The sequence below is a fragment of the Leptospira ainazelensis genome, from assembly GCF_016918785.1.
GTDB lineage: Bacteria > Spirochaetota > Leptospiria > Leptospirales > Leptospiraceae > Leptospira > Leptospira ainazelensis.
Window position 1 is genome coordinate 1 of the sequence record NZ_JAFFPT010000038.1, and the last position, 57,671, is coordinate 57,671.

Below are 57,671 nucleotides of genomic sequence, written 5' to 3' on the forward strand. Positions count from 1 at the left end.
CTACGGATCGCGTCAACTCAATGCGCCGCTCTCTACGGATCGCGTCAACTCAATGCGCCGCTCTCTACGGATCGCGTCAACTCAATGCGCCGCTCTCTACGGATCGCGTCGCAGGGATTTCGTTTTACGGAAGATTGTCGTAGGTACGTTTGAAAGTTTCAAACAACTTTTTGGGAACAGGATGCTCTTTTTTAAGGGAAAGTTCTTAATTTTTTAAGAATTCGAAATCGTTCCAAAAGACGAGCCCTTCGAAATCCGATTGAGAAAGAATCCGATCCAATTCACCTAATAAAAGTTTATCGAATTCTTTTTTCTTTTGAGAATCGAAAATTTATCATAAAGCCTTTGTGAAACCAAATCCCGAACTTTATCGAAAGACATGAATAAAGATTCGAAACCATAAACTTGATAAATCAGTTGATCACGGAGACTAAATTCTGTAAATAGGTATTGCCCGAATATTGAGTCATAGAACAGCCCGTTCGATTCAAAAGAATGAAAACGACATAGCTTCTCGGTTTTTTGATCTGCGGAGAAAAATAATATTTCAGTGAATTTAAAATGAAACAAACAAATCCAAAAGTGGATTTTTATTTTAACAAAGCCGAGAAGTGGCAAAAAGAATTGGAGAAGTTAAGAGCGATCGTTCTTGATTCTAAACTAACTGAAGAACTAAAATGGGGGACCCCTTGTTATATATTGGAAAAAAATAATATAGTTCTAATACACACGTTTAAAGAATATTGTGCGCTTTTGTTTTTCAAAGGCGCATTGTTAAAAGATAAGGAAGGGATTCTTATCCAACAAACAAAGAATACGCAAGCCGCGCGTCAGATTCGGTTTACCGATGTCCGGGAAATCGTGAAAATGAAATCGATTTTAAAAGCTTATATTCGGGAAGCGATTGAAATAGAAAAGGCCGGATTGAAAGTAAAATTTAAGAAAACCGCCGAATTCGACGCGCCGGAAGAGTGGATAAATAAATTGGAGGAAGTCCCTCGTCTAAAGACCGCATTTGACGCATTGACTCCGGGACGTCAAAGGGCCTATCTTCTTCATTTTTCCGCGCCGAAACAATCCAAAACTCGCGAGTCAAGGGTGGAAAAATGTATTCCGAAAATCCTGGCTGGAAAAGGATTGGATGACATTCGAAGTCGATAAAAAAATCAATTTTTACGGATGAGAAACGGCTGAAAGATGGTAAGGAGTTCGGGAAATGCAGTTTCGCATAACGTTCGAACTGACCTTTCCTCCGTTTTCTTTCCAGTCTGATCCATATCTAAAAAACGGCCGAGTCGATTCAAAAGTATGCACTCACATCTTACGGTAATCATTCCCAATTATACAAAAGACATTTACGCAGAGCTAAAAAAGATTATCGAGCCGCATCGCCGCGACGAGGACGATATCAAGTCTATCCGTTCTCACCATTTTGATTATTGGTATTTCCCCTCGGATCTTCTAATCGACGAAGAACTTAAAGCGAACTATCCGGAAGATCACGAGGAAGTTCTAAACCATTCTTCTTACGCCAAAAACTTACCGGAAATTTATTATACTTCCGGAGTGATTTTTCCGGATGGTTCCTGGATCGATCTTCAGGACTTCGGGTGGCGTTTGCTCAACGAGCCTTCACTGAAAAACGAATATGCCTGGAGAAACTGGTTAAAAAGATTTCAACAGCTGATTGCCGCTCATAAAGAACAGATCTGCACACAAATAATCGTTCACTGTTGAAATTGAGTCTGGAAAAATTGCGGGTTCTCTCGGTTAACTCCATTTCCGTTAAATATCGGTTTAGAAAATCCTAAAACAACCAATGATAACTATGGATCAGTTATAGTAATTGTTTCATAAATCGAAAACCTTTAGTTCCGTTTTGCGAGTAACGAAAGGTGAGGATACTAAAATTGTGTATCGGCGCATCTGAGTTTTCCATCGATGCGCCTTTCCAATCCATTCAGTTCATATCGTCGATTTTCAAATCGTCCGGCGCTGGGTGACCGTGACCGACTTCCACTAGGTTTTTTAGGCTGAGAAGGAAGGTCGCCCATTTCATACTACAGTGTGCGGTGAATTCGCTTTCATTCTTCCAGTCCTGATGGCGAAAGTGAATGATCGTCATTCCTTCTCCGTCCGGAGCCTTGCTCGCGTTTAGTTTAAAATCGATATGGGAGCCGATCCAGTCTTCGGGTCCGGAAGTACACTCCCAGAGAACACGTTGTGGAGCGAGCTCTTTCACTTTCATTTCCATATTCGCTTTGTGTCCAAAGCCGAAATGAATCGATTCTCCAAGGCCGGACATCCCGCCTGAAAACGGTCCGGTCACTTCCCGAGTCCACCATCCTGCAAGACCCGCTTGTGTAGTCAGCGCTTCGATCACCTTTTCAGCGCCGGAACGTATTCCAATTTTGTGATATATTCCGTTCATTTTTTATCCTTCCTCATTCCTTTTATTTTTCTTTCCGGCGTTGCCGATAAAGACGTCGTTTTAAACTTTCTCGTCATACCATTCCGCATAAGCGTCAAGAATATGGGTCCAGCCGTAAGTATGGGATTTGATTTCAGCGTCGTTTGTGAGACGTTCGTGAATCAAAGTTACGAGTGTCTGTGGTTTTGAAACCGCTCCGCTCGGACCTTCGACGATCGTCGCCGGCAAAGCGGTAAAAGTTACTGTTACGAGAGTATCACGTCCTCCTGTGGCGTGTGAACGCCACGTAAAGACCAACTTGGTAGGTTCATCGATGATTTTGTATTCTCCTTCGTGCGGAAGATTTTTTCCGCCGAGGCTCATATCGATCCGAAATTTTCCTCCGGGGCGAGGGTCGATGGAAACGGATTCTACAATCGGATCTCCGGATAAAAACCAGCGGGAAAAATTTTCGGTGTCCAACCACGCGCGGAATAATCTGGTCGGATCTGAGTTAATTTTTTTTTCTATTTTTAGGACGGGTCCGTTCATTCTTCTTTTTATCCTCTTCTTCTATAAATGTTTCGAGTCTATCCAGTTTATCGGTCCAAAATTCTTGATGATAGGTGAGCCAGGCAAAAGCTTCCGAGATCGTTTTGCTCTGTAGCTCAAGTTTAAAACTTCTTCCGTCTTCGGGGGCTTTTACTTTGCGAACAAGTCCTGCCGCATTCAAAACGTCGATATGTTTGGCGACTCCGGCAAACGACATGGAAAACGGTTCCGCCAATTCTGAAATCGTAAGCGAGCCTTCCCGTAAACGTTCCAACATTTGTCGTCTCGAATGATCCGCAAGTGCGGAGAATACTCGGTCGAGCTTTTGTTCGCTTTCGATTAATTCAACCATTTAGTTGAGTAAACAAGCTTATCAAAAATTGTCAAATATTAAACCGTTTTGTTGAATAGTTTTCGGGTCTTTTTTGTTTCGGATCTTCGAATTCTACGGTTGGATGAATCGGCGGTCGGATTCTAATGTTTCCCTAAAATCTAAAAAAAGTAGGAGCTTCTACAACAGATTCAAAATTTCTAAAGTGTCTCCGTACAAATTTTTAGGACTTTCGGGACAAGCTCAAAATTCTAATCTCGGATGAGATTTGGAAGAATCGGAAAAGTAAACTCTAACGAAACAAAGGATGTTCGACAAATCGCCGAATTTTTTTCGGGCGAGTTTTGATCCTTACGATTTTAATCTTAAAATCATAGAAAAAAATTCTTTCACTGAATTTTTTATCAAAACGAAGTCCAATTTTCGAAATCTCATTGGATACAACATTACAATCCCGTTCCATTAGGAGTATTGAAATGAGCGAATTTACACCGTTGTTCCGCTTCGATTTTATGAAGAAAAAGTGGATAAGAATTACGATCGGATTTTATTCCGACTTGGTTTATTCATTTGCTGATCCGTTTTACGATGTTTCGAGGAGAATTCGACGGTCTCTTGAGTCCTTTTTATTCTCTGCCTCTTGTAAAAACGATTCCTATTTTTCTTATTCATAGCAGGGAAGACGGCGTGGTTCCTTATTTACATACGAAAGAATTGACGGAAGTTTACAAAGGGCCCAAAATTTTCCGACTTTCCGATAAGGGCAATCACGGAACCATCCGAGACGCGGATCCTATCGAATACGAAAGAAGACTCCGCAATTTTCTAAATCAAAAGTTTCTCTCAAAGGAGGTTTTTTAAAATGAATGAATTTCTAATCTTGATGCGTTTGGACTTGATCACAAAAGAGGCACAACCTTCTCCGCAACAACTTGAAATTTATATGAAACAATATCACGAATGGGTGAAAGGAATCGCGGCGCGGAAAAAATTTCTCGGCGGCAAAGGACTTTCTACGGAAGGGAAGGTGATCAAACCGGACCAAGTGATCACGGATGGACCCTTTGTTGAAATCAAAGAATCACTTGCAGGTTTTATCATGATCTCTGCCAAAAACTTTGAAGAAGCGGTCGAGATCGCTAAAGAATGTCCCATCTTAGGCGGAGCGGGAAATAGCGTGGAAGTAAGACAAGTGGTTTCAGTTCACGGGAAAGAATAAAAAACGAGCGCCTCCGAGAAAAATCAGAAGAGGCATTTTTATCCATGGAAAATGAAAAACTGATTCCCAATCTATTCCGGACCGAATACAGAAAAATAATTTCAGCATTGTGCAAACGTTTCGGGTTTGATCAGATCGAAATCGCGGAAGATATCGTTAGTGAAACGTTTCTTACGGCCGCGCAGGCCTGGGGTATAAACGGTCCTCCCGAAAATCCTAGGGCCTGGCTTTACAGCGTCGCTAAAAACAAGGCAAAAAATTATTTACAACGCGATTCGACTCTTCGGAACAAAATACTCCCGGAAATAAAAAAAGATTCCGTAGAATTTTTTGAAAAGGAAATCGATCTTTCCGAACAAAACGTCGAAGACAGCCAACTTCAGATGATGTTCGCCGTTTGTCATCCATCCATCTCGAAGGAAGCTCAAATCGGACTTTCTCTTAGGATCCTTTGCGGATTCGGTATTGAAGAGATCGCGGATGCTTTTCTCACAAACAAGGGAACTATCAACAAATGTTTGTTTCGGGCAAAGGAAAAACTTAGAAACGAAAACGTCAAAATAGCATTCCCGGATCCGACGGAAATAGAAGAACGCCTCACATCCGTCTTGAGGACCATCTACTTGTTGTTTAACGAAGGATTTTATTCTACAAGCCGGAACAAAACGTTTCGAAAGGATCTTTCTCTGGAAGCGATTCAATTGTGTAGTCTTCTCATTGAAAATAAAAATACCGACAAACCTCAGGTAAACGCCCTCCTTTCTCTGATGTGTTTCCACACGTCTCGATTTGACGCAAAACAAAACGGGGAAGGGGAGCCGATCTTATACGAAGAACAGAATAACGACCTCTGGAATTCGGAATGGATTGAAAAAGGAGAATATTTTCTTCACCGCGCTACCGACGGAGACACGATTTCTAAATACCATCTTGAGGCCGGAATCGCCTATTGGCATACGCGGAAGGAAAACACGAATGAAAAATGGAAACGGATTCTTCGACTCTACGATCATCTTCTTGAGATCGAAAGTTCGAGGGTAATTCTTCTCAATCGAATCTTCGCCCTTTCTAAAGTAAACGGAAAAGAAGAAGCGATCCAAGAAGCCGAAAAATTAAAACTCGAAGACGATCGTTATTACTTTCTGCTTCTCGGCGATCTTTATACAAACGTAGACAACAAACAGGCAAAGTTCCATTTTAAAAAAGCTTTGTCTCTCTCCAAGAAACGAAATGAAAAAAACTCGATTCTGAAAAAAATCGACCTCCTTCAAAACATTTCAGCTCATTTTTGAATGAGAGTTGTATCTCTTCACGATCTCGGAATACGAAATCGTTGTTTTATAATTGTGTAGATTTTTGATCGGCGTTCTTAAATGAATTGGTTGCATTCGTAGAAACGTTTCCATTTTTGGAAACCAAATCCTTGGATCCGTCTAAGGAACGTTTATTAAATGTTCAAAGATCAAAAACATCCTCTTTTTATCTGTATTCTTTTGGGTTGTGGTACCGTCATCGGTCTTTCCGGGATCGACTTGGTACTTCCGAGTATTCCGAAACTTCCCGAAATTTTGGGAGGGGATCAGACTCTTTCTCAGTTTGTCATTGCGTCCTTTGTCGCAGGAACCGCCTTCGGAATGATTTTTTTCGGAAACGTTTCTTCTCGTGCAAGCGCTTCTTCCGTACTTTTTCTTTCACTCGCCGCCTATTCGATCACTTCTTTTCTTTGTTCTTTTTCGCCTAACATGAATACGCTGATTGTCCTTCGATTTTTCCAAGGACTTTCCTCCTCGGCGGCGGCAGTCCTTGCCCCGGGGATCATCAAAAGCCTTTTTGATGAAAGAGGAGCTGCAAAAGCGTTAGGAATTTTAGGAAGTGTAGAATCATTGGTTCCGGCCCTGGCCCCCATTTTAGGAGTTTGGTTTTTGAGTATCGGCAGTTGGAAATATTCATTTTTTGTAACATCCTTTTTTGCCTTTGTACTCGCGATCGTATTCTTAACGATTCGGCTGAACGGCTCAGCGCGGACTTCCTTCGTTGGATCGTATAAAAAACTTCTTCTTTCTCCGGTTTTTCAAAGATATTCCCTCAGCCAAGCTCTCAATCTCGGCGGTCTTCTCGTTTTTGTTTTCGGAGCGCCGGTCGTCATCGTCAAGACGATGAATTCCGATATTCATAAGTTTGCTCAGATGCAAACGATAGGCGTTTTCTTTTTTATCATAGGCGCGGTTCTTTCTTCTTCTTATCTCAATCGTAAAATGAACCCGGAACTTCTTGTTTCGATCGGAACGGGACTTTGTCTTTTATCGGCAATCTTATTGGTCTTTGTTTCGATCCTTGGAGAGAATCATCCAACCTCGATTCTTCTTATTTTTCCCGTCATGAATTTTGGATTGGGACTTAGAGGCCCGAACGGTTTTTTAAAAGGAATCATCGCGGCTAACGGAGACGACAACCGCGCTTCGTCTTTGATTCTTCTTTCCATCATCTCGGTTTCGGCGGGAGGAACGGCGTTTATCGCTCCCTTTTTGAAACACGGTCTTTTAGCATTGAGTTTGTTTGTTGCAATTCTTCACTCGATCGCCTGTTTGCTTCTTATCTTTCTTCCTCCGTTGCCTTCCGATTCGAATTGAAGACGCTCTTGGGCGTTGAAGTGGAAAAGGATTGACGCGGCCGAGTCGGAATCAAACTCTTTGAAAGAGAAGTTTGATTCCGAATATGATACAAGAACTGCAACTTCGTGTCGCTCCTTCCGTTGCGGGGCAAGAAGAAGAACTTCGAGCCTTTGTTTCTAAAACTCTCAAAATCGATTCTCAAGAAATCCGTCATATAGAAATCGTAAATCGTTCGATCGACGCGAGACAAAAAACGATCTACTTCAATCTCAAAGTTTTGGTTTTCATTCACGAGAACTTTATGGAAAAGCCGATTCTTCTTCCGGATTATCCGAACGTCGCAAACGCTGAGGAAGTGATCGTCATCGGAGCCGGTCCGGCCGGGCTTTTTGCTTCTCTTCAATTGATCCTCTCCGGAAAAAAACCGATCCTTCTGGAAAGGGGAAAGGACGTAAAAAGTCGTCCGCTTGATCTCAAAGAAATCAACATTCATCACAACGTAAACGAGGATTCCAATTATTGTTTTGGCGAAGGCGGAGCGGGAACGTATTCGGACGGAAAACTCTATACTAGATCCAAAAAAAGGGGAAACGTTCGGGAGATTTTAGAACTCCTTGTCGGTTTTGGCGCGAGTAGAGATATTCTGATCGAAGCGCATCCGCATATAGGCACCAACAAACTTCCGAAGATCGTCCGCAACATTCGGGAAAAAATCATTGAAAGAGGCGGGGAAGTTCATTTCAACCAAAGAGTTACCGACTTTTTATTAAACGGAAATCAAATCGTCGGAGTGGAAACCAAAAACGGGGATAAGGTATATGCAAAAAAGGTAATTCTTGCGACCGGCCATTCCGCAAGAGATATCTTCGAGTTGTTAAACCGAAAACAAATCGAAATCGAGCTCAAACTTCTCGCGATCGGAGTCAGGGTGGAACACAAACAATCCCTGATCGATTCGATTCAATACGGATGTGAAACACGCGGCCTTTTTCTTCCACCTTCTCCTTACAGCATCGTAAAACAGATCGAAGGAAGAGGGGTTTATTCCTTTTGTATGTGTCCCGGAGGAGTTGTCGCGGCGTGTGCGACCAAACCGGAAGAGATCGTGACGAACGGATGGTCTTCTTCCAAAAGAGCGAGGCCTTCCGCAAATTCGGGGATCGTAGTCGAGCTGAAACCAGAAGACTTTAAACCTTTCGCCAAATACGGCGCGTTAGCCGCAATGGAATTTCAAAAAACTATCGAACACAACGCTTGGATCGCGGGTGGAAAAAAACAAACCGCACCCGCACAAAGGCTCGTCGACTTTGTAGAGGACAAACTTTCAACGGATCTCCCGAAAACTTCCTATACACCCGGAATTACTTCCGTGGAATTAAAAAACGTTCTTCCCGATTTTATCTTTCGATCCTTACGACTCGCCTTCAAAGAATTTGATAGATCCATGCGCGGGTATCTTACAAACGAAGCCGTAGTACACGCTCCTGAAACCCGCACTTCATCACCCGTAAGTATTCCGAGAGATCCGCAGACTTTACAACACGTTAGGATACAGGGTTTGTATCCTTGCGGAGAAGGAGCGGGTTACGCGGGAGGAATCGTTTCCGCAGCGATGGATGGAATTCGTTGCGCCCTCGCTTGCGCCTAACCCGCGTTAACAAAAAACTTACAGCGCGTCCCAAAACTCAAGTTTACTTTATCGGAAAGATCAAGTTGCAAGATTTTGTCCCAGTCTTGAGACAGAATCTTATAGATTTTTAAGAATCCGATCCGCCTTACATTCTTTCATTTGTCTTAGTCGACACAAGACCGATAAAAGGACCAAAACAAAAATTAGAATTTTGTTTCATCCGGCGATCTAAGATAAATTTATGGAGAATCAGTCTTTTTGGAGATTCCATAGAATGAAATTGAATGCCGCGCTTTATCCGTTTTTATTCGCTTCGATCGCCGCCATCGGAAACGCATTTTTTGCTTATGGTCAAAAAAAATCCACGGCGATATCCGCACCGTTTCTTTTTCTCGTTCCGACACTTTTGATTTGTATTTTCCTTTTGATTTTTTCGCTTTTCTTTTACAAACCGGAAACTCTCAAAGAGTATCTTTCAGAAAACTGGACATACTTTTTAATCAGCGGAGTGGGATTGTATTTTACGTTTTTAGGATTTTATCTTCTCTACAGCCGTTTTGGGGCTTCGTATTATATTTTGTACGCGGTGTTGTCGATTCTTACCACATCCATCTTTGTGGGGGTTATCGTATTTTCCGAAAAGATCAATCTTTTTCATTATCTATCGATTCTTTCCGCGTTAGCTTCCATTCTCTTTTTTAACTTCGGCCAGAATTCCTCGAAATGATTTCGAGAGTTTTGTTTAAATCGAGAATTCGATGATTCACCCCGACGAAATCCTTTTGGAGCGACTCCGCGGACTCAACGCGGAGAAGTTCGAACATATACACGGGGATTTACTCGCTCACTTGATCGGTACGTTTCGAATTTTAGCGGATTGGGATTCCTCGCCGGTTTTAAACAACGCCGGTCTTTATCACGCGGTTTACGGAACCTTTGCGTATCAAAATCCTCTGATCGGAACGGAAGCAAGAAAGGAGATCGCGGAAATTATAGGGGAAGAATCGGAAACGTTAGTCTTTCTTTACGGCTCCAGCGACAGGGATTTTTTCTATTCCCAATTCGGAAAAAAGAACCCGATCGAATATAAGAATTGGATGACAAAAGAGACTCGTATCCTGACTCGAAAAGAAACCGAAAACCTCTGCGAATTGACCGCAGCCAACGAATTGGAGCTCGCTTTGGCGGACGGTTCCTTCTTAAAAAAATATGGCGCCGAACTAAAAGATTTGTTTGAAAGAATGAGCCCTTATCTTTCGGACAAGGCGATTTCCGAATGTAAAAAGGTATTTCGGTCTTAATAAGTTCTGAAATCCGGATTTATTATAAATTCATAAACTGTTTGTTGAGAGTTTCCAAATCACGGATCAGATCCGCCGGTTTTGGTTGAATCGTTTTCGCCAGTTTCATCCCGTCGTCGATCAAATCCAGGATCAGCTTCTTCTCCGCGATCGCACGGGCGTTCGGCATGGACTTTCTTTCGTTTTTGTAGATAGAAGCCTTTTCATCTATGATGGAAACGATCTTGTTCAACGCGTGAATCTTTGCTTGTTCTTCCCCCATGAAAATTCCTCCTCTTTTTGGAGAGAAGTTAGAGAAGGGGAAAGAATAGGAAAGCTTATTTTTGCATCCGTTTTCGTAAGATCTCCGTCACCTTTTCTCTTTCCATCCAGAGAAGAATTAGACAAGCCGCGGCGCTCGTAAGCGCAAGAGCGAATAAAAAACCTCCGTCGTTCTCTTGTTCGATTCCGATTACGAAAAGATGCGAAAGGATCGCGCCGGACATGAGTCCTGCTCCGAGCAAGGCTCCCGACCAACCAAAACCCGGAATCAAAAGAAGAATGGAGGCGATCAACTCGAGAACTCCGGTTCCGATTCTTCCCCAAGGTTCCGCTCCCAACTTCGAAAAGATCGCCACCGACTCGGGTGCGCCCGTAAATTTAAAAAACAACGTCTGAAGAAAGATCAACGCGACGAAAAACCGCAAAAGGACGAGGATTCGATTTTTTTTTGAAAGATTGAATTCTGACAAGAAAATGCTCCTGGGATTATGCTTGAGTTCTTCGGCTTCGTTCTAAAAGAGTTACACGATTCTCGATGATTTTATAAAAATCAGGAAACAAAAAAGCCCGCTCGTAAAAGCCATAACCTTACCCACAAAGTTCTTTGAATCTTAAGAAAAATCTGTCGTAAGAACGACAGTCCTCCGTAAAAGTCACGCGCCCCGCCCGATTTTCGGGTGGCGGGGCGGGAGGCGGAAGACTCCCGGAGATTTTCCTATATCACAGAATTATGACTTTGCAAGGAATATTCTCTCTCAGAGCTTTTGTAGGAACTCCTACAAAAAGTCATACTCGGATTCTTCTTCATTCTAAATAGCTTTTAACTTGTGGGTAAGGTTATGCGTAAAAGCGGGCTATCCGATCGAAACACTCGCTCTTTTTCAAAAAGACGAAAGTTTGTCAAAAGGAGAAGTTCGAGTTTATTTGTACATTTCTTCGATTTCTCTTTTGTATTTATCGGCCACAACGTTCCGTTTTATTTTCATGGTTTGGGTGAGTTCGTCTCCGGGTTCGAACTTCTTTTCAAGAATTCGGAAGCTCGAGACTTTTTCGAAATTCTTAAATCCGTTTTCGTTGGATATCAAGGACTTGATCTCGTTTTTGAAAAGACTCAGAACGTCCTGATCGACGTTTAGATTCTTCACTTCGCTTAACATTTTAGAGCGGAGTTCCTTCAGATATTTTTCCAAGGCTTCCTCGTTCGGAACGATCAATGCGCCGAGAGTTTTTTGATCGTGTCCGACTACCATCGCCTGATGGATAAACTGGCTGCGAACCAGAGCGAATTCGATCGGTTCCGGTTCTAAATTCTCCCCGCCTAAAAGTACGATCGTATCCTTGGCTCGTCCCGAATATTTTAATTCTCCGGAGGTGGTCCAAGCCAAAAGATCTCCGGAGTTTAACCATCCGTCCGAACTCAGAATGTCTTTCGTTTTTTCCGGTTCTTTGAAGTAACCTTTCATGACGTGATCGCCCTTATGCCAGGCGATTCCTTTGATTCCCGGTTCCGTGATCTCCTTGCCTTTTTCGTCCATCAGTTTGATTTGAACTCCGGGAATACAACGTCCCAGGGTTCCCACTGAAATTTCGCCTAAAATTCTTCTCGTGGAAATTCCGGATAACTCGGTCATTCCATATCCTTCGAGGATCGGAATTCCGATCGCGTTAAAAAACAGATCGATGTATTGAGGAAGAGCCCCCGCTCCTGAAAGCGCGAATCTCAATTCTCCGCCCAAGCCGTTTTTGATTTTGTTAAACGCGAGTTGTGCGATCTGATTCGGCAACCAGAGAAGTAGAACTATCCAAAAGGAAATAAATTTTTGCCAAATGGAAGCGAACGTGGACTGTTCGGTAAGATGAAATTCCAAACCCTGAAGTCTGGAAACGTGTTTGTAGTATGTGATCGCGATCTCTTTGAACAATCCGAATAACGCCTGTTGTGCGGGAGAGGAGGATCGAACCTTATCGTGGATTTTATTGTAAAGACTTTCCCAAACTCTAGGAACCGAAAGCAGAAGGGTCGGTTTGATTTCGGCGAGATCTTGACTCAGAGTCGATATGGAAGTAAAAGCCTCGGCTCCGCCGGCGCGGATACAAACGGTCTCCACAAGTCTTTCGGCGATATGCCAAGGCGGAAGATAAGCCATACTTCTATCCGATGGATAAATTTTAAGATCGGTTCCTTCCAGAGCGCTGTCGACGTTAAAAACGATATTCTTATGAGTGAGCATCACACCTTTCGGTTTGCCAGTGGTTCCCGAAGTGTAGACGATCGTCGCGAGATCTTCTTCTCGGATCGCTGATCCCCTTTTGTGAAACTCGTCTTTTCCCTTGGATTGAATCCAATCTTTCCCCTTTTGAATCAAGTCGCTTAACAAAATGACTTCGAACGGATTTGTGTCGGCTATCGCTCCCTTTTTGTCGAAAAGAACGATTTTTTTCAAATGAGGGAACGCTTCTTTCTGGTTGAGAATTTTTTTCAGAGCGATTTCGTTTTCCAAAAATGCGATCGAACATTCGGCGTGATTGAGAATATAACGCAGATCTTCCTCGGTGGAATCCGTACCCCTAGGAACGTCCACACAACCGATATTTGTGATTCCCATACTACACCAAATCCAACGAGCTCCCGAGTCGGCAATCAGACCGATCGGAGTTCCGGGTTCCAAACCTAAGGATATCAAACCGGAACCGATTTGTTGGACGGTCTCATAGAGATTCTTAAAACTCAGAGGTTGGTAGTTTTTGCCGTCTGGTTTGTAATACTGCGCCGTGGAATCCGCGAACTTCTCCGCGGAAGCTTTCATAACATTGTATAAGGTTCTGGATTGGATGGGGGGAATCTGACTGGTTTTCATAGCAGGGGAGAATTGTACGCCATCCTAAGTTTCAGTCGAGAAAAAATTTGAATCACAAACAAATTCTTACCCCCCGCAGGCAAAAATTGCGGGATTATAAATAACGATCGGTATAAATCTCAGATGCTTTTTCAGTAATCTTCTGGTGTTAGAGTTCCCACACAAAAAGGAACCACAAACCTACCGGCACCTTGAGGTGATTTGGGATTAAGACGATCCTAGGCATCTATGTAGGAGCTTCTACACAAAGGAACTTTACTTGCGGAGATAAAATGTTTCTGATCGGGAAAATCCTCCGCCTTTTTTCTCTGAGACTCGGATCCGTCGAGAGCGCCGCATTGAGTTCGTCGGATCGATAAAGAGCGGTACGCACCTTTCCCGTAGTTTTGGTGTCGTTGTTTTACGACAGATTTTTCTTAAGATACAGACAACTTGCCGGCGGGTATACAAAAGAAGCGAGGGCTCACCCAAAATTCTTAGAACAAACCTTCAAGATCAATCAATGTTGGATATGGTTTCTACCGGAACCTTTTGCGTCGTAGAGATTTTTATCGGCGACCGCGATCAAATCCTGCAAGGATTGAATCGTTGATTCTCCATTGCAGGAGATTCCGATGGAAACTGTGATCTTTGCAAATTGACTTTTGAGATGAATGATGTTCAGCGCCTCCACCTTTTCGAGAATGTTCAACGCCACGACAACCGCTCCTTCGATCGGCGTGTCCGGAAGGATCACGGCAAATTCTTCTCCTCCGTAACGGGTCACCATATCGTTGGCGCGTCTTAGACTCGCTCGAATTTCTCTCGCAACGGAAATCAACGCGCGGTCTCCTTCCACGTGACCGTATGTATCGTTGTATTGTTTGAAAAAATCAACGTCGATCATAAGTAAGGAAAGCGGAGAATGGTGTCTGGATGACCGACTCCAAGCCAATCGAATCTGTTCGTCGAAATATCTTCGATTGAAAATCCGAGTAAGAGGATCGAGATATGAAAGTTCCTCCAACTTTCCCGCATACTCGGCAATTTCATCTTTTTCCTTCCGAATCGTCCGAATTCTTTCAGAAAGGGCGAGAGAAAGAAAAAGAACACTGAGTATGATCCCCGCCTGCAAAAAAGGAATCGCCGTTCCTTCTTTTAAAAAGAATCCGAATTTACTCAATGCGAAAACGAGTCCTCCCGAAAGTGTAAAAAACCATGCCGCCAAAAATATAAGAGCCCTTTTGTCTCCACGCAATACTTTCAGAAAGGAAATCGTAAAGACAATCGTTATCTGAAGAAGAGGTAAAAGAGAAGTAAAAGGAATCAAATAACGTCCCGGAAGAAGGGGAATTAAAAATCCGAGAATCACCGCCGCGCCCAGGGAAAGTTTTAACAGCAGATTGAGTATGGAAGGATTCTTTTTTGTTTCCAAAAATAAGGAAAGAAACAAAGCCATAAAGATCATCATAAAAACGATGGATTCCAAATGAAGTTGATTGATAAACTTCGGATGATTCGGGAAAAACCATTCGAAGGCGTAACCCGGAAGAATGATCTGATACAAAAGTAGGGAAAGAATTAAAAATGAGTAATATAGTAGATATTTTTCCCTCAATCCCAAATATAAGAAAAAGTTAAAAAAGGCCATCACTGCCAACGCTCCGAAAAACGCGGCGTCCTTCGCCAAATCGTATTTCGCTTCTCGAACTCTCGCCTTATTTTCAAAAACCGTCATCGAAAGACTGATAGCGCCTTCGGTTAAAACTCGAACTACGATTCGGGTTCTCCCTTTTTTTTCCAAAGGAATCGGAAACAAAAACAGCCGATTCTCGATCGGTCTCGACAAAAACGGAAGCGTATCCCCCGTGTTAAATTCTCCCTTAGTTCCGTTCTCACCTCGAAAATACAAATCGATCTGATCCAAATGAGGGTAATGGAAGGCGAGAGTAAATTCTTTCGAAACGGTTTCGGGAGTTTCGATCTCAAAGACGAGCCAATAGGGAACCGGATCGTATCCGAATCCGAGGGTTGTGTTTTTTACTTCTTGAACTGGAATTTTTTGGAGTTCGGAAAAAAAATTCTCAGCTCTGTAAGTGTAGTTCGGATCTCGCACGTAGTAAACGGATTGAACAAGGCTATGTTTGTCCAAAAAATCGGGTTTGATGACGAGCGCGGGTTCGATTCCGAAAACCGATCGTGTGAAGAGTAAAAAACCGATCAAAAGGATTTTGAATTCGGTTTTTCTAAAAATTTTGGAATCAAGTTTTAACTTTAGAATGGTGTTAGTCGGATCGGATGTTTTGAAAATTCGCTTTTTCATAAAAAGGATTAGAAGTGATAGACGATAGAATCTACGATTTCACGCGAAAACTTCTTTTGGATTTGTAATAGAGTAACTCAAAAAAACGAGATTTGCCCTAGTTTAAATTTCTTTTTTTTTACTTTCCTCCCTAAAATCGTAGTAAGGTGAAGAATAGAATGAAGCGAAGAATCACAAATGGAAAGTTCAGTCAATTTCTTTTTTCTAAAGGATAAAATTCCTTATTGAATCCTAGGTTTTACGGTATTTACATTTTCTTTTTGAAATCCGTATCCTCTTTTCCCTAGGGAAAAACCGAGAAATCCGATTCTGAGGACGGGAAAATTCATCGTGGGGAAAGATTATTTCGTGACTATCAGACGCGTTGCTTTTCAGATTGGAGAAGAACTACTTATAAAAGGATAACTCCGCAGTGGACACAAATCCGATCAATCCAAACAAATTCGAAACGAATCCCGTTCTTCAGAAAATAAAACAGTGGTTCGGATTTTTTATTGAATTCAGTCATGTGCTGTACTTAGGTATCAGAGCCAAGTTAGCGCTTTTTACCGGCACCCTCATCGCCTTTACGGTTTTTATTCTCTCCACAATCGACGTAAATCAACAAACGGAAATTCTCACGCAAAGTTATGAAAAGGAAGCAGCGATTTCCAGACATTATATCTCAGGTCTTGTATTAGAGTTAGAAAATATTTCCAGCAGTTTAATCCGTGTGGAATCCTTCCGCGAAAGGGTAAAAAGACAAAGTCAGGCTCTTCGAAAGTATCGAACCAAGGTAGTCACCCAAGAAGAAAAACAGGTCAGCCTTTTCGGATTTAAAACTAAACTTTTCGGAGTTCTCGGAAAAGAAAAAAGATCGTCCGTTAAGGACACTTACTATTCGGTTTATCTTTCTAAGGACGACATCGCCGAACTTGAAAAGAATACAAAGTATCTCCTAAAAGATCCGAACGGTCTCGGAATATCCGATACGATGTATTCTAAACTTCTAAAATTGGCGCAACAAGTCGCCGTGCTCGAAGCGGATCTCAGCGAACAAAAACAAAAATGGGACGAGTTAGTCGCACAGGAAGGGGCGACGGAAAAAGACAAATTACCCATCGAACAAAGGATGGAACTTTTAAAAACCGGTATCGAAAAGGCCAGAAATCAGCTCGATCATTCCATCTTAGAACAAGCGCTTCCGAAACAACACAGAAAGATAGAAGAACTCGGACTCAACATGTCTCAGTATCGAATTCAAACGTTTCCGGTTCTCGCCAATCATGGGAAGGAGAATCTAACTCCTTCCTTCGATACTAGAATTTTTAAACCGGACGGACCGATCAACGGAAACGAAATTCTTCCCGTGGTCAACGTGGATCTAAAAGAATCGATCTCTCGGGTTTTGTCCTTGGATTTTAACGGAAACGCCGAGAAAAACGCATACACGATCGAAAACATGGAACTGCAAACGTTGTATTCTCCTATTTTTCGCAATCAGAGTTCGACCGAAAGGGCAAATCGGATCCGGGAAAAAATCCCTGATTTCGCGAAACGTTATCTGCAACAGGACTCGGAAATTTCAAAACGAATCGCAGAACTTGTAGGACCTTTGAAAAAAAGAATTTCCGAACTCAAGGAAAAAAAGCCTCCGATTCCTCCTTTTAAGGATAAAAGTTTTAACAACCTGTATTCCCAGTATTCAAAACTCGTTCAGGAAAGGGACGCGGCTTTTGAAAAATTTAGAAACGAGTTCTCGGAAGATAAGAAGAATCAAGAAGCGACGGCGCAAAAGATAAAACCGGGTAAGACAAAATCTCCGAAAGAGAGGACATTCTTTCCGATTCAAAGCGACTCGGATCTTTTGATAGACGCGTTAGGCGAAATTAGAAACGCAGGTTTGGAAGATCTGATCATCTTAAGATTCAGCCAAAACTCGGGAGCGTATCTGGATTATTTGAGAGATCCTAAAATACAATCGTCTTCCAAAGAAAGGTGGGGCGCGATTCGGGATTGGATCTATTCCGGCAAAAGTGAAACCCCGACTCCTCAACTAAAAAAACTCGTCTCCGACGGGATCATCGCAAACTCAAGGGGAGAAGCAGAGGAGATTCTCTGGAGTTTAGATTCTAAACCGCTTCTTTCCGAAACCGGAGACGAAGTGAGTTCCAGTCTTCTTTCCGCAAACCTTTCCGGGATTTCAAGAACCCTCGTGGATCGAACCGAAGGTTTGGAAATGGTTCGAAAAAACAGAAATTCCGCGATTGCAACGGCGATGCTCATCTGTGCGATCGCGATTCTTCTTGCAATCCTGATCTCGGGTTTTGTAGTCCAGAAAATCAAACGAATCATCTTTCACGCACAGGAAGTCGGACACGGAAATCTTGAGGTTCAATTTGAACAAGGCGGCCAGGACGAGTTGGGAACTCTTACGGTGGCCCTCAACTCGATGGTTTCGGGTTTGAGAGAAAGGGAAAAGATTAAGAATATTTTGGGAACTATGATCGATCCGGTGGTCGTCAGTGAAGCGATGGTCGATCTCGCAGCCTTAAAACGGGGAAGCGAAAAAAGAATCACCGCCTTTTTTTCGGACGTAGCAGGGTTTTCGAATATTAGTGAAAAGTTAACTTCTGTCGAATTAGCGTCTTTGTTAAACGAATACCTTTCCGCAATGACGATCGTCCTCAAAAAACACGAAGGTGTTTTGGATAAATACATCGGGGATGCGATCGTAGGAATTTTCAACGCGCCCGTGGAAGTGGAAGATCATTGTCTCAAAGCCGCGCGGGCCTCCGTCGAAATGATCGAAAAACTCGATCTTTTACGGCAGGATTGGAAGGCTCGAAAAGCTTATATCCAGGAAGCGCAGGAGATGTCCTTTCGGATCGGACTGAACACGGGACTTGCAAAAGTCGGCTTTATGGGAACCGATTCGATTTCGGCTTATACGATGATGGGTGATACCGTTAATCTCGCGGCCAGACTCGAAGCCGCGGGGAAGGACTACGGGGTCAATATCCTAATCGGAGAATCGGTTCAACACGAGATCAAGGACGAATTTTTCACAAGGCTTTTAGACGTGGTCCGGGTCAAAGGAAAGAACGAACCCGTAAAACTTTATGAACTCGTGGGAAAACACGACAAAATTTCCGAAAGAATCGAAGCCTCCGCACTCGAATTCTCGAAAGGATTCGAAGCCTATCTCAATCGGGAATGGTCTCTCGCTCAGGAGCTATTGGAAAGTTCCCAAATTACGAGGGGGGCCAAAGATAAGGCGGCGATACTTCTAGTCGAACGTTGTGAAGACTATAAACTCAATCCGCCGGAAAAAACCTGGGACGGGGTTTATACAAGAACTCACAAATGAAAAATCGTATCGGCGGCCAGAAAAAAAAGGCCGCTGAAGAATATCCAAAAAATGGAATATTCTTTTTTGAGTTTGAGAAAAAAAAGGCTTAAAAACGTCCAAGTCAAAGGAACCCATCGGACCAAAAACAACGGATTCTGTTCAGCCGAGTTTTCCTGGAAAAGAATCGACTTTGCAAAATAAATTCCTAAATAAAGAATCACTCCGCAGACGCAGGCCGTGACGTACCTCAGTGAAAACTTCAGAAGCGCCGATTCCTTTGTTTTTTCCACAAGACTCGCGCCGCCGAGAATAAAGATAAAGGAAGGCAAAAACGTATAATACACGGTTAAGGATAAGCCGAATAAACCCGCGGTCACACTTTCATATCGATGAGCCCCCGCCAAAAAACCGATAAACGTCAAGACCATCACGAGAGGACCCGGCGTACTTTCACCAAAGGAGAGACCGTCTAACATCTCTTTGTTGGAAATCCAACCTATCTTTCCAACCGCAAAATCCGCAACGGTGGGAAGAATCGCGTAAGCGCCTCCGAAGGTAAGAAGCGCGGTTTTTGTAAAAAACAAAATCAATTCTTCCCAAAATCGGAATTCGGTTTTTAAAAAGAGTAAAATTCCGAGGATCGGCAAAACCCAAAGGATCAAACCGAAACTTGCAACCTTGCTCATCTGTTTTAAAATTTCGGAGGATTGTTCCCTTTTTTGATCCCACTTCGAATGCAGATCGATGTTTTCGGAAAGGGGAATCGCCAAAGTCGACTTTTGCAAAGAAGGGTCGGATTCTTTTTTAGAGACAAAAAAGGAAAAAACCCCGAACGTCAAAGAAGACAAAAGAAGATACGGATAAGGAATCGAAAAAAACAACATTCCCGAAACGGTAATCAAAAAACAAAATTTTTGTCCGTTGGATTTTAAACTTTTAAAAACCAGATTCGAAAAGGCGAGAAGGATGATCGCAAGAACCGCGGGTTTGACTCCGTTTAAAAAAGATATCACATAAGAAACTTGTCCATAATAAAAATAGAATATACTAATTCCGATAAAGATAAGGACGGACGGGAGAATAAAAAAGAGACCGGCAAGAATTCCTCCTCGAATACCGTGAAGGATCCAACCCAAATAAGTGGCGAGTTGTTGCGCTTCCGGGCCGGGGAGAAGCATACAATAATTCAAAGCGTGGGAGAATCTTTCTTCTGAGATCCATTTTTTTTCTTCCACAAGAGTTTTGTGCATAAGGCTGATCTGCCCGGCGGGACCGCCGAAACTCAACCAACCGAGCTGAAACCAAAAACGAAACGCCTCCGAGAGAGAAGGCGTCAAGAGGGAATTCTCCCGATACGAAAGAAAAGGGGCCATTCCACAGTTCTTGTTTTTACGGCTCCCCAGGCGGAACGCAGATCGGATTCGATCAGAGATACGGGATCACTTTCATTTTTTTGAATGTATTTCTGAACGCTGGACCAGGTTCCGAGATAACCGAGGACTTGATCCGCGGTCCATTCTTCCTTCATGCTAAACGAGGGAGGAAGGATCTCTTCGAAGGGGAAAGAGATCGTTTTGTATTCTTCTTCCACGTATTTCCTTTCGGGAGGCCAATAAGTTCCTACGATTTCACCGTAGAGTTTATCGATCAGCGCGTCCACTTCCGGAGAAATTCTATGCATCTGATATCCCCATATCGCGAGAATTCCGTTTTTTTTGCCAACACGCCGCACTTCTTTAAAAAAGGGTTCAAAGTCGAACCAGTGAAAGGCCTGTGCTACGGTGATCAAATCTACTTCATGATTTTCTAATGTAGATTCTTCCGCTTTGGAAACGCGGTATTCCACTCGGGGATGAGGTTCCGCGCTTGCGATTTGATTGGCGCTTGGATCGGTTGCTATCACCTTGTCAAAAAATTCCGCAAGTGAAACCGCGGCTTGTCCGTTTCCGGTTCCACAATCCCAGACGACGTTTCCATCCGGGACGAGACTTTTCAGATAAGAAAAAAGTTCTCGGGGATAACCGGGTCTGTATTCGGAGTAAGAGGAAGAATGAGAGGAAAAATGATCTCTGAAACCCATAGTCTCAAGATTTCAGAGATCGGCACAAAGACTCAAGCCGGTTTTTAGAAAACTCCGTCGGGATGTTTCTTAAATTCTTTTTGATTGATAAAAAGATATTGGTATTGAATCTGTTTTCCTTCCTTGGTCTTTGCCTGGATCATCAAGGGAAGAAAGGTGGACTTTTTTGCAAAGTTAGGAATTCTCACAGTGTAATCCGGAGCTTTGTTTTCGGCGATCACATCCTTACTCTTGATCTTGATGCTCACTGTACCCGGCTGAACTCCTTCCAGATGAATCTTAAATTCCTGACCGGTTTTCACCCAGGATCCGTCCGCGATGGAAAGGGAAATTTTTGGAGGAGGGGCCATCGTTAAAATCGCATTGAACGCGGATTGAGACTGACCCCAAGGAACCAAGGATCGATGTACGTTGTAGAAAGGGGTTCCCGGAACGTTTTTTCCTGGATTGACCGTAAAAGCCATTCTATACCCGATTTCTTTTGCTTCTTCAATCACTCGAGGATCAAAAAGCCCAAAGGGATAGGCAAGATCCACGACCTTTCTTCCGGTCTTGGCTTCTAAAATTTGTTTCGATTCCAAGAGCTGTTTGCGAATCAACGCGCGGCTCATCGTAGGAAGTTTCGGGTGATACAGGGTATGAGAACCCAGATCCAAAACTCCGCTGTCAAGCGCGGTCTTCAGTTGATCCCAGGTCATGTAGTACCTCTTACCAGAAGAGATGATCGTAGGATAGATAAAGATCGAAGCGACAAAACCATATTTCTTCAGGAGGGGCACCAGAACTTCCAGATGGGTTTTGGAACCGTCGTCAAACGTAAGAAGAATCGGTTTCTCCGGAAAGTCCGAAGGTTTTTTACCGGAAAGATAGGCGTAGAATTGATCCAAACGAATCGGTTTATAACCTGCGGCTTTGAGGAACTTAAACTGTTCTTCCAGAAGATTCGGGTGAAGATTGTATCCACCCATTGGACCGCCTTCCGGCGCCAGGTGGTGATAACAGAGGACGGGAACTCCACCTCCGGAAACGGATTCGATTCCTTGTGTGGAATAACTCGGAGTGGAAGGGGTGTCTTCCTTTACGGAGGGAAGAGCGTCCTCGTATTTCTTCTTGGTTTTGGAAGTATTGGAACGTTTCGATTCCTTTCTTTCTTGAATTTTAGAATTTCTGGATTTTTTCCGAAGTTTTTTTTCTTCGGGCTTGGAAACGCCGGCGTTGACGTCTGCGGTTTCCGATTTTTCTTTCGGAGTCTTTTTGGAAACGACCTCCGGAGAATATTCGGAAGAAGAGGGACGTTCCGGATTCGAACGTTCCGATTCCGATTTTTGAGAATTAGGGGTCGTCTTTCTTTTTTTGGGGGGATTTAGAAAATCATCTACGGGAGAAGCCGTCAAAATCGCGGGAATCAAAAGAAAAAGAATCCCAAGGATGGAAAGAGTGTTTTTTAAGTTTTTGGAAATAAATAGTTTTCGTTGCATTCCGGAATCCGGGAAAAGAGTCTTCGGTTAGTCTTTTAAAGCCTCTTTCCCCGGCAAGCATTCCCGGAGATTTCTAATTGCAGAATTTTGCGAATGATTTCGCCGCTTCCCGATGACCGAGAATTTCGGCACGTCTCCAATCTCCGCATGCGCTCTTCTTTTCTTTGACCGCCCAGTTTGCGACAGCGCGGTTGTTGAGAGCATTGGAGTAATTCGGTTTAAGACGAATCGCCGAAGTGAAGTCTTCGATCGCACCTCGATAGTCCGAAATTTCTATTTTTGCAAAACCCCGGTTGTTGTATGCAATCGCATAATCCTGTTTTTTTTCAATCGCTTGGTTGTAATCCGCAATCGCACCTTCTTCGTTTCCGGACTTACTTTTGGCGAGTCCTCGATTGTTGAGAGAGGAAGGATTTGCGGGATTTGCATCCAAGTCCCTGGAATAAAACTCGATCGCAGAAGGGAAATCCCCGTTCTTAAACTTGGAATTCCCTTCTTGAAAAGGGTTGCGATTCGATTCTCGATAGGAAACCGATTCTTCAGTTTTCTCCTGTTCGGAAGAACAAGAGGAAAACAAAAAGAAGGTTAGGCAAAACAGGAGCTTTGATAAAAGTTTCGATCGAGAAGCGAAAGGGTTCATACAAAATAAGTCTCCGAAAGAAGCTTATTTCCCTTCCTTCTCCCGGATCAATCTCTTTAAGACCGATTCACTATGCCCGCAGAGTTTCAAAATCCCTGCTTTCGCGGGTTTTTGTTTGTCCAATTCAAGGAGTTGGCTTGCAAATCGAAATTTGCGGCGGATGTGGTTCACTGCAGGGATAGAAGTCTTGAAACTTCTCGCCAACTCATGATCGGTCATACCTTTCACGTTGAGGTCGAAAAACTTCGCGAGCTTATCCTTATCCCAAACAATCTTCTGATCCGTTCGGTAATAATTGTGTTGTTCTAATCGTTTGCTGTTGCGTTCGTAAGAACCTTGATTCCTCTTCTTTCTCCAGAAGGGATGTCGATTCCTCGCATACTTGATATCATCGATCGTATATCCGGTGGACGTGAGCCATTCCGAAGTGATACTAGATTTTTTCGGGCCGGTAAGCTTTGACTTAATCGATAACTCGATGTATTGCTCCGGTGTTGATGCTGAAAGTAGTTTCCGTTTTTCTTTTTCGTAGATTTCCATATCTTTTTACGCTCATTTAATCATAATCTAGAGAGTTGGTGCTCTCCAAACTCAGGGACTATTCTTATCACAATATCGTTAACTTGAAAACATTTTTCCGAAAGACGAAAGAAAATCTCGGAAGTATTTGCAAGAAAAGAAATACATCCATGTAACCGGATACTTACCAGCGAAAGTTACCTTCCTTTAAAAAACCAAAACCGATCGAATCAGTTGAAACACCCGGACATACAACTGAGGCCTTACCCGAAAGACGAAAGGAAGAACTTCTTTTCGTAACCGCGTTTGCAATCGAGTTGGAAACCGACTTGAGAGGAAAACTCGTCTTGATCGTAAGAATCGATTCTTTTCCGGTATTCACGATATTCACCGGAGAACCCGTTAGGAACTTATCGTTTTCGAGAAAGAGTTCGAAGTTGAGATCTTGAAATTTCAAATCGGAAGCCGCTTTGTTGTTAAGAACCAATTCAAATTCCGTATCGATGGAAATATCGAGAGCTTCGAGACCGGCGTTTAACGCGGAACCCGGAGATTTTTTATTCTTAGGAGAAAGAAGCGCGTCCAAAAAGGAAACCGCCTTCTTCGCAATCTCAGCGCTGTTAGCCGATTCCGTGATCTTTGCAACGTCCGGTTTGATGATTTTAAATTTGCGAATCTCGATATTAGGAAGAACCGCAGGTATCAATCTTTCGTCTTGAAACGGGAATTTGAGCGAATCTGTACCGGCGATGACCTTGTATTTTTCAGGAATAAGAAGTCCGGCTTCTCCTTCGATACGGATGAGGAGTTCTTTTTTGCCCGGGACTTTTTTGTAGAGGGCCGCGAGATCGGAATACTTGAGTTTTACTTCGATAGGAAGTTGTTTTTTAGAAGAGCCCGAAATCGCTTCCAGACTCAGTTTCACCTTACTAAACTGAGTCCCTTCGATTTTCACATCCAGATCGAGGCTGGAAGAAGGGAGAGAAATCGGGTAAGGATTGCTCACTTCGGTTTGAATGAGAAGTTTGATATCCTCGAGAGTGATCTCGGCGATTTCGACTCTTTCAAAAGAAATTTCAGGGGTTTTGATCTTACTTTTGATCGTTTGCAGTTGCGCACAACTGGAGAGGGAAAAGAAAAAAAAGGGGAGAAGGAGAAGGGCAAATTTAGATTTCAAAAAAAATCCTCCAGATCGGTAAATACTGATTTAGAAGAATCGAATTTGATTGGAAAGAAAGATTTTAGAAAAGAGGAAACCATTCGACTGAAAATAACTCGGAAAAAAAGAACGTTCCCAAGAAAACTAACGTAGCCGGAGAAATTCGGATTTTTACGGTCAAATTTTGAAAAAAGAAAGAAAAGAATTCTTAAAAAATGTGAGCCAAGGCTCGGATCTAAAACATAAAAAATGAATTTAGAAAGTTCTTTGGGCGATTCGCTCGCAAAAAAATTCCTAAAAAAAGCTCGCGACCGCGCTTTACGCTCCAATTCCTCTTTGGCGAGATTCGATTTTTGAAACGAGAGGAATTTCTTTTTCAAAAGAAAGATAAGCTAAAAATTCCGCGCCAAAGAAGGAATTTCCGCTACAATCGCTATCGCATTCGAAAAGAAAAAATATAAGAAAGAAATAAGGGAAAAAGAAGAAACCGTAAAAAAGATTCCAAAAAAGTAGGAACGAAAAGAGCAGCTTTTGGAACTTTAGAAAATTCTAAAACAGATTTTGTATCTAAAATTCTCAGGAAATCTCTTTTTGCAGGCCAAGGGCTTCTAAAAATTTTAGAGGTCTTTTAGAATTGAGATCGAGGATCACCCAATCCGTGCTCGATTTGCAAGAAAGAACCTGATGGCTCCGAGTAAAGATCTTCTGCTCGAAAAGAGCTCGTGTGGGAGATCTAAGATAAAGATCCGATTCGATGCGGATCACTTCCGGATAAGAGACTTCTCGTTTAAATTCCAAAAAAACGGAGAGAATGACGGGACCAAACCCTTGTTCTCGGAGATTCTCCATCGAAAAACCCCAATCGCGCATAGCCCTCATACGCGCCTCATCCAGATAACCCTGAAAGTTTTTGTTATTTACGTGTTGATTGGGATCGAGTTCATCCCAACGGATCGTGATCTCAGTGGAGTGATTTTTTCGGATGGGGGTAGGGGTTTCCGTCTTCATTCTGAATCTCCTAAGATCATTTTTGGGTAATGGGAGAGAAAATTCTCGAGATAGATTTCGTCTCCTGTGGCTCCGGAGAGGAGCATCGCCCCTCTCCAGGAGGATTCTAGGAGTTGGATTTTTTGTAGGAGCTCCTCGGATTTTGGAATCTGGAGGGAGTCGAGGATCCCTTCAGAGATCTTTACCAGAGAAGACTTCAGTTTTCTTCTTAATTCCGGCCTCGAAGGAGAAGAATGCTGTCCAAGAACATTGATGAGACAGGAAAGCCCTTCGGAGAGAAGAGTTTTCTCCATTCTTCTTTTCTTTTCATAGAAAGAAAAGACGGAAGAGAGACCTCTTCCCGCTTCCTCTAAGGCCTCTTCATTCCAAGAAATCGCGGCTTCCGTATAAAATTCCAACGCCTCCAAAAGAAAATGATCTTTGGAAGAGAAGTAATTGTAAAAAGAGCCTTTGGGGATTCCGGATTCGTCTGCGATTTCTTGAATCCCAAGCCCATCCGGTCCGTTTTTTCGGAGAAGTCGAATTCCAGTTTCCAGGATTATTTTTCTCTTTGATTCTGTTTGTTCTTTGGAGATTTTCATCGTGGTTTTGAATTTTAATATGACCAGTCGCTTTATTTTGTAAAGATAAATTTGTAGGAGGTGCTACGGAAAAGGAGAAAGGGGCAGACTGCGAAAGAGGTATTTTAGTAGGAGCTCTTACAAAATTTTCCAAAAAAACCTAAGGAACGAAAAAAAATCTAAAAAAATGCTATTTCTCCGCCTCGCTCCGCCTTCCGGGAGAACCGTCCTCGGTATGGGATCAAACAAAACAATTAACTCTAAAAGAGAAATTACTCTTCGTAAAAAGGGGTCACCGGTAACTTTACTTATTCCTGAACAGATCATTCGTATGAGGAGACTTCGAGCAAACAAACTGAATCAGGAATTGAGCTTTCTTTTACAAAAATACCAAAAAACTGCATTGAAGAAAAAGTTTTTAGGGAAGAGTTTTCCTGCAATCAGCTATCAAAGAAAAGGGTTAAAGTTAAAGAGAATGAATTTTCGCCCAAATGAGAAAGAATGGGTCGAGTTGGGTATTCTCGCCCTCGGTTTAGGGGTCTCTCGCTGCCTCCTCTTCGCAATTTTGGAAGAATGGGAGTGTAGAAAGGAAATCCCCCGTGAAGAAATCGGAGGAGCTCTTACAAAAATCACCCTCCTCAGAAAAATCCTCCTCCCTCAGAACCGATTCCATTCACAAATTTTCCCATCTCCTTCCTAAAAAGCCTTGCAGATATCAAGATATCTTGATATCTCTGACCTAATGGAACTTTTGGAAACCAGAGTCTACTCAGGAAATCGCCCGAGACAGATCCTCTCTGCTCTAAAAGCACTCTCCGATGAGACGAGAGTCCGAATTCTCCACATACTCTCCCTTTCACCTCTCAATGTCCAGGAAATCACGGAAGTCTTGAGAATGGGCCAGTCCCGAGTTTCCAGACATCTCAAGATCTTGACCGACGCGGGTTTTTTAGTTCCAGAGCGGGAAGGTTCCTGGGTTTATTATAGAATTCCGGAAGAAAAAAAGGCTCCCGACTTCTCCTCGGAAATCACCGATCTTCTTCTAACCTATAAAGAAGACCTCCCGTTTCGCGAAGAGGATCAAGTTCAGATCTCGGAAATTCTCTCCAGAAGAGATCAGAAAAACACATTCTATTTTAATAATGTAGCACAAGATTGGGAAACGATCCAAAAGGACGTCTTAGATCCGGCCCTCTATCGTAAAAAAATTCTTTCCTATCTTCCGAATTCATCTTCCGTCATCTATGACCTTGGATGTGGACCGGGCGGTTTGATTCCGTATCTCTTAACAAAATCGGATCAAGTCATAGGAGTGGATTCTTCCCCGAAGATGGTCGAAGAAGCGCAAGTCGCCTTCGCAGGAAATTCTCACGTATCTCTGATTCATTCTCCACTGGAGAATGTGGCTTCTTCCGCGACGAAACAAGCGGATGCCGTGGTAGCTTCGATGGTGCTTCACCATCTTTCCAATCCACCGGGAGTTATACGCGAAATTTATAAAATACTAAAGCCCGGCGGAACCTTCTGTCTGGTGGATTTAAAAAAGCACAACCAAGAGTTTATGAGAGATAACTTCTCGGATCTCTGGTTGGGTTTTGATTATTCTCTTCTTCAGGACTGGCTGGAACTCTCCGGTTTTACTGTCAGAGCCCATGAAGAATTCGATACTGGAAACGTTTTCAAAATATTAATCATTCAAGCAACGAAAAAGGAGGACTAAAATGTCCGCAATTACACAGGAAAAAGGCTTAAGCTATAAGGTAAAAGACCTCTCTCTCGCAGACTGGGGAAGACAGGAAATCATCCTGGCAGAAAAAGAAATGCCGGGACTTATGGCTCTAAGACAAGAATACAAAGGTAAAAAACCTTTGGCTGGAGCAAGAATCGCAGGTTCTCTCCACATGACAATTCAAACTGCAGTTCTGATCGAGACCCTTATCGAACTCGGAGCCGAAGTGAGATGGTCTTCTTGCAATATCTTCTCAACTCAAGACCACGCGGCAGCGGCAGTTGCAAAAGCGGGAGTTCCCGTATTTGCATGGAAAGGCGAAAGTGAAGAAGAATACTGGTGGTGTATCGAACAAACCATTTTCTTCGGAGACAAAGGACCGAACATGATTCTTGACGACGGCGGAGATTTAACCGCTTACGTTCACGAAAAATATCCTCAATTGTTAAGCGAAATCCGCGGCATTTCCGAAGAAACAACCACAGGCGTTAAGAGTCTTTACAAACTCCTCAAAAAAGGAGAATTGAAAGTTCCTGCGTTCAACGTAAACGATTCCGTTACTAAATCCAAGTTCGACAATCTTTACGGATGTCGTGAATCTCTCGCGGACGGAATCAAAAGAGCGACCGACGTAATGCTCGCCGGAAAAGTGGCTCTTGTTTGCGGTTTTGGCGACGTTGGAAAAGGATCTGCGGCTTCTCTTCGTAACTTCGGAGCGCGAGTGATCGTAACCGAAATCGATCCTATCTGCGCGCTTCAAGCTTCTATGGAAGGATATCAAGTTCTTCGTGTGGAAGACATCATCGAACAAGTGGACATCGTAGTAACTGCGACAGGAAACGACGATATCATCACACTCGAACACATGAAAGCGATGAAAGACGGAGCGATCCTCTGTAACATCGGACACTTCGACACTGAAATCCAAATGTCCAGATTGAACGGAGAAAAAGGCGTAACGAAAAAGGAAATCAAACCGCAAGTAGACAAATATACTTTTGCGGACGGTAAATCCATCATCGTTCTCGCGGAAGGGCGTCTTGTAAACTTAGGTTGTGCTACCGGTCACCCTTCTTTCGTAATGTCTTGTTCTTTCACGAACCAAGTTTTGGCTCAGATCGAACTCTACAATACGAAGTATGAATTGGGAGTTTACACTCTTCCGAAACATCTGGATGAAAAAGTTGCGGCTCTTCACTTGGAACAATTGGGAGTTCGTTTAACAAAATTGAATCAGAAACAAGCCGACTATTTGGGAGTTCCGATTACTGGACCTTTCAAACCGGAGAACTATAGATACTGATCGAAAAAATTCCGGGATCGATATAGAAGATCCCGGAAGATCAGTCCTCTCGAAAAACGATGGCCTACGTTGTCACGGAACCTTGCAGAAACTGCAAATATACGTACTGTGCGGCGGTTTGTCCGGTGGAAGCATTTCGAGAAGGGACCGATTGTCTCTATATTGAACCTTCTGTCTGCATCGATTGTAACAAATGCAGACCGGAGTGTCCGGTGGACGCGATCTATCCGGATTACGAAGTACCTTCGATCTGGCGAAGCTGGATTGCGGAGAATGCCCTGAAATCAAAACATTCTCCGGCGATCATAGACGTCAAAGTCCCTCTCAAGGGTCAAGGTTGTATCAATTTAGAACATTAGAATAACGTAATTATATTTTTTAGAATACAAAAAGAAACGAATCATGACTCAGAAAGCTCAGAACTACACAAACCCAAAGGCAAAAGAACTAATCTCCCTTCTCGAAAAACAAATCCTCGTTATCGATGGAGCGATGGGAACGATGATCCAAAGATTCCCTTTGACGGAAGACGACTTCAGAGGGGAAGTTTTAAAGAATCATCCGCATCCGCTCAAAGGGAACAACGAACTTCTCTGTTTGACAAGACCGGACGTAATCGAAGCGATTCACGTAAAATTTTTGGAAGCCGGTGCAAACATCCTTGAGACGAACACCTTTAGCTCCAATCAAGTTTCCCAAGGCGACTACAAAACCGAATTCTTAGTGGCGGATCTGAATAAGGCCGCGGTAACATGCGCGCGTAACGCGATCGAGAAATTTCAAAAAACGAATCCGACACAACCTTGTTTTTTAGCGGGAGCGATCGGACCCACGACTCGGACCGCGACTCTTTCACCGGACGTAAACAATCCCGCATTTAGGGCGGTGACGTTCGACGATTTAGTCGCGACGTTTTACGAACAAGTGCGCGCGCTTGTTGAATCGGGCGTCGATCTTCTTCTTCCAGAAACAAACATCGACACTCTCAATTTGAAAGCCGCCATCTTTGCGATCGAACAAGTCTTCGAAGATCTTAATGTAAGAATCCCGGTCTGTCTTTCCGTAACGATCACCGACGCTTCCGGAAGAACACTTTCCGGACAAACCGTAGAGGCGTTTTACAATTCGATCGCTCACGCAAAACCGTTATCCGTAGGAATCAACTGCGCGTTAGGCGCCGACGAGATGAGACCTTATATCGAAGAACTTTCCAGAGTTTCTTCCTGTATGATTAGTTGTTATCCGAATGCAGGACTACCCAACGCATTCGGAGGATACGACCAAACTCCGGAAGAATTCGGAAAATATATTCAAGAATTTGCAAGCGCCGGCTGGCTCAATATCGCCGGCGGTTGCTGTGGAACAACGCCGGAACACATCGCCGCCGCCGCAAAAGCGGTCCAAGGAAAAAAACCGAGAACCATTCCTCAGATCACCGAGGTAACAAGACTTTCCGGACTCGAACCTTTGAACATAACTCCGGATAAAGGATTCTTACTCGTCGGAGAAAGAACCAACGTAACGGGATCTCCTCGTTTCAAAAAACTCATCATCGAAGGCAATTTTGAAGAAGCGGTTTCAGTCGCTCTACAACAAGTGGAAGCGGGAGCAAACATCATCGATATCAACTTCGACGAAGCCTTGTTAGACGGGGAAGCATCGATGAGACATTTTCTAAATCTCATCGCGGGAGAACCGGATATCGCCAAGGTTCCCTTTATGATCGATTCTTCCAAATGGACCGTTTTGGAAGAAGGACTGAAATGTATCCAAGGAAAGTCGATCGTCAACTCGATCTCCTTGAAAGAAGGCGAGGAAAAATTCTTAGAACACGCGCGAAAGATTCAGAGATACGGAGCCGCCGCGATCGTAATGGCCTTTGACGAACAAGGACAAGCCGCGACCAAAGATGAAAAGGTTCGTATCTGCAAGCGCGCATACGATCTTCTCGTTACAAAAGCCGACTTCAATCCGGTCGATATCATCTTTGATCCGAACATCCTCACGGTCGCGACCGGAATCGAAGAGCACAACAACTACGCGATGGACTTCATAGAAGCCATCCGCGAAATCAAAAAACTCTGCCCGGGTGCGAAAGTCTCCGGCGGTTTGTCTAACGTCTCGTTTTCTTTCCGAGGAAACAACCCCGTAAGAGAAGCAATGCACTCCGTATTCTTATATTATGCGATCCAAGCCGGAATGGACATGGCGATTGTAAACGCGGGAATGCTCGCTGTTTATGAGGAAATTCCGAAAGATTTATTAGAATATGTTGAAGATGTAATCCTAAATAGAAGACCGGACGCAACCGAACGCCTCGTTGAATTCGCCGAAAACGTAAAATCCGGAGACAAGGCGGAGAAAAAGGAAGAGACTTGGAGAGAAGGGACTTCCGTCGAAGAAAGACTTTCTCATGCTCTTGTAAAAGGTATTGTAGAATACATCGATCAAGATACGGAAGAGGCGCGTCTCAAATACGGACGTCCGTTAACCGTCATCGAAGGCCCTCTCATGGACGGAATGAAAATCGTGGGAGAACTTTTCGGAGCTGGAAAGATGTTTCTTCCTCAGGTAGTAAAGAGCGCACGCGTGATGAAAAAATCAGTGGCATATCTTTTACCTTTTATGGAAGAGGAAAAGAAAAACAATCAGGACACTTCTTCACGTCCAAAATTTTTAATCGCAACCGTAAAGGGAGACGTACACGATATCGGAAAAAATATAGTGGGTGTGGTCCTTGCTTGTAATAACTACGAAGTGATCGACTTAGGAGTGATGGTTCCCGCCGACAAAATTCTCGAGGAAGCAAGAAAGCATAACGCGAGCATCATCGGTCTTTCAGGTTTGATCACGCCTTCCTTGGACGAAATGGTTCACGTCGCATCCGAGATGAAACGGACCGGTTTCGATGTTCCCCTTTTAATCGGAGGTGCAACGACGAGTTCGGCGCATACAGCGGTCAAAGTCGCTCCTGCATACGATCATCCTGTGGTTCACGTCGTGGACGCTTCGAGAGTCGTAAACGTAGTCAATCAACTTCTTCATCCGGATTTGAATGAAGCGTATTCCAAAAAAATTAAAGAAGACCAACTCGCGGCGAGAGAAAATTATTTTAATACAAGAGCGGAGAGAAAACTCATCTCGCTTGATCAGGCAAGAGAAAACAAAGAAGTTATCGACTGGTCGACGACTCCGATCGACAAACCGGCGTTTACCGGAATCAAGGTTTTTGACGAGGAAGTTTCTTTGGAAACCCTAATTCCTTTTATCGACTGGACCCCATTCTTTACCGCTTGGGAATTAAAAGGAAGATATCCTGCGATTCTCGAAAGCGAAACGACCGGAAAACAAGCGAGAGAACTTTTCACGGACGCTCAGAAACTCATGAAAACGATCACCGAAGGAAAAATTTTCAAAACCAAGGGTGTGATCGGAATTTTCCCTGCGAACAGCGTGGGGGACGATATCGAAGTTTACGAAGACGAATCCCGTTCCAAATTGCTCACAGTATTTCATACTTTGCGTCAACAAATTCAAAAAGAAGACGCTTCGGAGCCTAACTATTGTTTGGCGGACTTCGTGGCTCCGAAAGAATCCGAAAGGATCGATTACATCGGAGGATTTGCGGTAACCGCAGGACACGGCGTGGAGGAATTCGCAAAAGAATTTGAGAAGAATCTGGACGACTATAATTCCATCATGGCAAAAGCGTTAGGCGATCGGTTTGCGGAGGCCTTTGCGGAATACATACACTACAAGGTTCGAAAAGAATACTGGGGTTACGCAAAAGACGAAAATCTTTCTCCGGAAGATCTGATCCGCGAACGTTACCGGGGAATCCGTCCCGCTGCTGGATATCCCGCGTCTCCGGATCACACAGAAAAAAGAGTTCTTTTCGATCTTCTCCAAGCGGAGAAGAATACGGGGATCACTCTTACGGAACACTTTGCGATGTGGCCTGCGAGTTCGGTGAGCGGTTTGTATTTTGCGCATCCCGCATCTAAATACTTCGCCGTTGCTAAAATCAGCCGAGATCAAATCGAAGAATACGCAAAGCGTAAAGGAATGACGATCGAAGAAACGGAACGATGGTTGGCTCCAAATCTCGCTTATGATCCGCTCGCGGTTTCGATCGCGAGATAAATAGTGAAAGAATGAATCTATTTTCTTTCGTCTAAATAGAAAGTTATGAAACCGGCAGTCCCTAATCATTCTTCGGTGCACAATCACGGTCCCGTCTATTCGGAGACCCGAAGTGCAAACGAAGAATTTTCGTTTCATCCGACTTTGATTTCTTGGTTAGCAGGACCGTTGCATCTTAAAGGGGACGAAATTTTAAAACTAACGGAAATAGGATGTACCGACAACTCCTGCCCCGTGATCGAAACCTGTTTGGAAATATTTGATTACAAAGAGAATCCCAAGCCGACTACGATGATCCGTTTTGGAAGAGCAAAACATTTGATCAGTAAGATGGACCTCGCATTCTCCCTGAAAAAACAAGGGTTTTTAGAATAGCTCTTCAATACGCGTCTTTTGTGTTACTCAAGGGCGGACTCTTTTGTACTAACTTTGTAGGAGCTCTTACACGTTTCGAAACTGATCCCTTTCTTTTCAAAACATACTCTGGAAATAGAAAACAAAGTTGCGAAGCGGTGAAAGAAAGGCTTATTCGATCTTTTTGGAGGAGCTCTTACAAAAGAGCCATTTTACCGAAAAACTTTTCCAAAACTGTAGAAGCTCCTACGAAAATGAAACTACCCCAGAACTCTTCAAAACGTCTTGGCGACATAAAATGTAGGAACTATTACACCGGATTCCAAATTTCTAAAGAGTTTCACATTTTTTTATGATCTTTTGGGGCAGGCTTAAAAGACCACAAAACTTGGACTTCAAACAAAACAAAGCGGACAAATCGCTCCGAGTGAACTTCCGCGTTTTGTTATATCAACGGGTTACTTAGGAGAAGTCTCAGAGAAGCTATATTTGATTCCGAGCAGACCTTGGATCTCTTGCATCCAAAGTTGCTGTTCTCCAGATTGAAGTTGAGCCGCCGTAGGAACGGGAACCCTTACCATACCTTCCAAACTTAAGTTTCTGGAAGAAAAGGAAATTCCCGGATTGAGATAATACTCGTAGGATTTCAAACCGCGCGCGTTGTTCGTCTGTTGATCGCTCAGCGAAAACACGCCGTTTCGATCTTGAAACCGTTTTACACTCGAGAATTGAACAAAAAAATTCATCTTAGAACTTTCCCCGATTTCGGGAAAAACCGAGTAGTTGAACGCGATCGTGGATTTCGCGGATTCTAAAACCGCAAGACCCGCTTGGTTTCCGATCATTCTCGCGTTAAAATCCATTTCCAAACCCGCATGACGTTTCATGTAGAGGAACATAACGCCGGAACTGCTTCCGTTTTGAAGCGGATTGGAATTCCAATTCGTCGATCCAAAACCTTGGATCTGGTTTCTGGAATCCGTAATTCTATCCAGCGTTCTTTTTTCGGAGAAGGCGCCGGAAAGAAGTTTTCCCGATCGGCTCGGAACTTCGTTTACAAAAACGGTTTCGGAAACCGGTAGAAAATTTACATTTCCACTCGGAACAACAGAAAATAAAAAGGGCTGAAACATTCCGGAAAACGAAAGACCCGGAGTCGTAGTAAAAATCGGTGTCGGAGATTTTGTCTCTTGAAAGGATTCTCCGTCTGGTCCCAATTTGAGTTCCATTGGATCCTTGTAAGGAATGGCGACAACTTGGAGATATTTCTGACGATTGAGATCAAAGTCTCTAGAAAGATGATAGGGTTCGAACGGGCTAAAAGAAGGGTCTTCTACCGAAAAAATGGAAACCCCAAAAAGGAACAAAAATAAAGATAGAATGAGTGATCTTTTTCCGTTCATGGATGTTCTTCTTTGTAAGACTATAGAAATAGAACAGAACTGTCAGTATAAAATTGCAAAATGAGATGATTTTTCCCGGAATTCCTTAAAATTCAACGCGAGGATAAGAATGGAGACAAAGATAAAAAATTTCGGCGAGTGCACCGTACCAAGTCCCGCAGATTATGAATACTATACTAGCGATTCTTCCAGATTGTTGTTCCGAACCGTTTTTCAATCCGTCGAAGATTGGAATTCCTACATTGAAAATGGACCCGACTTTTTCGAACAAGCCGGACCTCGCGAAAAAATTTTTTTCCGTCCGAAGGAGGTGACCGCGGGGATCGTAACGTGCGGCGGTCTTTGCCCCGGAATCAACGACGTGATCCGGGGAATCGTTATGGAACTCTACTATCGTTACGGAGTTTCCCGAATTCTCGGTTTTCCTTACGGTTACCAAGGCCTTGTCAAAAAATATTCTCACAAGCCGATCGAACTCACACCGGAACGTGTGGCGCATATCGTGGAAGAAGGCGGTTCCATGCTCGGTTCTTCTCGCGGAAATCAATCTCCGGTGGATATGGTCGACTATCTCAGCCTCTACGGAGTCAAGGTTCTCTTTTGTATCGGCGGGGACGGAACCCTTCGAGGAGCGAGAGAGATCGAGGAAGAAATCGACAAACGAGGCGAGGAAATTTCAGTCATAGGAATTCCCAAAACCATAGACAACGATATCAACTACGTCCAAAAGACTTTCGGTTTTTCTACCGCGTTTTCCAAAGCGATGGAAGCGGTGGAATGCGCCCACGTAGAAGCCAAAGGAGCGCCTAACGGAATAGGCCTTGTAAAACTTATGGGAAGACATTCCGGTTTTATCGCGGTAAACGCGGCGCTCGCTTCACGAAACGTAAACTACTGCCTGATCCCCGAGGTCAACTTTGATCTTCACGGAAACGGAGCCTTTTTGGACGAGCTCAAAAAAAGAATTCAAAAAAGAGGTCACGCCGTCATCATCGCAGCCGAAGGAGCGGGACAACATTTTTTCGAAACCACCGGGGAAAGAGATCCTTCCGGAAACCTCAAACTCAAGGACATCGGGATCTTTCTCAAAGACACGATGATCGAATTTTTTAAAAAGGAAAACATTCCGGTTAACATCAAATACATCGATCCTAGTTATATCATCCGCTCCATTCCCGCAGACCCGGAAGATTCTGTCTTTTGCGGCTTTTTGGCTCAGAACGCGGTACACGCCGCCATGGCGGGCAAAACCGATATGGTGGTAGGAATGTGGAACAACGTTTTTACACATCTTCCGATCTCTGTCGCGATCCAAGAAAGAAAAGTCCTTCAACCGGATCGTAGTACTCTCTGGAGATCGCTCCTCGCGTCCACGGGACAACCGGCGCACATGTTGGCGAAATAACCTCTTCGATACGATATACAACTTTGAAGCTTTTCCACATTTCGCCAAACTTTGACAAAACGACGCACCTTCGGGCTTTAAAAACGTAGGAACTCACACCTCTTTTGGAGAATAAAAGAACGATTAGAAATCTCGCAAAAAGTCCGTGAGATTTATTTTGTAGGAACTCACACAGATAGATTAGAATTTTATAAAATTCTTACGTCTTTCGAGGTTTTGGAACAAACTTTTGAGAAAAACGAATGCGTCAGCGATGGGGAGGGCGCTTTTTGCGTCCCGAGCGAATATTAGAATGTTCTTTTTCTTTTAAGAATCAAGCGAGCGAGGGATGAGTCGCTTTGCGACGAACCCGGACCAAGCGCGGTCCTTCCGATTCCCATCGGAAGGAGACGCCCGATCGATTTTTTGCAAAACTTTTAAAACCGGAAAAATTTTCGAAGATTTCAACTTGTCGCTTCGGATTTTTTTAGAGAAGTCCTGGAAAATTTGACGCGGGCAAGCTACGGGCGGATTTTTCTTTTAAGGAAGACGAACCATAAAGAGCGTATAGTCGTCGTGAGGCGCCGCGTCTCCGCGAAAGGCGTCCGTAGTGTCGATGATCAATTCTTTCAGCGCGCCCAAGGGCATCTCACCGTTTCTTTCGATGAGTTTTGTGAGATTTTCGAGTCCGTACATTTCGTTCGACTCGTTCATCGCTTCGCTCACTCCGTCGGTATAAAGAATGAGAAGATCTCCCGGCGCATAGTCGATTTCGTGTTCGTCGATTTCGGATTCTTTGATCCCGAGAGGCATTCCCTTTCCGGAAAGACTCGTCACTTTTTTATCCTTAGCTTTGTAGAGGAGTTGTTCGTTGTGTCCGGCGCTGGAGAATCGAATTCTTCTTTTGGCCATATTGATCCGAGCGAGCATCACGGTTACGAACATAAAATAACCGGACTTCTCCTGAATGATTCGATTCGCGCTCATCAAACTGATGCTAGTCGAAGAATTTCTGGATACTTCCCCCGAAATGATCGTCTTTGAGAATTCCATAAAAAGAGCGGCGGCGATTCCTTTTCCCGAAACGTCCGCGATAAGGACGCTCACTTCGTCGGGGTTGTGATAGATGAGATCGTAAAAGTCTCCTCCGATTTCCTTGGATGCGATATAACTCGTCTCCAATTCCAATCCTTGGATTTTTTTAGGAATGTTCGGCAACGAGTTCACCTGAATCTGAGAAGCGATCTGCATATCTCTTCGAATCGAATTGAGTTTTTCTTTTTGATCCTTGGAAAGAAGAGAATTGTATGCTTCCGCGATCTGATTTGAAATTGTGCTCAGAATGTTTTGATCGGCGTTGTCAAAACTATTCCCCGATATTTTATCCGCGGCGTTGAGAATCCCTATGATCTTTCCGTCTTGTCGAATCGGCACCGAGATAAAAGACTTGGTCTTATATCTTTCAGGGCGAACCCAGTCTTCCGCAAGAGCCGTCGTATTTTGTACGAGAATGGGAACTCCGGTTTCCAAAATTTTGTTGATCACCCCTTCTTTCTCGTTGATAAAATGTTCTTCCTCTTCGAGACTAAAACCGATGCTTTTTTTGAGTTCGTATTTTCCGCTCTTCGAATTGAAAAAGATGAGGGAAACCCTTTCCGCCCTCATCACTTCCGAAATCGAATGAACGGTCAGATTTAAGAATTGATCCATTTCCGCGATGTTCGAAATCGCTTGGCTGAGTTGAAAGAGACAGTCCAATTCATTCGCGCGGCTTTTCAAATCACCGATGAGTCTTCGATTTCGAATCGCGATCGCCGCAAGATCCGAAAGATATTGAAGAACCTTGATGTCCTTATTGGTAAATTCTTTTCTTCCCAACGAGTTGACGGCTTCCAGCACCCCTTGGATTTCTCCCTGGGTGCTCATGGGAACGCAGATCAGATTGTTGGTTACGAATCCTACCGTCTCGTCTATGTTTCTATAAATTCTTGGATCGTTCGCCGCGTCGTTTACGATCACCGGTTCCAGATTTTCCAGAACCATTCCTGCGATTCCTTTTCCTCTCGGAACCTTCAGAGTAGCCAGAGATTCTCCCTTTGTTCCTTTTGCGACGTTGAAGACAAGACAGTCTTCATCCCGATCGTAAAGAAGAAGAGAACATCCTTCCGAATTGAGGACGTCCTTTGTGGTTTCTATGATGATGCCGAGGAGTTCTTCCAGGTCGTCGGTCGAGTTGATTCTCGCCGTAATATCGGAGATTAGGGATAAGGATAGTTGCCTTTCACTCATAAAGGGGGTTAACGGACCATTCTAAAAGAAGAATTGAATCATTGAACACAAGAAAGATTTCCCTGTCAAGGAGTTTCATTAACAATTCAAACGAGCTGAATTTGCAAAAAAATCAGCGAAAGATGTTTTTTTGATTCGCCGGAGAACTTTCAAAACGTCGCGAACTAAAATTTTTCTTTTTGCCTCCGATCTCAGAAGCGGTGAAGTAAGGAAGATCTTATCGGAAAAGATGCTCTCTCAAAAGATTCTTTCCGGAGAATAAAGAATACAAACTAAGACCTCTCACTCGATCAAAGAACCGATCCCTTGATCGGTAAATATTTCGATCAGGATAGAATGGGGAACTCTTCCGTCGATAATATGAGTTCTCCTCACTCCTTGATCGATCGCTGTGAGACAACATTCTACCTTTGGAATCATTCCTCCGGAAATTTCTCCCTTTCGAATGTAATCCTTTACCTTTCCTCGGTTGAGTCCGGTCGCAAGTTTTCCGTCGATCAAAATTCCTTCCGTATCCGTGAGGAGAATCAATTTTTCCGCCTTGAGCGCTCCCGCAACTTCTCCGGCAAACGTGTCCGCGTTGATATTGAGACTATCGCCCGTGGCGGATTCCGCCACGGGCGATATCACGGGAATGAACCCTTCTTTTTGAAGATTGAGAAGAATCTCCGGATTGATCGTTTCTATCTTTCCCACAAGACCCACGTCGAAGAGTTGTTTTTCCCGACCTTCGAGTTCGATCTCGATCGGGGCTTTTGTTGCCTTGGCAAGGTTTCCGTCTTTTCCGGAAATTCCCACCGCATTTCCACCCTGTGCATTGATCATAGAAACGATTTGTTTGTTCACCTTTCCAGTGAGAACCATTTCTACGACGTCCATGGTTTGAGCGTCTGTCACTCGATGTCCATGTACGAACTCGGTTGGAATTTTTAGACTTTCCAGGAGCCGATTGATTTCCGGTCCACCCCCATGAACAATCACGGGATGGATGCCTACGTATTTTAAAAGAACGACGTCTCTTGCAAAAGATTCTTTCAAATCGGCTTTGGCCATTGCAGCCCCGCCGTATTTGATCACTACCGTCTTGCCCGAATATTTCGTGATGTAAGGGAGGGCTTCGAGGATATGATTGACTCTTTCCAAAAGTTTTTCCATGAGAAACAGAGAATTCCTTGTGCCGATCTCTGTCATCCAGAAATACGGGATAGATGTTAGAATGGAGATTCAAGAAGAGTGTCTGTAACAAAGAAAGAATCCGAAAATAAAAAAAATGTAATTCTTACCGGCGGAAGCGGAGGCCTGGGGAGGGCGATCGTAGAGTCGCTCGTTTCGGAAGGTTACTCGGTGACAAATTTGGATCTGAAAAATCCGGAGAATCCGTTCAAAGGAGAATTTTTTATTCCCACCGATTTAACCCGCGATAAAGAACTCAATTCTTCTTTGGAAACCTGGAAGAAAGTTGTTACATCTGAAAACCTGACCCCGTACGGCTTCATTCATTGTGCCGGTTATGGAGGTCCTTATCACAAGATTACGGAAGTGAGTCAGGAAGAATGGGACCGAATTTTTTCCGTGAATATTCGGTCGGCGTTTCAGATCACGAAATGGATTCTTCCTATATTCAAAAATTTGAATTTAGGAAGGCTTTTATTTGTCGCGTCCTCTTTGTCCCTCAAAGGTTCGGCGAACTCGGTGGCTTATTCTTCTTCCAAACACGCCTTAATCGGTTTTGTTCGTTCTCTTGCGGAAGAATGGGGTCCTTTCGGAGTCACTTTCAACGCAATCAGTCCGGGTTACATGGAGACGAAGATGGGGATTCAAGAAGACCAAGTAGACGATCATAGGAAGAAAATTTTGGAGATGACCCCTTCGAGAAAAATTGCGGATCCTTCGGAGATCTCGAGAGTGATTCTCTTTTTGCTGAGTCCGGATTCCGGTTATGTCAATGGTGCGAACTGGGCCGTGGATGGCGGAATCACCGCGGTCTGAAAAGGGTAAGTTAGGTCTTGCGTCTTTTTTTCGGCGCTCTTTGTTTGGGAAGGCTTTGGGAGAAAGTCTGAGAGTTTTGTTCTTTTTACGTGGGCGTTCTTTCAAATTCGAAGGTATACCTTCCGAAAAGCGGGTTTGGCTCTACTTCCAATTCTCTGGAAATGAGGTTTTGTCCTAAATCTAGGGTCCAGATCATTCTGTAAATCTCGTGAAACCTAGGAACTCCTTGGTTCATAGTTTCTACGATAGAATCTCCGACTCCAACGTCATCCAACCAAAGCATATAATTAAAAAGAAAACACCTTGAAACCCCGTGAGCGGCAGCCAACGCTCCCAAAACTGCCCAAGCGCCGGTATTCACGCGAATGCTCATCTTCTTCATTTTCCCGACGCCCCGATTGTACCGAATCTTCCCCGCCCTCCAGTGCAATCTCCTCAAACAACTCACATACTTCGTGTATCTCCTCAACAGATACGGAAGTTTTCTCCGGAGAACCTTTTTTTCTTCTTCACTGAGCGCATCCCAATAGGTTAGAGGAACTAAGATCGAATCGTTGCCCATCGGACCTTCGATCAATGCCGACTCAATTTTTCTCTCAGAACTAAACGATAGAGTTTCCATACACCGTCTACGGTTCTTCCTTTTGTTGAGTCCGCAGTCGATCCGGGAGAAAAGTTTAAGAATTTAGATTTTTTTTTGAGAGATTGGTTACGACAGACAACATTCGATGCATAACCAAAAAGGAAGGTTTTTGATTCCTAATCCAAAAAGAAAAACTTTTCAACTTCGCTCGAAAAATTGATCCCTCAGTTTTTTTTGTTCTTCCGACGGATGTTCTACAAACTTGAACTGACTTGTCTGAAAACGTCCCGAGAGTTTCATCTTTCTCTTGAGAATTTTTCCTCTCCTTGCAATCAGAAGTTCGATCTTATCACCGACCTTAAACACCTTCAAAAGATCCTTTCGATTTCCCGAATGAATCCGATTTCCATTCAGAGAAATCCATTCGTCGCCCTGACTCAAATCGACGGATGGATCCAAAATCTTCCAATCGATCTTACTGATCACAAGATTCCCTCTTTCTTCTCTCACGACAAAACCGAGTTCAACACCCGGACTTGAATCCACTCGTATAACACCGATTTTATGAAAATATCTTTCGATCGGAATTGCGACCGGCTTTTCCAGAAAAGGGCCAAATTCCAGCTTCAGATCGACATCCGTGCTCCGTTTGGCTGCATCAAAAAATTCAGGCTTTGTAAAACCGCGATTCTTCCCCAAATGAAAAAATTGATAGACCTCTCTCATCACATCCAAGAGCGATTTTTTACCGGAGGTTTCCGAAAGAAGAAAAAGATCCATCGCTAGCGCGAGAATCCCTCCCTTAATATAATAAGAAATTCCAGTGTTTGCGGCGTTCGGATCGTTTGGTCGATTGTAGAATTTAGTCCAAGCGGTATAAGAAGAATCTTCCAAACTCATCCAAGATTCTCCTTCCGATTTTTCCAGACTCTGGAGATCTTCCATCACCTTTGCGAGATAATTCTCCGCGTTTAAATGTTTTGTCTTCACTAAAAAATAAGCGTCATAAAAAGAAGTGATTCCCTCCGCGATCCAGAGCTCCCGAGTCAGATTCGGCTTTTGATAATCGAACGGACCAAGCGCGATCGGACGGATTCGTTTTACGTTCCAAAGATGAAAATACTCGTGAGAAAGGAGTTCTAAAAGTTTGAGATAACCGTCCTTACTCAGAGCCTTCAGAGGGTCGTACATATTTACGGAAGAATTCAGATGTTCTAATCCACCGTAGGCTCCTTCCGAAAGAATGAGAATGAACAAATAACGCACATTAGGCGCCCCTCCCAAAGAACGAATCTGTTCTCCGGTGATCTTTTGAAGGTCTCGGATCAGATTTTTCTGAACCGACTTTGCTAATTCTCCTTCGAGAACGATTTCGTGTTCGCAACCCTCGGAAACAAAAGATATCGCGGAACGACCGGACAATAAAATCGGAGAATCCATCAATAGATCCAGAGAATCCGCAGAACGTTTTTTTCCCTTCCCTGAAAGTCCCGAATGACAAAACTCAAACGGAAGAGAATTCGATATTTCTAATGTGATTTCGGAAATTTCAAAACCCTTCGGATATAGAAACAAAGCGGGCGGATGTAAAAGACAAAATTCCGTGGTGAAATAATTGGAACGGACCGAATAGTCAAAACCGTAGACCACATAACGAACCCGAAACGATTCGCCCTTGGAAACGACCTTCCAAGAATCCAGCCCTATCTGATCGACTTCAAGGGTCTTCCCGTCCTTTCCGGAAACAAAGGCTTCTAGTTTATGAATGTGTCTGGAATAATCCCGAACCATATAAGATCCGGGAGACCAAACGGGAAGAGAAAGAACGGTTTCTTCTTTGGGGGAAACTACCTCCAATTCTACTTGAAGATAGTGTCCCGTGAGTTGGTATTCTTGAACAGAAAAGCGAAGTTTAGACAATCATTTACCGCTTGCTTTGGAAATCTCCTGGAGAGTTTCTTCCACCGTGGTCGTCGGGTCAACTTTTCTCCAAACCTTTTGTATTTTCCCTTCCGGAGAAATCAAAAAAGAATCCCGAGAAAGTCCTTTGAAAACCCTTCCTTTCCATTCTTGATCACCGTAAACTCCCAGCGCTTCGCTCAGAGAATGATTCGGATCGGATAATAAAGGAAAGTTTAGAGAATACTTTTGAATAAAATTCTCATGCGATCCGAGATCGTCCAAACTCACACCGTAGACTTTCGCGCCGATCTTTTTAAATTCTCCGATATTATCTCTATAACTGCAGGCTTGTTTTGTACAACCCGGAGTATCGTCTTTTGGATAAAAATAGAGTAGGGTCCAAGAACCGGCGATGTCCTCGGGCAGTTTCACACTCTTTCCTTCGGTACTTTCCAAACTGATTGCGGGAAGAGACGTTCCTAAAGTTGGATCTGACATTCAAATTTCCTCATCGAATTTTATCACTCCGGAAACCCGGATACGTGAAATAATATGAGGATCGGAGGACTTGCAACCGCTTTTCAAAATGGAAGTTAAGATTTGAAACGAATCCGGAATAAAAATGTTGAAAATTCAACAATCTAAACTTCTAATCCTATACTTCGCCGAGAAACGACGATTTCTCCAAATGGAAAAAACAACTTTGAAAACGATCCTATTCTCTCTCCTTGTATTCCTCCCGACATTTATCTTTTCTCAAACGCAAGAAAACTGGAAACCAATCGATCTCCGAATCGGAACCTGGTTTGCCGCAGAAGGTTTTCAGAAGAAGAATTTAGAAGGACTCGATTCTTCTTCCGGAAACGTAAAAAAGATCACTTCGTTTCCGATCGTTATGAACGAAATTTTTGAAGTCCCGATTGGAGAAAGTTTAAAAGAATACACTCTGCAGACTCGTTTTTCCTTGGAAGGAGATCTTCAACAAACCAAAATCTACAAACCGATCTTTCTTTATTTGGAATCGATCGGCGAAAACTGGGAAATTTATCTGAACGGATATTCTCTTAGCAAAGAAATTCATCTGAATCCTTCCCAAAAAGAAATGTTAGTTCGAAGAACGATTCGAAATTTTCGTTTGCCCATCGATTCCAGTCTCCTCCAAAAAGGGGAAAACATCCTCACGTTTCATCTAATCGGAGATTCTCCGGCTACGGCTCTTTCTAAAAATTTGGATCTGGGTTTTTATATCGACGGAGATTATTCCATCACGACGGAACAAAAACTTTCCGGCGACATTTCGGCTCTTGTCAATCTCTGTCTCAATACGATTTATATTTTCTTCGGTTTGTATCACCTTCTTATCTATGTAAAAAGAAGAGAAGACCGTTATACGCTCTACTTCGGTTTTTTTAGCGTCTTTATGGCCGTGTATTCTCTTTCTCGTTCCACATACGCTTTCGAAGTGATTCACGATACGACCTTAATTACGAGAATTGAATATGCTTCCGTGACGCTTCTCGCTCCTTTGTTCTTATTGTTTATGCAGGATTACTTCTACGGGAGAGCGAAGTTTTCGCGAATTCTTTTCGGTTTTTTTATCTTCAATCTTGGAATCGCCATTCTTACTCTTTTGGAACCTTTCCGTTACACGATGACGAGCTTGAGAATCTGGCAATTCTCAATTCTTCCGACTCTCGTTTATCTTCTCTATTTTATGGGGAAAGCCGTCTATCTCCGTAAAAAGGACGCAACCGTCATGGCGGCGAGCATCTTTACCGTGGTTTTTATCGCCGTCTACGACGTGATCGATTCCATGTTTTTTCAATCGGGGTTTCGATTCACTCACTTTGCATATTTTCTTTTTGTAGTAGCTCTTACAACAATTCTTGCCAACCGATTTATCTCTTTGTATCGTCAATCCGAAGATCTCAACATCGAACTCAGCCAGCAAAAACTCGAACTCGCAAGACAGAAAAACGCATTCTTCCGTTTTGTTCCGGTTCAATTCTTAAACGTTCTTGGCAAAGATTCAGCGGTCGAAGTCAACCTAGGAGATTCCGTTCTCAAAGAGATGAGCGTTCTTTTTACGGACATTCGTTCTTTTACTACGATCTCCGAGCAGATGACACCCGAAGAAAACTTTAAGTTTATCAACGACTATCTCGCGAGTATGGAGCCGGTCGTTCAAAGACACGAAGGTTTTGTGGATAAGTTTTTGGGAGACGGAATCCTAGCGCTCTTTTCCGGAGAAGGGGAAGCGATCAACGCAAGTCTTCATGGAAAAACCTCGGCTGATAAGGCGATTCTCGCGGCGATCGAAATGAAAAAAAGAGTTCAGGCGATCAACGCGGAAGCAAAAGATTCTTCTCACTTTAAAGGACTCAAAATCGGAATCGGGATCAATACAGGAAATCTTATGTTAGGAACGGTGGGAAGCCGTTCCAGACTCGATACTACCGTCATCGGAGATACGGTCAACGTCGCCTCTCGTCTGGAAAGTTTGACCAATCTCTATCGGGCGGACATTCTCATAACGAAGAACACACTTTCTTCGATGACGATCGCCGACGGACTCGCGATCCGTGAAATCGATTCGGTCGTCGTCAAAGGCAAAACCGATCCCATCATCATCTATGAAGTCTACGAAGCCGACGCTCCTCATATCCGTAAACTCAAGGACACGACCTTACCTCTGATCACGAGGGGAATCATTCTTTACAAAGTGGCAGACTTTCAAGAAGCCCTGATCAATTTCGAACAAGCTCTCAAAGTATATCCCGAAGATATCGTTTCGATTCTCTATCGGAAACGTTGTCAGGAATACATCGCGATCCCGCCGATCGGAAACTGGATCGGCGTTCAACACCTTCTTGAAAAATAATCCTTAGGTCTTTGGATTGTTTTCGAGTCGGAAATTCCATCTCGGCCAAACAATCGTTGCCAAAGCCCATTCTTCCTAGAACATTGGTTTCTGATAATTTACAGATTGCAAAGGAAACCTGGTACAAATGATACCCTACACCGTCTATAAAATGATCCATATCTTCGGAATTCTTCTTCTTTTTACCGCATTGGGAGGAGTTACGATGCACGTTTTGAACGGAGGAAACAAAGAATTCTCCAATCGTAAATTCGTAGGAATCACCCACGGAATCGGACTCTTTCTGATTTTACTCGGCGGCTTCGGAATGTTAGCAAGACTCGGAATTCTCTGGCCTTGGCCGGGTTGGGTGATCGCAAAATTCGCGATCTGGCTCGCATTTGGCGGACTTCTCACGACCGTTTATAAAAAGCCTTCTTTGGCGAAGGTTTTCTGGTTTGGATTTCCATTATTAGGACTTCTCGTATCCTACGTCGTTCTCTATAAACCGTTCTGAACGATTTTCAAAATTTGAAGAATTAAGATACACCGGTATCGAGGAAACAAAAGAGATGGCAAAAGCATCCAAAACCGTTCCCAAGTCAAAACCAAAAAAGGATTCTTCTATCAAACCGATACAAGACTTCGTCGGTTCGAGAACCCTTCCTTTTCCCGTGGACAGACTCGAAGACGTTCGTAAACGCGCGCGTAAATTTCGCGAAAAGATGCTTTCCGGTTCGCAAGTCGTCTTTTACAGATCTTACGACTTGGTTCGAGTGCCTTATCCAACGCGTTATGCGCTCTTGAACGCCTACAGCCTTCCGACTCCGTATATGCACATTCTGAATCGATTGTTTATCATTCAGTATCGAACCGGAGAAGGAATCAAAACTCTTTTGTTTTCCCCATCGGATCTCGACGGAAACGCGGAAACTCCTTTTTTCAAAAGACTCGCAGAAAGTTTCGGACCGTTTCAATCCATCGGAAAAAAGATCATCGCTCCGATCTTAAACACCGTGGAAGAATGTCTTCAAGACGCGGGAATTTCTCCCGAAAAAGTGGATTATATTTCCTACGATCACCTTCATACCCAGGACATCCGTAAGTGGTTGGGCGCGAACGGAGAAAAGGGATATTTCCAGAACGCAAAACTTTTGGTGATGCGGGAAGAATGGGACTCCGTTCAAGGACTTCTTCCACCTCAATCCGATTGGTATTGCCCGAACGGAACGGGTGGAGTTGCGAGTGATCGTATCGTCGTGTTAGACGGAGACGTGGAACTCGGACAAGGAGTCGCTCTTATTCGCACTCCGGGCCATACCTACGGGAACCATTCTCTCGTGGCTCACACACCCGAAGGGATTTTTGTTTCCAGCGAAAACGGAGTCAGTGCGGACAGTTATTCTCCTTTAAAATCTCGGATTCCGGGAGTGAAAAAATACGCTAAGTCAACGGGGATGGAAGTGATCTTAAACGGGAATACGCTTGAAATCGGACTCGATCAGTATATTTCCATGGTTCAAGAAAAGGAAATGGCGGGAGTTTCTTTGCGGAATCCCGATTTCTACAACGTGATGCCTTCTTCCGAAATGACGAGTTATTGGCTTTTTCCGGGAACGTCTCCGACGTTTAGTTTCGGACAATTGTCCTTCGGTTCCCCCGTAACATAAGGAAAAAAGAATATGATTCTATTCATCACAGGTTGTGCGGGCGGACTCGGAAAAAAAATCGCGGAAGACGCGTTTTCCGCAGGACATTCGATTCTCATTACGGATATCAACGAGAAAGAACTCAAAAAATTCTCGACCCAATGGAAGAATGAAAAAGAAAGAGTCCTCGTTTCTAAGTTAGACGTCACATCGCCGACGGATTGGAAGAAGGTGATGGATCTCGCGTATAAAAAATGGGGAAAAATCGACGCGCTCTTAAACGTCGCGGGTTACCTTCTTCCCGGTTATATCTACGAGGTTCCCGCGAAAGAGATCGATCGTCATATGGATATCAACGCAAAAGGTGTGATGTATGGAACCAGAGAAGCGGCGGTAAGAATGGTTGCGGCCAAAGCCGGTCATATCGTCAATATTGCTTCTCTCGCGGGAGTGGCTCCGATTACGGGGATCGCTCTTTATTCTACTTCGAAATTTGCCGTAAGAGGTTTCTCCTTAGCCGTAGCCCAAGAACTCAAAGAGAAGAATGTTTTTGTAACCGTCGTTTGCCCCGATGCGATCAAAACTCCGATGTTGGATCTTCAGAAAGATTTTGAACAAGCGTCCATGACCTTTTCCGGGGACAAGGTTTTGACTGCGGAAGAGGTTTCTCAGATCATCCTCGGACGGGTTTTATCCAAAAAACCTCTGGAAGTAATGATTCCGGGAAGCAGAGGAATTCTTGCAAAAATCGCAAACCTCTTTCCGGCCATGAGCGGTTTCCTCGGCCCGATTCTTAGAAAAAAAGGTCTAAAAAAACAATCAGCTTACAAAAAAGGATAAGGGAAATTTAAGAATTTCTTTTTGGAATCGCAAAACCGATTCCTCACCGGCCGTTCCAAACGAATCGCACGTTTCTCCGAATGATTCGCAAAACACATATTAGGTGGAAAATTCTTTCCCGACCGTTTTTATGAAAAAATCAAAACCGATTCCCTTACGAACGATGGCGGGATATGCAATGGCCGAAATCGGGATCACCGCGGTGGAAGTTTTGGCTCAGATTTATCTTTTAGAATTTTTTGTCTCCGCCGTTGGCCTCAGAGCCTCTCTCGCAGGATTGGCGCTCGCGGTCGCCGTTCTCTGGGATGCGATCTCGGATCCTTTGATGGGCTATCTTTCCGATCATACAAAAACCAGACTCGGAAAAAGAAGACCTTATATTTTGAGTGGGGGAATTCTTCTTGCGATTTCCATCTCTATCATGTTTTCTCCTCCCTCTTTGGAGACACAAACACAGAAGTTCTTTTTTCTTTTGTCAGTTTATCTTCTGGTGAACACTTCGATGACCATTCTCGCGGTTCCGCATATCGCGCTCGGGGGAGAAATGACCTTCGTTCCAACCGAACGAACCCGGATTTTCGGTTGGAGATTCTTTTTTAGCAATATAGGTTTTATTCTCGTTTTGATTCTTCCTTCCTTTTATTCGGCTTTGTTTCCGAACGAAAACGAAGTCTCCCGGCTTTTGACCACGAGAAATTATACTTCTCTTACGATCGCTTGTATTCTCATCCTCACTTCGGTCATCGCTTTTTTTGCGACTTCCGGAAGAGACAAAGCGGAAGAATCGACGTTAGAATCGAAGTCGAACTGGAAACGCGAAGTTTCCGTAGGACATCCTCGGTTTGTAAAGATCAGATCCGTTTTTAAGAATCGTTATTTTTTACCGTTGATTCTCGCCTTTATCATCGCAACCTTCGGAAGAACTTTCAACTCTTCGATCGTAAATCTATATTACAAATATAGAATTCGTTTAACGGAAGCGGAGATCGGCTTGATGATCCTTCTCCCTTTCGTCGTTTGTCTGATCTTATCCATTCTTCTTTGGGTTTATCTTTCCAATCGGTTCGGAAAAAAATGGCCCGCATTTTGGGGAATTCTTCTTTTGGGAATTATGACGGTGGTTGTTTATCCGCTTTTTCCGGAACGGGGGATTCTTCCGATCTTGTTCGCTGCCGTTTTCGGAGGGTTTTTTGCCGGCGCCGTTTTACTCTTTGATTCTTTAGTCGCGGACATCGTCGACTACGACGAGCTCAAAACCGGAGAAAAGAGAGAAGGGTGGTTTTTCGGACTCTGGAAAATGGCGACGAAAGTTGCGCGGGCGCTCGGTTTAGGTTTTGGCGGAATTCTTCTGAGTGGAATCGGCTACCAAGAAGGATCCGTAAATCAAATCCCGGAACTTGGATTTCGCCTTTCGATTCTTTTTGGACCCGTCGTCGGAAGTTTTTTTATCTTAGGCGCTCTGATCTTTCTTCTGATGCCGCTCACAAAGGAACGACATCAAAGAATTCAAAGTCTTCTTTTGAGAAGAAGGGAGATTCGAAAGAGAAAACTTTTTGTTTCGGAATGAGCTATAATTGGTGATTCCGAAACGAGTTTGTTTTTGAAAAAGATTCTTTTCAGAGATTCAAAAAATATTCTGATTGAAATTCTCAAATCCGCAATTCATACTTTCTCAATCGCCGATATCAATATGAATCTATTATCCAGAATTACGATAAACCCTGAAATTTGCGGCGGAAAACCTTGTATTCGGGGAATGAGAATTCGGGTGATCGATATTTTGGAACTGTTTTCCAACGGCCTTTCCCACGAAGAAATTTTAAAAGAAATGCCCGATTTGGAACCCGAGGATCTCAAAGCTTCTCTTCAGTATGCGTCGATGAAAATTGATCACGCAGTGGTTCTCGCAAGTTGACCATTTGGTTGGATGCACAACTTTCACCCAAACTTTCCAGCTGGATTCAGCAAGAATTTCAGATCAGTTCGTTTCGCCTACGGGAACTAAAACTCGTCTCGAAGACGGATCAAGAGATTTTTCTCGCTACACGCAACCAAATCGAAATCGTAATCATGACAAAGGATGGAGACTTTATCGATCTTCTCAATCGATACGGCCCTCCTCCAAAGATCATTTGGATCCGATCCGGAAACACTGCAAATCAATCGATGCAAATTCTTCTAAAAAAAACGCTAAACAAAGCGCTTACGATCTTATCCGCAGGTGACAAGATCGTAGAAATTGCCGATTGAAAAAAAGAAGACTTACCCGGTCTTAAACTTCTTCCGAATATTCCGAAGCGCATCTTGTTTTGATTTTTCACGAACCGCAGCGCGAAGGTTTTTCTTTACCGGAATATAAGACTCGGTGCTTGCCAAGGTCTTGTGACCCAGAAAGTCTTTTACTTGTGCAAGCGGAGATCCGTCGGCGATCAAATGTAGAGCGCGACTGTGTCGAAGTGTAAAAACGGTTACGGGACTGGAAATCCCCGCGCTTTTTCCGATTTCGGAAATGATTCTTTCCACGTTTCGGGAAGTAGTATGAGACCCGAGACTTTTTCCGGGAAACAGATACGAATTTGCGGAGACCAACGCCTCTTTTTCATACTTCTTAATCAAAGAAAGAAGTTCCGTCGGAATTTCCACGTTCCTTGATTGAGAAAGGACACTCGATTTGATCTGAATCCACTTGCGTTTTAGATCCAGATGATTCCACTTGAGCGAAATCAATTCTCCTACACGAAGACCGCCGTAATATACGAGTCCGCACATCAGTTCGTGTTTTGCATTGGAAGATGCAGATTTTAGAATATTCTGCATCTCTTTAAAGGTGATCGCATTGGGATTGTTATATTCCCGGATCGGTCTCTGAAAGTCCCGAAAAAGGTCCATTTTCATCACGTCTTCGAAAAACATCTTGAGAGAGCTGACATTGATCTGGATTGTAGAAGAAGAGACCTTCTTCTTTTTTAGATGATCCATATAACGATTGAGATCTTTGAGAGTTATCTTTTCCGCGGGTTTATCCGCAAAATTGAGAAAGTCCACGTTGTATTTTAGATAGGTATAAGCGGTGGCCTTCTTATAATTTCTCTGGCGAATGATTTTACTGAGTCTTTCGATCGAATGTTTATTCTTTTTCGGAAGTTCCAATTCTGACATCTCTTCTTTCCTGCCAAATCTGTGTTTGACTCGTTAGGCGTCATTCCACAGATTTCTATTCTTTTTAGTAGCTTTGAAAAAAAGAAATCAAATATTTCCAAATTGTGTCAATTCAATAATCGATTTTCTGGAGAATTCTGTCGCAAATCTCTTCGACCTTCAAATCATCGATCTGCAAGTAGTGATCGGAAGCCGCCTCGTAGTGCGGAAGTCGAGATTCTAAGATACTTCGATAGGAAGCAATGGCGCTGAGGGCGGGGCGTGTGGGGTCGTTTTGAATCTTTTCCACAAGAACTTCCGTGGAACGGGAAAGTCCGAAGATGGTTGTTATGGATTTTAGAAGTTCAATCTTTCTCTGACTTGGAATCTCTTTCCCTTTCGAATCCAAATCAAAAAGAATTCCACCTCCACAATCCAAAATGATTCCGTTCGCGTTTTTAAGTTTTTCTAAAATTCGAAATTCGAGATCCCGAAACGGTCTCCAATTCCCGTCGTTTTTTTGGATAAACTCGGGAATCGATATTCCTCCGATTTCGTAAACTGCGATCATGTCCGTAGAAATCACGGGCATTCCTGTGATCTTGGATAATTTACGAGAGATCTTAGATTTACCGACCCCTCTAGGGCCGATCAAAGCGAAATTTTTTTTCAAGCCTGGATTAACTCACGGATATGTTTCTGTATCTCGGGTAAAACCGTGTAATACATCTGTAAGTCAGAATCGTTGATTCCTAAAATCTGCAAAGCTTTATTGGAAATCGGAACGGACAAACCCGCGATGTCGATCCCCACACCGGCGGCGACCGAGATCGTATGCGCGACGTGAACGACGGAAACCAACTCCGGATATTCTTTCTCTTCTTCAGGACGGCTGTAATTCTCAGCTACGTGTACAAGCTCTTGAGGAAAATTCCATTTTGCTAATAGTTTGGCACCGGCTTCTTCGTGAGAATAACCGAAATGTTTTTTCTCCAGCTCCGCAAACGAAGAAGTATGATTTTTCAATTCTTCTCGGAGCGTGAGTAGAACGGCCGGAAAAAAATCCGCTAAGATGACCTTACCGATATTGTGCAAAAGGCCGCCCGTAAACGCGAGGTCGGTTCCGATCTTGAGTTTTTTTTGTTCGCAGATTCTTTTGGAAAGTTCAGCTACCGTAAGAGAATGAATCCAATTGTCTTCGGCTTCTACTTGATATCCTTTGAGATCTTTTTTGAGAATTCCTTTGGACGCGGTCAGAAGAATGATATCTTTTACCGTTTTGATTCCAAGGGTCATCAAGGATTCTTGCACAGTTTTGATCGGCTTTGCGGCTCGATAGTAAGCCGAGTTGGAAAGTTTGATCACTTCCGCAGTCAAACCTGGATCGTTCGAAATTTCTTTTGCGAGATCGGGAATGGCGACGTCCTGTTTTTGAACCATCTGCATCACCTTCGTAACCACGGAGGAAATCCGAGGAAGTTGGGCGTCGTTTAAAAAGAGTTGATCTATTTTTTCTTTCATCTTTTTTACCTGACCTTGTAGAGGTACTTTTCAAAACCCGCTTTTTTTAAAAGGACACGTCCGTCGTCCAGATATAAGCTGATGGTTCTTCCGTCGTTACCTCCGACATCTTCCACGATCAATGGGATTTTGTTTTGTTCCAAGATGGCGCGGGCGGTCAAAATATTTTGTTCTCCTATGTTCTGGAGAAAACTGGACTGGACTCCTTTGAACATCGAGGCGCCTCCAAAAAGACGTCCGCCGTATTCTCCCGGATGACAACCAAGCTCGGCCATTTTTTTGATCAGCAAAGGAATCGCGGTTTCCGCGTATTTGAATGGATTCTTCTGCGAATCTTTTCCGCCCGGATCCTTCGAAAGCATGAAGTGAGACATCGCTCCCGCTTTTTTTTCGGGAGAATAAAAAACGACTCCGATACAGGATCCAAGAGTCGTTCTTAGAATTTCGGGAGACTGCCCGCCTTGCAGGTCAGCGATTCCAACATTGACTACCTTCGTTCCTTTTGCCAGCATTTGTATCCAGTTATCCGGGTGATATCTCGTTATAAAAGAGTATCCAAGACAATATAGTAACGTCCCGAATTCTTCAATACTTTTTTGAGACGTCTGAAAGAAGAGATTACCACAATTCAAAAAGCCGCGATCGTGAGGCAAGTAACGATTCCGTTTTTCATTTTGTTTGTAAGAATTTAGGGTAGAATTTCATTTTACGCGACGATCCGGGTTTCATACACTGCTTTTGGAATGGCAAAACAAGCACTCAAAGAAAATACAACACCCGAGCGTAAAAAAACTAGTTCTACCTCGGAACCGATCGAGTCGTTTCAACTCGGTAAAACGTCAGTAACAATTCTCGGCACGGCTCATATCAGTCAAAAAAGTATCGACGAAGTTCAAAGAATCATTCGGGAAGAAAAGCCCGATACGATCTGTGTGGAACTCTGTAATTCCAGAATGCGTTCGGTAAAAGACTCCGAACACTGGAAGAAGCTGGATATATTCAAAGTTTTTAAAGAAAGAAAAATGTATCTTCTTCTTTCCAGTCTCATTCTTTCCGCGTTTCAAAAAAAATTGGGCAAGGGTTCCATCCGTCCCGGAGACGAGATGAGAATGGCGATTGCAGAAGGAGAAAGGACCGGCGCAAAGATCGTTCCGATCGATAGGGAAGTTTCCACAACTCTGAAACGCGCTTGGTGGAATATCGGATTTTTTAATCGTATGTTTCTGCTTTCCGCTTTGCTCACTTCCCTTTTTGTAAAAGAAGAAATTTCCGAAGAAAAAATCGAAGAGATGAAATCGGACGACGTTCTCAAGGATTTATTCTCACAACTTCCAAAACGTTACGAATCGATCAAAAACGTAATCATCGACGAAAGAGATTCTTATCTTGCGCAAAGAATTCGGGAAGCGTCTATCGACGGAAAAAAAGTTTTCGCGGTTGTAGGCGCCGGTCACTTGCAGGGAATCATGAATCACGTCCACGAGGACAAGGATATCTCCGGCTTGGATCACCTTCCGCAAAAAACGGCTTGGGATCGCTGGAAAGGTTTGATCGTGCCCGGCTTTTTTTTGGGATTGATTCTTACCGTTTTTTATTTCGGCGGAAGACAACAAGGTCAAGAATTCGTACTCCGTTGGATTTTGGTAAAAGGCGGACTCGCCGCGTTAGGCGCCATCATCGCCCTCGCTCATCCTTTGTCCGTGATCCTTGCGTTCTTAGCCGCTCCGGTCGGGAATTTTAATCCGGTCATCAAACCCGGTTGGGTCGCCGCGTTATCCGAGTCTTGGTTACGTAAACCTCTCGTAGAAGATTTTGAAAGAATCGCTCAGGACTCCGAACACTGGAAAGGTTATTGGAAGAATAACGTGATCCGCATCTTTCTTGTGTTTATGCTTCCCCAAATCGGGAGCAGCATCGGAACCTTTATCGTAACTGCGGATCTATTTCGAGTCATCAAAGGATTTTTGTGAACGACCGACTCCGGAAAATCAAAGCCATACTTTGTTTCGTTTTGGCTTTTTCCGGAGTCGTTTCCATTTTCGCCGAAGAATCGGATTCTTCCGAGTTTGAACCTACGGTGATCATGGAAGACGTCGATCTCCAGCCTTATCTCACTTTTTACGAAGACAAAACCGGGAGACTTTCCTTTCCCGAAATTCAAAAAGTTTTTCGATCGGGAAAATCCATTCCTCTTTTTAACAACAGCCTTGGCTATTCGGAAGCCGCGATTTGGGTTCGGATTCCGGTCGCCAATCGGGAACGAGGCACACGAAACTGGGTGCTTCAGTACGGATACAGCCTGATCGATTCGATCCAATTGTATTCCACAAGAAACGGCGCTACGCCGCTCGTCGTTTCCGGGGACGAACTTCCATTTAAAACACGTTTGGCGGAGAATCGGAACTTTCCATTTCAACTCAGCGAACCTCCGCTTTCCAAAACCGACTACTATGTTCGGATTCAGTCGCAAAGTTCCATCATCATTCCTCTGGGGGCTTTTTCAAGAACTGAGTTTTTGGAACAAACCGCAAAGGAATACACGGCCCTCGGTTTTTATTACGGAACGATGATCGTGATGTTCGTATATAATCTTTTCCTTTTGATCAGCACAAGAGACAAAAGTTATCTCTACTATAGTATATTCATTTTTTTTGATATTCTATTTCAGTTTACGTTGAACGGATTATCCTATCAATTTCTCTGGCCGAACAGTCCAGAATGGGGGAATATCTGTCTTCCGTTTTTTATGTTCTGCGCTTTTCTCGCGGCCTGTCTTTTCGGAAAATCATTTTTGGAATCGTCCAAAATGACTCCGACCACCGATAAATTCTATTACCCCTTGATCGCCGTTTGTATCTTTGGCGGTATCGGTTCCCTTAGTTTTTTTAGTTATACCTTCAGCGTCGTTTCCAGTTTGGTAGTTCTCCTTCTTACGCTTTTTCTTCTTTTGATCAATAGTTTGTTGTGTGTTTGGAAAGGCCACAGACCGGCGAGATTTTTTCTGACTGCATGGTCGGTTCTTATCCTCGGGAGTTTTTTATACGCGATGAAAGCGTTCGGAATTTTTCCGGATAATTTTTTTACTCAGTGGGGTCTTCAAATCGGATCCGCGATAGAAGTCGCGCTTCTTTCTTTGGGACTCGCCGACCGAATCAAACAACTTTCCTTGAATTTGGAAACTCAGGCCACCAATCTCAATCTTCTCAAAATCAGACACGAACAATCCGCGATTCAGTATAAGAATTTATACGAAGGGGAAGAGGACTTTCTTTTCAATCTGGATTCTCAGGGAAATATCACCGGAACCAACAAAGCGGTCTCCACCTTTCTCGGTTTTAAACCCGCCGACGTAATCGGAAAAAACTTTCTGGAATTGATGTACAACACCGGAGGTCTCGAAGACGCATTCAAAAAATTGTATGTGATGGAAAGAATGGAGGAACTTTCCAACACGAGAAAACCCGTCTACTTCCGGGCCGACTTTTTGCAAAAATATCTCAAAGAGCCGAAAGAACTCCAAGTCCGTCTTCAAATACTCGAACACGAGTCCGGACGCGAAATTTTAGGAAGGGCTTACGAACCGGATCAGGATCTGATGGGGAGATTTTTGGACGAGGAAAGAATCGTATTCTCGGTCAATAATTATCTCCAGAACGCCGAATTATTGAGCCAAAGACTTACGTTCAATCTGGTTCGATTCACCGATCCTACGATCGCACTTTCCATTCGGACGAGCCTCAGAGAAATGCTGATCAACGCGATCGAACACGGGAATCTGAACATTTCCAACGAAGAGAAGGCCAAGGCTTTGAAAACCGGAAATTATTTTCAGTTCATTCTTGCAAGACAAAACGATCCGTATTATAGAGACAAAAAAATTCTCGTGGAATATTTTCTTTCCAGACAAAAAGTAGGTTATAGAATCACGGACGAGGGAAAAGGTTTTAACCACGCGAGAACCGTTCGAAACACGATCACACAAACCGATGAAAATTCTTCTCTGCAAAGCAGAGGGATCGCGTTCGCACTTTCCACCTTTGACGTAGTAAAATTCAATTCCACGGGCAACAGAGTGACATTGGTTAAATATTTCAAATGAAACATTCTATTTTTATAATATTCTTTCTTTCTTTTTTTCTGTCCTTCTGCGCCAATTCCGGACGTCCCGAAAAAAGAAATCTTCCCAAAGAACTTTCAATCGTCTTACAGGAACTCTCTTCGTCTTTGAAAAAACAAATCCGAATCAATCGGGAATCCTCTTTGCCCGACCGAAAAAACTCCCTAAAAATGGCAATTCTTCCTTTGTTAAACGAAAACGGATCCGTAACCGATC

Annotated in this window: 53 protein-coding genes (1 of these 53 running past the window's edge); 28 read left to right on the forward strand and 25 right to left on the reverse strand. The window is 43.5% G+C overall.

The genetic code is table 11. The annotated features are described in order from the left end of the window. The first annotated feature begins 561 nt into the window (after positions 1 to 561). A complete protein-coding gene (locus tag JWG44_RS10120; protein WP_205274836.1) occupies positions 562 to 1,161 on the forward strand; it encodes a YdeI/OmpD-associated family protein in 600 nt (199 codons plus the stop codon). A gap of 147 nt (positions 1,162 to 1,308) precedes the next feature. Next, the gene (locus tag JWG44_RS10125; protein ID WP_205274837.1) at positions 1,309 to 1,737 is read left to right on the forward strand and encodes a hypothetical protein; all 429 of its coding nucleotides are present in this window, start codon (positions 1,309 to 1,311) and stop codon (positions 1,735 to 1,737) included. A gap of 223 nt (positions 1,738 to 1,960) precedes the next feature. Here JWG44_RS10125 and JWG44_RS10130 read toward each other — a convergent pair whose 3' ends face one another. The 3 genes from JWG44_RS10130 to JWG44_RS10140 are packed head-to-tail and all read right to left on the reverse strand — an operon-like array spanning position 1,961 to position 3,314. Continuing rightward, positions 1,961 to 2,431: an SRPBCC family protein gene (locus tag JWG44_RS10130; protein WP_205274838.1), complete on the reverse strand. Its 471-nt coding sequence runs from the start codon at positions 2,429 to 2,431 to the stop codon at positions 1,961 to 1,963. 60 nt (positions 2,432 to 2,491) lie between these two features. Beyond that, positions 2,492 to 2,962, reverse strand: coding sequence for an SRPBCC family protein (locus tag JWG44_RS10135; RefSeq protein ID WP_205274839.1), 471 nt, complete (start codon positions 2,960 to 2,962; stop codon positions 2,492 to 2,494). Continuing rightward, complete coding sequence (locus JWG44_RS10140; protein ID WP_205274840.1) at positions 2,925 to 3,314, reverse strand: ArsR/SmtB family transcription factor; 390 nt, start codon at positions 3,312 to 3,314, stop codon at positions 2,925 to 2,927. Before JWG44_RS10140 ends, JWG44_RS10135 begins: the two co-directional genes overlap by 38 nt. Positions 3,315 to 3,908: 594 nt before the next feature. Here JWG44_RS10140 and JWG44_RS10145 point away from each other — a divergent pair. The 7 genes from JWG44_RS10145 to JWG44_RS10175 all read left to right on the forward strand — a co-directional run bounded on the left by JWG44_RS10145 (position 3,909) and on the right by JWG44_RS10175 (position 10,055). Next, entirely contained in the window at positions 3,909 to 4,154 is a 246-nt protein-coding gene (locus JWG44_RS10145) for an alpha/beta hydrolase family protein (RefSeq protein ID WP_205274841.1), read from the forward strand. Position 4,155: 1 nt separating this feature from the next. Further along, the gene (locus JWG44_RS10150) at positions 4,156 to 4,512 is read left to right on the forward strand and encodes a YciI family protein (protein WP_205274842.1); all 357 of its coding nucleotides are present in this window, start codon (positions 4,156 to 4,158) and stop codon (positions 4,510 to 4,512) included. A 44-nt stretch (positions 4,513 to 4,556) separates the two neighbouring features. Further along, complete coding sequence (locus tag JWG44_RS10155) at positions 4,557 to 5,804, forward strand: RNA polymerase sigma factor (RefSeq protein WP_205274843.1); 1,248 nt, start codon at positions 4,557 to 4,559, stop codon at positions 5,802 to 5,804. Positions 5,805 to 5,963: 159 nt separating this feature from the next. After that, positions 5,964 to 7,142, forward strand: coding sequence for an MFS transporter (locus tag JWG44_RS10160; protein WP_205274844.1), 1,179 nt, complete (start codon positions 5,964 to 5,966; stop codon positions 7,140 to 7,142). An 85-nt stretch (positions 7,143 to 7,227) separates the two neighbouring features. Next, on the forward strand, positions 7,228 to 8,772 hold the full coding sequence (locus JWG44_RS10165; protein WP_205274845.1) for an NAD(P)/FAD-dependent oxidoreductase: 1,545 nt from the start codon (positions 7,228 to 7,230) through the stop codon (positions 8,770 to 8,772). 256 nt (positions 8,773 to 9,028) lie between these two features. Further along, the gene (locus JWG44_RS10170; protein WP_205274846.1) at positions 9,029 to 9,481 is read left to right on the forward strand and encodes a transporter; all 453 of its coding nucleotides are present in this window, start codon (positions 9,029 to 9,031) and stop codon (positions 9,479 to 9,481) included. Between the two features lie 34 nt (positions 9,482 to 9,515). Continuing rightward, positions 9,516 to 10,055: a DUF6817 domain-containing protein gene (locus JWG44_RS10175; protein WP_205274949.1), complete on the forward strand. Its 540-nt coding sequence runs from the start codon at positions 9,516 to 9,518 to the stop codon at positions 10,053 to 10,055. Positions 10,056 to 10,077: 22 nt separating this feature from the next. On the opposite strand, the gene JWG44_RS10180 is transcribed toward JWG44_RS10175, so the two are convergent. The 4 genes from JWG44_RS10180 to JWG44_RS10195 form a co-directional block, all read right to left on the reverse strand. Next, positions 10,078 to 10,317: a hypothetical protein gene (locus JWG44_RS10180; RefSeq protein WP_205274847.1), complete on the reverse strand. Its 240-nt coding sequence runs from the start codon at positions 10,315 to 10,317 to the stop codon at positions 10,078 to 10,080. A 55-nt stretch (positions 10,318 to 10,372) separates the two neighbouring features. Next, positions 10,373 to 10,786, reverse strand: coding sequence for a DoxX family protein (locus JWG44_RS10185; RefSeq protein WP_205274848.1), 414 nt, complete (start codon positions 10,784 to 10,786; stop codon positions 10,373 to 10,375). Between the two features lie 450 nt (positions 10,787 to 11,236). Then, positions 11,237 to 13,174, reverse strand: a complete 1,938-nt coding sequence (locus JWG44_RS10190; RefSeq protein WP_205274849.1) for a long-chain fatty acid--CoA ligase — start codon at positions 13,172 to 13,174, stop codon at positions 11,237 to 11,239. A 499-nt stretch (positions 13,175 to 13,673) separates the two neighbouring features. Continuing rightward, positions 13,674 to 15,476, reverse strand: coding sequence for a sensor domain-containing diguanylate cyclase (locus tag JWG44_RS10195; protein WP_205274850.1), 1,803 nt, complete (start codon positions 15,474 to 15,476; stop codon positions 13,674 to 13,676). Positions 15,477 to 15,945: 469 nt separating this feature from the next. Between JWG44_RS10195 and JWG44_RS10200 the strand changes: the two genes are divergently transcribed. Further along, complete coding sequence (locus JWG44_RS10200; protein WP_408611948.1) at positions 15,946 to 18,825, forward strand: adenylate/guanylate cyclase domain-containing protein; 2,880 nt, start codon at positions 15,946 to 15,948, stop codon at positions 18,823 to 18,825. Here the strand turns inward: JWG44_RS10200 and chrA are convergent. From chrA to JWG44_RS10240, 8 genes are all read right to left on the reverse strand, one after another. Next, a complete protein-coding gene (gene chrA / locus JWG44_RS10205) occupies positions 18,816 to 20,144 on the reverse strand; it encodes a chromate efflux transporter (protein ID WP_232371587.1) in 1,329 nt (442 codons plus the stop codon). The two genes, JWG44_RS10200 and chrA, sit on opposite strands and share 10 nt — an antisense overlap. Beyond that, complete coding sequence (locus JWG44_RS10210; protein ID WP_205274853.1) at positions 20,141 to 20,887, reverse strand: class I SAM-dependent methyltransferase; 747 nt, start codon at positions 20,885 to 20,887, stop codon at positions 20,141 to 20,143. The genes chrA and JWG44_RS10210 overlap by 4 nt, the downstream gene beginning before the upstream one ends. 44 nt (positions 20,888 to 20,931) lie before the next feature. Next, complete coding sequence (locus tag JWG44_RS10215) at positions 20,932 to 22,365, reverse strand: polysaccharide deacetylase family protein (protein ID WP_205274854.1); 1,434 nt, start codon at positions 22,363 to 22,365, stop codon at positions 20,932 to 20,934. 73 nt (positions 22,366 to 22,438) lie between these two features. Further along, complete coding sequence (locus JWG44_RS10220) at positions 22,439 to 23,005, reverse strand: tetratricopeptide repeat protein (RefSeq protein ID WP_205274855.1); 567 nt, start codon at positions 23,003 to 23,005, stop codon at positions 22,439 to 22,441. A gap of 24 nt (positions 23,006 to 23,029) precedes the next feature. Continuing rightward, positions 23,030 to 23,545: an LB099 family protein gene (locus JWG44_RS10225; RefSeq protein WP_205274856.1), complete on the reverse strand. Its 516-nt coding sequence runs from the start codon at positions 23,543 to 23,545 to the stop codon at positions 23,030 to 23,032. Positions 23,546 to 23,708: 163 nt separating this feature from the next. After that, positions 23,709 to 24,701 carry an LEA type 2 family protein gene (locus tag JWG44_RS10230; RefSeq protein WP_205274857.1) on the reverse strand — a complete coding sequence of 331 codons (993 nt, stop codon included), beginning with the start codon at positions 24,699 to 24,701 and terminating at the stop codon, positions 23,709 to 23,711. 558 nt (positions 24,702 to 25,259) lie between these two features. After that, on the reverse strand, positions 25,260 to 25,691 hold the full coding sequence (locus JWG44_RS10235; protein ID WP_205274858.1) for an acyl-CoA thioesterase: 432 nt from the start codon (positions 25,689 to 25,691) through the stop codon (positions 25,260 to 25,262). Beyond that, complete coding sequence (locus JWG44_RS10240; RefSeq protein ID WP_205274859.1) at positions 25,688 to 26,272, reverse strand: TetR/AcrR family transcriptional regulator; 585 nt, start codon at positions 26,270 to 26,272, stop codon at positions 25,688 to 25,690. Before JWG44_RS10240 ends, JWG44_RS10235 begins: the two co-directional genes overlap by 4 nt. A gap of 214 nt (positions 26,273 to 26,486) precedes the next feature. On the opposite strand from JWG44_RS10240, the gene JWG44_RS10245 reads away from it, so the two are divergent. Genes JWG44_RS10245 through JWG44_RS10270 form a run of 6 tightly spaced genes read left to right on the forward strand, consistent with a single transcriptional unit; the run spans position 26,487 to position 33,801 of the window. Further along, a complete protein-coding gene (locus tag JWG44_RS10245) occupies positions 26,487 to 26,951 on the forward strand; it encodes a DUF1564 family protein (protein WP_205274860.1) in 465 nt (154 codons plus the stop codon). Between the two features lie 42 nt (positions 26,952 to 26,993). After that, entirely contained in the window at positions 26,994 to 27,971 is a 978-nt protein-coding gene (locus JWG44_RS10250; protein WP_205274861.1) for an ArsR/SmtB family transcription factor, read from the forward strand. Between the two features lies 1 nt (position 27,972). Continuing rightward, positions 27,973 to 29,283, forward strand: coding sequence for an adenosylhomocysteinase (ahcY, locus tag JWG44_RS10255; protein WP_205274862.1), 1,311 nt, complete (start codon positions 27,973 to 27,975; stop codon positions 29,281 to 29,283). Between the two features lie 59 nt (positions 29,284 to 29,342). Next, complete coding sequence (locus JWG44_RS10260) at positions 29,343 to 29,642, forward strand: indolepyruvate ferredoxin oxidoreductase subunit alpha (RefSeq protein ID WP_205274863.1); 300 nt, start codon at positions 29,343 to 29,345, stop codon at positions 29,640 to 29,642. A 43-nt stretch (positions 29,643 to 29,685) separates the two neighbouring features. Then, entirely contained in the window at positions 29,686 to 33,426 is a 3,741-nt protein-coding gene (gene metH, locus JWG44_RS10265; protein WP_205274864.1) for a methionine synthase, read from the forward strand. A 45-nt stretch (positions 33,427 to 33,471) separates the two neighbouring features. Further along, on the forward strand, positions 33,472 to 33,801 hold the full coding sequence (locus tag JWG44_RS10270; protein WP_205274865.1) for a hypothetical protein: 330 nt from the start codon (positions 33,472 to 33,474) through the stop codon (positions 33,799 to 33,801). Between the two features lie 437 nt (positions 33,802 to 34,238). On the opposite strand, the gene JWG44_RS10275 is transcribed toward JWG44_RS10270, so the two are convergent. Then, entirely contained in the window at positions 34,239 to 35,183 is a 945-nt protein-coding gene (locus tag JWG44_RS10275) for an LIC_20087 family outer membrane protein (protein ID WP_205274866.1), read from the reverse strand. 109 nt (positions 35,184 to 35,292) lie between these two features. Here JWG44_RS10275 and JWG44_RS10280 point away from each other — a divergent pair, with 109 nt between their 5' ends. After that, positions 35,293 to 36,588 (forward strand): ATP-dependent 6-phosphofructokinase, encoded by a 1,296-nt coding sequence (locus tag JWG44_RS10280; RefSeq protein ID WP_205274867.1) that lies wholly within the window; start codon positions 35,293 to 35,295, stop codon positions 36,586 to 36,588. A gap of 519 nt (positions 36,589 to 37,107) precedes the next feature. On the opposite strand, the gene JWG44_RS10285 is transcribed toward JWG44_RS10280, so the two are convergent. Continuing rightward, a complete protein-coding gene (locus tag JWG44_RS10285) occupies positions 37,108 to 38,856 on the reverse strand; it encodes a SpoIIE family protein phosphatase (RefSeq protein ID WP_205274868.1) in 1,749 nt (582 codons plus the stop codon). Between the two features lie 282 nt (positions 38,857 to 39,138). Then, a complete protein-coding gene (argB, locus tag JWG44_RS10290; protein ID WP_205274869.1) occupies positions 39,139 to 40,011 on the reverse strand; it encodes an acetylglutamate kinase in 873 nt (290 codons plus the stop codon). 78 nt (positions 40,012 to 40,089) lie between these two features. Here argB and JWG44_RS10295 point away from each other — a divergent pair, with 78 nt between their 5' ends. Continuing rightward, entirely contained in the window at positions 40,090 to 40,845 is a 756-nt protein-coding gene (locus tag JWG44_RS10295) for an SDR family NAD(P)-dependent oxidoreductase (protein ID WP_205274870.1), read from the forward strand. 85 nt (positions 40,846 to 40,930) lie between these two features. Here the strand turns inward: JWG44_RS10295 and JWG44_RS10300 are convergent, their stop codons facing one another. From JWG44_RS10300 to JWG44_RS10310, 3 genes are all read right to left on the reverse strand, one after another. Then, the gene (locus JWG44_RS10300; protein ID WP_205274871.1) at positions 40,931 to 41,467 is read right to left on the reverse strand and encodes a DUF1564 domain-containing protein; all 537 of its coding nucleotides are present in this window, start codon (positions 41,465 to 41,467) and stop codon (positions 40,931 to 40,933) included. Between the two features lie 159 nt (positions 41,468 to 41,626). Further along, positions 41,627 to 43,348: a M61 family metallopeptidase gene (locus JWG44_RS10305; protein ID WP_205274872.1), complete on the reverse strand. Its 1,722-nt coding sequence runs from the start codon at positions 43,346 to 43,348 to the stop codon at positions 41,627 to 41,629. Continuing rightward, positions 43,349 to 43,828, reverse strand: coding sequence for a peroxiredoxin (locus JWG44_RS10310; RefSeq protein ID WP_205274873.1), 480 nt, complete (start codon positions 43,826 to 43,828; stop codon positions 43,349 to 43,351). It lies immediately after the preceding gene. A gap of 205 nt (positions 43,829 to 44,033) precedes the next feature. Between JWG44_RS10310 and JWG44_RS10315 the strand changes: the two genes are divergently transcribed. The 7 genes from JWG44_RS10315 to JWG44_RS10345 all read left to right on the forward strand — a co-directional run bounded on the left by JWG44_RS10315 (position 44,034) and on the right by JWG44_RS10345 (position 50,929). Next, on the forward strand, positions 44,034 to 46,211 hold the full coding sequence (locus JWG44_RS10315) for an adenylate/guanylate cyclase domain-containing protein (protein ID WP_205274950.1): 2,178 nt from the start codon (positions 44,034 to 44,036) through the stop codon (positions 46,209 to 46,211). 127 nt (positions 46,212 to 46,338) lie between these two features. After that, positions 46,339 to 46,707: a hypothetical protein gene (locus tag JWG44_RS10320; RefSeq protein WP_205274874.1), complete on the forward strand. Its 369-nt coding sequence runs from the start codon at positions 46,339 to 46,341 to the stop codon at positions 46,705 to 46,707. Positions 46,708 to 46,762: 55 nt separating this feature from the next. Beyond that, positions 46,763 to 47,860, forward strand: a complete 1,098-nt coding sequence (locus tag JWG44_RS10325; protein ID WP_205274875.1) for an MBL fold metallo-hydrolase — start codon at positions 46,763 to 46,765, stop codon at positions 47,858 to 47,860. A 12-nt stretch (positions 47,861 to 47,872) separates the two neighbouring features. Next, complete coding sequence (locus JWG44_RS10330; RefSeq protein ID WP_205274876.1) at positions 47,873 to 48,679, forward strand: SDR family NAD(P)-dependent oxidoreductase; 807 nt, start codon at positions 47,873 to 47,875, stop codon at positions 48,677 to 48,679. Positions 48,680 to 48,809: 130 nt separating this feature from the next. Further along, positions 48,810 to 50,246, forward strand: a complete 1,437-nt coding sequence (locus JWG44_RS10335; RefSeq protein WP_232371588.1) for an MFS transporter — start codon at positions 48,810 to 48,812, stop codon at positions 50,244 to 50,246. 33 nt (positions 50,247 to 50,279) lie between these two features. Further along, positions 50,280 to 50,594, forward strand: a complete 315-nt coding sequence (locus tag JWG44_RS10340; RefSeq protein WP_232371589.1) for a DUF433 domain-containing protein — start codon at positions 50,280 to 50,282, stop codon at positions 50,592 to 50,594. Next, a complete protein-coding gene (locus JWG44_RS10345) occupies positions 50,591 to 50,929 on the forward strand; it encodes a DUF5615 family PIN-like protein (RefSeq protein WP_205274877.1) in 339 nt (112 codons plus the stop codon). Before JWG44_RS10340 ends, JWG44_RS10345 begins: the two co-directional genes overlap by 4 nt. 12 nt (positions 50,930 to 50,941) lie before the next feature. Here JWG44_RS10345 and JWG44_RS10350 read toward each other — a convergent pair whose 3' ends face one another. The 4 genes from JWG44_RS10350 to JWG44_RS10365 form a co-directional block, all read right to left on the reverse strand. Further along, positions 50,942 to 51,838: a tyrosine-type recombinase/integrase gene (locus JWG44_RS10350; RefSeq protein ID WP_205274878.1), complete on the reverse strand. Its 897-nt coding sequence runs from the start codon at positions 51,836 to 51,838 to the stop codon at positions 50,942 to 50,944. Positions 51,839 to 51,950: 112 nt separating this feature from the next. Then, positions 51,951 to 52,490: a shikimate kinase gene (locus tag JWG44_RS10355; RefSeq protein ID WP_205274879.1), complete on the reverse strand. Its 540-nt coding sequence runs from the start codon at positions 52,488 to 52,490 to the stop codon at positions 51,951 to 51,953. Further along, complete coding sequence (locus JWG44_RS10360; RefSeq protein ID WP_205274880.1) at positions 52,487 to 53,338, reverse strand: HDOD domain-containing protein; 852 nt, start codon at positions 53,336 to 53,338, stop codon at positions 52,487 to 52,489. Before JWG44_RS10360 ends, JWG44_RS10355 begins: the two co-directional genes overlap by 4 nt. A gap of 5 nt (positions 53,339 to 53,343) precedes the next feature. Continuing rightward, a complete protein-coding gene (locus JWG44_RS10365) occupies positions 53,344 to 53,850 on the reverse strand; it encodes a chemotaxis protein CheD (protein ID WP_205274881.1) in 507 nt (168 codons plus the stop codon). A 231-nt stretch (positions 53,851 to 54,081) separates the two neighbouring features. Here JWG44_RS10365 and JWG44_RS10370 point away from each other — a divergent pair, with 231 nt between their 5' ends. The 3 genes in view from JWG44_RS10370 to JWG44_RS10380 are tightly spaced (each overlapping or abutting the next) and all read left to right on the forward strand, a layout consistent with a single transcriptional unit that may run on beyond the window. Beyond that, on the forward strand, positions 54,082 to 55,308 hold the full coding sequence (locus JWG44_RS10370) for a TraB/GumN family protein (protein ID WP_205274882.1): 1,227 nt from the start codon (positions 54,082 to 54,084) through the stop codon (positions 55,306 to 55,308). Next, complete coding sequence (locus JWG44_RS10375; protein WP_205274883.1) at positions 55,305 to 57,437, forward strand: 7TM diverse intracellular signaling domain-containing protein; 2,133 nt, start codon at positions 55,305 to 55,307, stop codon at positions 57,435 to 57,437. The genes JWG44_RS10370 and JWG44_RS10375 overlap by 4 nt, the downstream gene beginning before the upstream one ends. Then, positions 57,434 to 57,671 carry the 5' portion of a CsgG/HfaB family protein gene (locus tag JWG44_RS10380; RefSeq protein ID WP_205274884.1) on the forward strand. It continues 335 nt past the right edge of the window, so 238 of the gene's 573 nt are visible here — the first part of the coding sequence; the start codon lies at positions 57,434 to 57,436; its stop codon lies beyond the right edge, outside the window. The genes JWG44_RS10375 and JWG44_RS10380 overlap by 4 nt, the downstream gene beginning before the upstream one ends.

What these genes read in the sequence shown, in the direction of transcription:
- JWG44_RS10170 (WP_205274846.1), top strand. Translation starts at nt 9,029, where the DNA reads ATGAAATTGAATGCCGCGCTTTATCCGTTTTTATTCGCTTCGATCGCC.
- JWG44_RS10130 (WP_205274838.1), bottom strand. Translation starts at nt 2,431, where the DNA reads ATGAACGGAATATATCACAAAATTGGAATACGTTCCGGCGCTGAAAAG.
- JWG44_RS10235 (WP_205274858.1), bottom strand. Translation starts at nt 25,691, where the DNA reads ATGAAGACGGAAACCCCTACCCCCATCCGAAAAAATCACTCCACTGAG.
- JWG44_RS10280 (WP_205274867.1), top strand. Translation starts at nt 35,293, where the DNA reads ATGGAGACAAAGATAAAAAATTTCGGCGAGTGCACCGTACCAAGTCCC.
- JWG44_RS10365 (WP_205274881.1), bottom strand. Translation starts at nt 53,850, where the DNA reads ATGCTGGCAAAAGGAACGAAGGTAGTCAATGTTGGAATCGCTGACCTG.
- ahcY (WP_205274862.1), top strand. Translation starts at nt 27,973, where the DNA reads ATGTCCGCAATTACACAGGAAAAAGGCTTAAGCTATAAGGTAAAAGAC.
- JWG44_RS10165 (WP_205274845.1), top strand. Translation starts at nt 7,228, where the DNA reads ATGATACAAGAACTGCAACTTCGTGTCGCTCCTTCCGTTGCGGGGCAA.
- JWG44_RS10325 (WP_205274875.1), top strand. Translation starts at nt 46,763, where the DNA reads ATGGCAAAAGCATCCAAAACCGTTCCCAAGTCAAAACCAAAAAAGGAT.
- JWG44_RS10195 (WP_205274850.1), bottom strand. Translation starts at nt 15,476, where the DNA reads ATGAAAAAGCGAATTTTCAAAACATCCGATCCGACTAACACCATTCTA.
- JWG44_RS10245 (WP_205274860.1), top strand. Translation starts at nt 26,487, where the DNA reads ATGGGATCAAACAAAACAATTAACTCTAAAAGAGAAATTACTCTTCGT.
- JWG44_RS10155 (WP_205274843.1), top strand. Translation starts at nt 4,557, where the DNA reads ATGGAAAATGAAAAACTGATTCCCAATCTATTCCGGACCGAATACAGA.
- JWG44_RS10320 (WP_205274874.1), top strand. Translation starts at nt 46,339, where the DNA reads ATGATACCCTACACCGTCTATAAAATGATCCATATCTTCGGAATTCTT.
- JWG44_RS10150 (WP_205274842.1), top strand. Translation starts at nt 4,156, where the DNA reads ATGAATGAATTTCTAATCTTGATGCGTTTGGACTTGATCACAAAAGAG.
- JWG44_RS10160 (WP_205274844.1), top strand. Translation starts at nt 5,964, where the DNA reads ATGTTCAAAGATCAAAAACATCCTCTTTTTATCTGTATTCTTTTGGGT.
- JWG44_RS10360 (WP_205274880.1), bottom strand. Translation starts at nt 53,338, where the DNA reads ATGAAAGAAAAAATAGATCAACTCTTTTTAAACGACGCCCAACTTCCT.
- JWG44_RS10225 (WP_205274856.1), bottom strand. Translation starts at nt 23,545, where the DNA reads ATGGAAATCTACGAAAAAGAAAAACGGAAACTACTTTCAGCATCAACA.
- JWG44_RS10190 (WP_205274849.1), bottom strand. Translation starts at nt 13,174, where the DNA reads ATGAAAACCAGTCAGATTCCCCCCATCCAATCCAGAACCTTATACAAT.
- JWG44_RS10140 (WP_205274840.1), bottom strand. Translation starts at nt 3,314, where the DNA reads ATGGTTGAATTAATCGAAAGCGAACAAAAGCTCGACCGAGTATTCTCC.
- metH (WP_205274864.1), top strand. Translation starts at nt 29,686, where the DNA reads ATGACTCAGAAAGCTCAGAACTACACAAACCCAAAGGCAAAAGAACTA.
- JWG44_RS10310 (WP_205274873.1), bottom strand. Translation starts at nt 43,828, where the DNA reads ATGTCAGATCCAACTTTAGGAACGTCTCTTCCCGCAATCAGTTTGGAA.
- argB (WP_205274869.1), bottom strand. Translation starts at nt 40,011, where the DNA reads ATGGAAAAACTTTTGGAAAGAGTCAATCATATCCTCGAAGCCCTCCCT.
- JWG44_RS10210 (WP_205274853.1), bottom strand. Translation starts at nt 20,887, where the DNA reads ATGGGTTTCAGAGATCATTTTTCCTCTCATTCTTCCTCTTACTCCGAA.
- JWG44_RS10220 (WP_205274855.1), bottom strand. Translation starts at nt 23,005, where the DNA reads ATGAACCCTTTCGCTTCTCGATCGAAACTTTTATCAAAGCTCCTGTTT.
- JWG44_RS10135 (WP_205274839.1), bottom strand. Translation starts at nt 2,962, where the DNA reads ATGAACGGACCCGTCCTAAAAATAGAAAAAAAAATTAACTCAGATCCG.
- JWG44_RS10250 (WP_205274861.1), top strand. Translation starts at nt 26,994, where the DNA reads ATGGAACTTTTGGAAACCAGAGTCTACTCAGGAAATCGCCCGAGACAG.
- JWG44_RS10180 (WP_205274847.1), bottom strand. Translation starts at nt 10,317, where the DNA reads ATGGGGGAAGAACAAGCAAAGATTCACGCGTTGAACAAGATCGTTTCC.
- JWG44_RS10335 (WP_232371588.1), top strand. Translation starts at nt 48,810, where the DNA reads ATGAAAAAATCAAAACCGATTCCCTTACGAACGATGGCGGGATATGCA.
- JWG44_RS10350 (WP_205274878.1), bottom strand. Translation starts at nt 51,838, where the DNA reads ATGTCAGAATTGGAACTTCCGAAAAAGAATAAACATTCGATCGAAAGA.
- JWG44_RS10215 (WP_205274854.1), bottom strand. Translation starts at nt 22,365, where the DNA reads ATGCAACGAAAACTATTTATTTCCAAAAACTTAAAAAACACTCTTTCC.
- JWG44_RS10300 (WP_205274871.1), bottom strand. Translation starts at nt 41,467, where the DNA reads ATGGAAACTCTATCGTTTAGTTCTGAGAGAAAAATTGAGTCGGCATTG.
- JWG44_RS10370 (WP_205274882.1), top strand. Translation starts at nt 54,082, where the DNA reads ATGGCAAAACAAGCACTCAAAGAAAATACAACACCCGAGCGTAAAAAA.
- JWG44_RS10270 (WP_205274865.1), top strand. Translation starts at nt 33,472, where the DNA reads ATGAAACCGGCAGTCCCTAATCATTCTTCGGTGCACAATCACGGTCCC.
- JWG44_RS10285 (WP_205274868.1), bottom strand. Translation starts at nt 38,856, where the DNA reads ATGAGTGAAAGGCAACTATCCTTATCCCTAATCTCCGATATTACGGCG.
- JWG44_RS10240 (WP_205274859.1), bottom strand. Translation starts at nt 26,272, where the DNA reads ATGAAAATCTCCAAAGAACAAACAGAATCAAAGAGAAAAATAATCCTG.
- JWG44_RS10275 (WP_205274866.1), bottom strand. Translation starts at nt 35,183, where the DNA reads ATGAACGGAAAAAGATCACTCATTCTATCTTTATTTTTGTTCCTTTTT.
- JWG44_RS10120 (WP_205274836.1), top strand. Translation starts at nt 562, where the DNA reads ATGAAACAAACAAATCCAAAAGTGGATTTTTATTTTAACAAAGCCGAG.
- JWG44_RS10260 (WP_205274863.1), top strand. Translation starts at nt 29,343, where the DNA reads ATGGCCTACGTTGTCACGGAACCTTGCAGAAACTGCAAATATACGTAC.
- JWG44_RS10125 (WP_205274837.1), top strand. Translation starts at nt 1,309, where the DNA reads ATGCACTCACATCTTACGGTAATCATTCCCAATTATACAAAAGACATT.
- JWG44_RS10330 (WP_205274876.1), top strand. Translation starts at nt 47,873, where the DNA reads ATGATTCTATTCATCACAGGTTGTGCGGGCGGACTCGGAAAAAAAATC.